General features: G+C 72.4%; 55 protein-coding genes and 1 riboswitch (2 of these 56 running past the window's edge). Of the genes, 28 read left to right on the top strand and 27 right to left on the bottom strand.

Annotated elements, in window-relative coordinates:
- On the bottom strand, positions 1-788 hold the 5' portion of the coding sequence (locus ACLQ29_RS09450) for a TRM11 family SAM-dependent methyltransferase (protein ID WP_425771218.1). Its footprint begins 253 nt before the window's first position; 788 of the gene's 1,041 nt are visible here — the first part of the coding sequence; the start codon lies at positions 786-788; its stop codon lies beyond the left edge, outside the window.
- A 72-nt stretch (positions 789-860) separates the two neighbouring features.
- Between ACLQ29_RS09450 and ACLQ29_RS09445 the strand changes: the two genes are divergently transcribed.
- Positions 861-1,763: a zf-HC2 domain-containing protein gene (locus ACLQ29_RS09445; RefSeq protein ID WP_425771217.1), complete on the top strand. Its 903-nt coding sequence runs from the start codon at positions 861-863 to the stop codon at positions 1,761-1,763.
- Between the two features lie 134 nt (positions 1,764-1,897).
- Here the strand turns inward: ACLQ29_RS09445 and ACLQ29_RS09440 are convergent, their stop codons facing one another.
- Together ACLQ29_RS09440 and ACLQ29_RS09435 are read right to left on the bottom strand one after the other, a co-directional pair.
- Positions 1,898-2,542, bottom strand: coding sequence for a TetR/AcrR family transcriptional regulator (locus ACLQ29_RS09440; protein WP_425771216.1), 645 nt, complete (start codon positions 2,540-2,542; stop codon positions 1,898-1,900).
- A gap of 170 nt (positions 2,543-2,712) precedes the next feature.
- On the bottom strand, positions 2,713-2,943 hold the full coding sequence (locus tag ACLQ29_RS09435; protein WP_425771215.1) for a hypothetical protein: 231 nt from the start codon (positions 2,941-2,943) through the stop codon (positions 2,713-2,715).
- Positions 2,944-3,108: 165 nt separating this feature from the next.
- On the opposite strand from ACLQ29_RS09435, the gene ACLQ29_RS09430 reads away from it, so the two are divergent.
- Positions 3,109-3,327, top strand: coding sequence for a helix-turn-helix transcriptional regulator (locus tag ACLQ29_RS09430; protein ID WP_266248397.1), 219 nt, complete (start codon positions 3,109-3,111; stop codon positions 3,325-3,327).
- Between the two features lie 28 nt (positions 3,328-3,355).
- On the opposite strand, the gene ACLQ29_RS09425 is transcribed toward ACLQ29_RS09430, so the two are convergent.
- Entirely contained in the window at positions 3,356-3,754 is a 399-nt protein-coding gene (locus ACLQ29_RS09425) for a VOC family protein (protein ID WP_425771214.1), read from the bottom strand.
- Between the two features lie 100 nt (positions 3,755-3,854).
- Between ACLQ29_RS09425 and ACLQ29_RS09420 the strand changes: the two genes are divergently transcribed.
- The 9 genes from ACLQ29_RS09420 to ACLQ29_RS09380 all read left to right on the top strand — a co-directional run bounded on the left by ACLQ29_RS09420 (position 3,855) and on the right by ACLQ29_RS09380 (position 14,471).
- Positions 3,855-4,832 carry a helix-turn-helix transcriptional regulator gene (locus ACLQ29_RS09420; RefSeq protein WP_425771213.1) on the top strand — a complete coding sequence of 326 codons (978 nt, stop codon included), beginning with the start codon at positions 3,855-3,857 and terminating at the stop codon, positions 4,830-4,832.
- A gap of 119 nt (positions 4,833-4,951) precedes the next feature.
- Positions 4,952-6,118 carry an acyl-CoA dehydrogenase family protein gene (locus ACLQ29_RS09415; protein WP_425771212.1) on the top strand — a complete coding sequence of 389 codons (1,167 nt, stop codon included), beginning with the start codon at positions 4,952-4,954 and terminating at the stop codon, positions 6,116-6,118.
- A complete protein-coding gene (locus tag ACLQ29_RS09410) occupies positions 6,108-7,322 on the top strand; it encodes an acetyl-CoA C-acetyltransferase (RefSeq protein WP_425771211.1) in 1,215 nt (404 codons plus the stop codon). The genes ACLQ29_RS09415 and ACLQ29_RS09410 overlap by 11 nt, the downstream gene beginning before the upstream one ends.
- A 13-nt stretch (positions 7,323-7,335) precedes the next feature.
- Positions 7,336-9,492 carry a 3-hydroxyacyl-CoA dehydrogenase NAD-binding domain-containing protein gene (locus ACLQ29_RS09405; protein ID WP_425771210.1) on the top strand — a complete coding sequence of 719 codons (2,157 nt, stop codon included), beginning with the start codon at positions 7,336-7,338 and terminating at the stop codon, positions 9,490-9,492.
- A 200-nt stretch (positions 9,493-9,692) separates the two neighbouring features.
- The gene (locus ACLQ29_RS09400; protein ID WP_425771209.1) at positions 9,693-10,790 is read left to right on the top strand and encodes a CaiB/BaiF CoA transferase family protein; all 1,098 of its coding nucleotides are present in this window, start codon (positions 9,693-9,695) and stop codon (positions 10,788-10,790) included.
- A gap of 88 nt (positions 10,791-10,878) precedes the next feature.
- Positions 10,879-11,166: a hypothetical protein gene (locus ACLQ29_RS09395; protein WP_425771208.1), complete on the top strand. Its 288-nt coding sequence runs from the start codon at positions 10,879-10,881 to the stop codon at positions 11,164-11,166.
- Positions 11,167-11,430: 264 nt separating this feature from the next.
- Complete coding sequence (locus ACLQ29_RS09390; RefSeq protein WP_425771207.1) at positions 11,431-12,693, top strand: DUF2786 domain-containing protein; 1,263 nt, start codon at positions 11,431-11,433, stop codon at positions 12,691-12,693.
- Positions 12,694-12,840: 147 nt separating this feature from the next.
- Positions 12,841-13,197, top strand: a complete 357-nt coding sequence (locus tag ACLQ29_RS09385) for a YciI family protein (protein ID WP_393367066.1) — start codon at positions 12,841-12,843, stop codon at positions 13,195-13,197.
- Positions 13,194-14,471, top strand: coding sequence for an RNA polymerase sigma factor (locus ACLQ29_RS09380; RefSeq protein ID WP_425771206.1), 1,278 nt, complete (start codon positions 13,194-13,196; stop codon positions 14,469-14,471). Before ACLQ29_RS09385 ends, ACLQ29_RS09380 begins: the two co-directional genes overlap by 4 nt.
- Before the next feature lie 24 nt (positions 14,472-14,495).
- On the opposite strand, the gene ACLQ29_RS09375 is transcribed toward ACLQ29_RS09380, so the two are convergent.
- The 7 genes from ACLQ29_RS09375 to ACLQ29_RS09345 all read right to left on the bottom strand — a co-directional run bounded on the left by ACLQ29_RS09375 (position 14,496) and on the right by ACLQ29_RS09345 (position 20,571).
- Complete coding sequence (locus ACLQ29_RS09375; protein ID WP_425771205.1) at positions 14,496-15,977, bottom strand: alpha/beta hydrolase; 1,482 nt, start codon at positions 15,975-15,977, stop codon at positions 14,496-14,498.
- Between the two features lie 120 nt (positions 15,978-16,097).
- Positions 16,098-16,367 carry a hypothetical protein gene (locus ACLQ29_RS09370; RefSeq protein WP_425771204.1) on the bottom strand — a complete coding sequence of 90 codons (270 nt, stop codon included), beginning with the start codon at positions 16,365-16,367 and terminating at the stop codon, positions 16,098-16,100.
- A gap of 11 nt (positions 16,368-16,378) precedes the next feature.
- Complete coding sequence (locus ACLQ29_RS09365; protein WP_425771203.1) at positions 16,379-16,711, bottom strand: ArsR/SmtB family transcription factor; 333 nt, start codon at positions 16,709-16,711, stop codon at positions 16,379-16,381.
- Between the two features lie 165 nt (positions 16,712-16,876).
- Positions 16,877-17,050, bottom strand: coding sequence for a CsbD family protein (locus ACLQ29_RS09360; protein ID WP_036410891.1), 174 nt, complete (start codon positions 17,048-17,050; stop codon positions 16,877-16,879).
- 74 nt (positions 17,051-17,124) lie between these two features.
- A complete protein-coding gene (locus ACLQ29_RS09355; protein WP_425771202.1) occupies positions 17,125-19,377 on the bottom strand; it encodes a heavy metal translocating P-type ATPase in 2,253 nt (750 codons plus the stop codon).
- Positions 19,378-19,391: 14 nt separating this feature from the next.
- On the bottom strand, positions 19,392-20,348 hold the full coding sequence (locus tag ACLQ29_RS09350) for a hypothetical protein (RefSeq protein ID WP_425771201.1): 957 nt from the start codon (positions 20,346-20,348) through the stop codon (positions 19,392-19,394).
- Between the two features lie 13 nt (positions 20,349-20,361).
- A complete protein-coding gene (locus tag ACLQ29_RS09345; protein WP_425771200.1) occupies positions 20,362-20,571 on the bottom strand; it encodes a heavy-metal-associated domain-containing protein in 210 nt (69 codons plus the stop codon).
- 95 nt (positions 20,572-20,666) lie between these two features.
- Between ACLQ29_RS09345 and ACLQ29_RS09340 the strand changes: the two genes are divergently transcribed.
- The 3 genes from ACLQ29_RS09340 to ACLQ29_RS09330 all read left to right on the top strand — a co-directional run bounded on the left by ACLQ29_RS09340 (position 20,667) and on the right by ACLQ29_RS09330 (position 23,862).
- On the top strand, positions 20,667-20,963 hold the full coding sequence (locus tag ACLQ29_RS09340) for a metal-sensitive transcriptional regulator (protein ID WP_355027247.1): 297 nt from the start codon (positions 20,667-20,669) through the stop codon (positions 20,961-20,963).
- Between the two features lie 204 nt (positions 20,964-21,167).
- Entirely contained in the window at positions 21,168-22,541 is a 1,374-nt protein-coding gene (locus ACLQ29_RS09335; protein WP_425771199.1) for a YibE/F family protein, read from the top strand.
- A gap of 166 nt (positions 22,542-22,707) precedes the next feature.
- Positions 22,708-22,838: riboswitch (cyclic di-AMP (ydaO/yuaA leader) on the top strand.
- Between the two features lie 4 nt (positions 22,839-22,842).
- Positions 22,843-23,862, top strand: a complete 1,020-nt coding sequence (locus ACLQ29_RS09330) for a coiled-coil domain-containing protein (protein ID WP_425771198.1) — start codon at positions 22,843-22,845, stop codon at positions 23,860-23,862.
- 64 nt (positions 23,863-23,926) lie between these two features.
- Here ACLQ29_RS09330 and ACLQ29_RS09325 read toward each other — a convergent pair whose 3' ends face one another.
- Positions 23,927-24,649, bottom strand: a complete 723-nt coding sequence (locus ACLQ29_RS09325; protein ID WP_425771197.1) for a carbonic anhydrase — start codon at positions 24,647-24,649, stop codon at positions 23,927-23,929.
- 227 nt (positions 24,650-24,876) lie between these two features.
- Here ACLQ29_RS09325 and ACLQ29_RS09320 point away from each other — a divergent pair, with 227 nt between their 5' ends.
- Positions 24,877-25,212: a helix-turn-helix transcriptional regulator gene (locus tag ACLQ29_RS09320; RefSeq protein ID WP_425771196.1), complete on the top strand. Its 336-nt coding sequence runs from the start codon at positions 24,877-24,879 to the stop codon at positions 25,210-25,212.
- A gap of 50 nt (positions 25,213-25,262) precedes the next feature.
- Positions 25,263-26,504, top strand: coding sequence for a type VII secretion-associated serine protease mycosin (gene mycP, locus ACLQ29_RS09315; protein WP_425771195.1), 1,242 nt, complete (start codon positions 25,263-25,265; stop codon positions 26,502-26,504).
- 155 nt (positions 26,505-26,659) lie between these two features.
- Here mycP and ACLQ29_RS09310 read toward each other — a convergent pair whose 3' ends face one another.
- From ACLQ29_RS09310 to eccCa, 4 genes are all read right to left on the bottom strand, one after another.
- Complete coding sequence (locus ACLQ29_RS09310; RefSeq protein WP_393365898.1) at positions 26,660-26,938, bottom strand: WXG100 family type VII secretion target; 279 nt, start codon at positions 26,936-26,938, stop codon at positions 26,660-26,662.
- Between the two features lie 25 nt (positions 26,939-26,963).
- Positions 26,964-27,272, bottom strand: coding sequence for a WXG100 family type VII secretion target (locus ACLQ29_RS09305; protein ID WP_357758822.1), 309 nt, complete (start codon positions 27,270-27,272; stop codon positions 26,964-26,966).
- A 165-nt stretch (positions 27,273-27,437) separates the two neighbouring features.
- Positions 27,438-27,707, bottom strand: a complete 270-nt coding sequence (locus tag ACLQ29_RS09300) for a hypothetical protein (protein ID WP_425771194.1) — start codon at positions 27,705-27,707, stop codon at positions 27,438-27,440.
- Between the two features lie 31 nt (positions 27,708-27,738).
- Positions 27,739-31,704 carry a type VII secretion protein EccCa gene (gene eccCa, locus ACLQ29_RS09295; RefSeq protein WP_425771193.1) on the bottom strand — a complete coding sequence of 1,322 codons (3,966 nt, stop codon included), beginning with the start codon at positions 31,702-31,704 and terminating at the stop codon, positions 27,739-27,741.
- Positions 31,705-31,869: 165 nt separating this feature from the next.
- On the opposite strand from eccCa, the gene eccD reads away from it, so the two are divergent.
- Entirely contained in the window at positions 31,870-33,267 is a 1,398-nt protein-coding gene (gene eccD / locus ACLQ29_RS09290) for a type VII secretion integral membrane protein EccD (RefSeq protein ID WP_425771192.1), read from the top strand.
- A 22-nt stretch (positions 33,268-33,289) separates the two neighbouring features.
- Here the strand turns inward: eccD and ACLQ29_RS09285 are convergent, their stop codons facing one another.
- Positions 33,290-34,474: a type VII secretion protein EccE gene (locus tag ACLQ29_RS09285; protein ID WP_425771191.1), complete on the bottom strand. Its 1,185-nt coding sequence runs from the start codon at positions 34,472-34,474 to the stop codon at positions 33,290-33,292.
- Positions 34,475-34,635: 161 nt separating this feature from the next.
- On the opposite strand from ACLQ29_RS09285, the gene eccB reads away from it, so the two are divergent.
- The 8 genes from eccB to ACLQ29_RS09245 all read left to right on the top strand — a co-directional run bounded on the left by eccB (position 34,636) and on the right by ACLQ29_RS09245 (position 41,103).
- Positions 34,636-36,144, top strand: a complete 1,509-nt coding sequence (gene eccB / locus ACLQ29_RS09280) for a type VII secretion protein EccB (RefSeq protein WP_425771190.1) — start codon at positions 34,636-34,638, stop codon at positions 36,142-36,144.
- A gap of 46 nt (positions 36,145-36,190) precedes the next feature.
- The gene (locus tag ACLQ29_RS09275; protein ID WP_425771189.1) at positions 36,191-36,601 is read left to right on the top strand and encodes a hypothetical protein; all 411 of its coding nucleotides are present in this window, start codon (positions 36,191-36,193) and stop codon (positions 36,599-36,601) included.
- Positions 36,594-37,883, top strand: a complete 1,290-nt coding sequence (locus ACLQ29_RS09270) for a WXG100 family type VII secretion target (protein ID WP_425771188.1) — start codon at positions 36,594-36,596, stop codon at positions 37,881-37,883. The genes ACLQ29_RS09275 and ACLQ29_RS09270 overlap by 8 nt, the downstream gene beginning before the upstream one ends.
- A gap of 177 nt (positions 37,884-38,060) precedes the next feature.
- Entirely contained in the window at positions 38,061-38,420 is a 360-nt protein-coding gene (locus ACLQ29_RS09265; RefSeq protein ID WP_393365884.1) for a hypothetical protein, read from the top strand.
- Between the two features lie 153 nt (positions 38,421-38,573).
- Positions 38,574-39,371 (top strand): hypothetical protein, encoded by a 798-nt coding sequence (locus ACLQ29_RS09260; RefSeq protein WP_425771187.1) that lies wholly within the window; start codon positions 38,574-38,576, stop codon positions 39,369-39,371.
- 33 nt (positions 39,372-39,404) lie between these two features.
- A complete protein-coding gene (locus ACLQ29_RS09255) occupies positions 39,405-39,746 on the top strand; it encodes a hypothetical protein (protein WP_425771186.1) in 342 nt (113 codons plus the stop codon).
- A 31-nt stretch (positions 39,747-39,777) separates the two neighbouring features.
- Positions 39,778-40,185, top strand: a complete 408-nt coding sequence (locus ACLQ29_RS09250; RefSeq protein WP_425771185.1) for a pyridoxamine 5'-phosphate oxidase family protein — start codon at positions 39,778-39,780, stop codon at positions 40,183-40,185.
- Between the two features lie 273 nt (positions 40,186-40,458).
- On the top strand, positions 40,459-41,103 hold the full coding sequence (locus ACLQ29_RS09245) for a C39 family peptidase (protein ID WP_425771184.1): 645 nt from the start codon (positions 40,459-40,461) through the stop codon (positions 41,101-41,103).
- A 13-nt stretch (positions 41,104-41,116) separates the two neighbouring features.
- Here ACLQ29_RS09245 and ACLQ29_RS09240 read toward each other — a convergent pair whose 3' ends face one another.
- Positions 41,117-42,508: an FUSC family protein gene (locus ACLQ29_RS09240; RefSeq protein WP_425771183.1), complete on the bottom strand. Its 1,392-nt coding sequence runs from the start codon at positions 42,506-42,508 to the stop codon at positions 41,117-41,119.
- A gap of 118 nt (positions 42,509-42,626) precedes the next feature.
- Here ACLQ29_RS09240 and ACLQ29_RS09235 point away from each other — a divergent pair, with 118 nt between their 5' ends.
- Together ACLQ29_RS09235 and ACLQ29_RS09230 are read left to right on the top strand one after the other, a co-directional pair.
- The gene (locus ACLQ29_RS09235; RefSeq protein ID WP_425771182.1) at positions 42,627-42,797 is read left to right on the top strand and encodes a hypothetical protein; all 171 of its coding nucleotides are present in this window, start codon (positions 42,627-42,629) and stop codon (positions 42,795-42,797) included.
- A 138-nt stretch (positions 42,798-42,935) separates the two neighbouring features.
- On the top strand, positions 42,936-44,033 hold the full coding sequence (locus ACLQ29_RS09230) for an AI-2E family transporter (protein ID WP_425771181.1): 1,098 nt from the start codon (positions 42,936-42,938) through the stop codon (positions 44,031-44,033).
- A gap of 9 nt (positions 44,034-44,042) precedes the next feature.
- Here ACLQ29_RS09230 and ACLQ29_RS09225 read toward each other — a convergent pair whose 3' ends face one another.
- Positions 44,043-44,693, bottom strand: coding sequence for a dienelactone hydrolase family protein (locus ACLQ29_RS09225; protein WP_425771180.1), 651 nt, complete (start codon positions 44,691-44,693; stop codon positions 44,043-44,045).
- Positions 44,694-44,887: 194 nt separating this feature from the next.
- Between ACLQ29_RS09225 and ACLQ29_RS09220 the strand changes: the two genes are divergently transcribed.
- Entirely contained in the window at positions 44,888-45,082 is a 195-nt protein-coding gene (locus tag ACLQ29_RS09220) for a hypothetical protein (RefSeq protein ID WP_425771179.1), read from the top strand.
- 48 nt (positions 45,083-45,130) lie between these two features.
- Here the strand turns inward: ACLQ29_RS09220 and ACLQ29_RS09215 are convergent, their stop codons facing one another.
- From ACLQ29_RS09215 to ACLQ29_RS09180, 8 genes are all read right to left on the bottom strand, one after another.
- Positions 45,131-47,509, bottom strand: a complete 2,379-nt coding sequence (locus tag ACLQ29_RS09215; protein WP_425771178.1) for a glycoside hydrolase family 65 protein — start codon at positions 47,507-47,509, stop codon at positions 45,131-45,133.
- The gene (locus ACLQ29_RS09210) at positions 47,506-48,312 is read right to left on the bottom strand and encodes an HAD family hydrolase (protein WP_425771177.1); all 807 of its coding nucleotides are present in this window, start codon (positions 48,310-48,312) and stop codon (positions 47,506-47,508) included. Before ACLQ29_RS09210 ends, ACLQ29_RS09215 begins: the two co-directional genes overlap by 4 nt.
- Before the next feature lie 60 nt (positions 48,313-48,372).
- Entirely contained in the window at positions 48,373-48,837 is a 465-nt protein-coding gene (locus ACLQ29_RS09205) for a DUF4442 domain-containing protein (protein ID WP_425771176.1), read from the bottom strand.
- A gap of 62 nt (positions 48,838-48,899) precedes the next feature.
- The gene (locus ACLQ29_RS09200; RefSeq protein ID WP_425771175.1) at positions 48,900-49,880 is read right to left on the bottom strand and encodes a hypothetical protein; all 981 of its coding nucleotides are present in this window, start codon (positions 49,878-49,880) and stop codon (positions 48,900-48,902) included.
- 94 nt (positions 49,881-49,974) lie between these two features.
- Positions 49,975-51,273, bottom strand: coding sequence for an ABC transporter ATP-binding protein (locus ACLQ29_RS09195; RefSeq protein WP_425771174.1), 1,299 nt, complete (start codon positions 51,271-51,273; stop codon positions 49,975-49,977).
- Positions 51,274-51,396: 123 nt separating this feature from the next.
- A complete protein-coding gene (locus ACLQ29_RS09190; RefSeq protein WP_425771173.1) occupies positions 51,397-53,607 on the bottom strand; it encodes a bifunctional glycosyltransferase/CDP-glycerol:glycerophosphate glycerophosphotransferase in 2,211 nt (736 codons plus the stop codon).
- A gap of 15 nt (positions 53,608-53,622) precedes the next feature.
- On the bottom strand, positions 53,623-55,683 hold the full coding sequence (locus tag ACLQ29_RS09185; RefSeq protein WP_425771172.1) for a DUF5941 domain-containing protein: 2,061 nt from the start codon (positions 55,681-55,683) through the stop codon (positions 53,623-53,625).
- Positions 55,680-56,141 carry the 3' portion of an ABC transporter ATP-binding protein gene (locus ACLQ29_RS09180; protein ID WP_357072614.1) on the bottom strand. It continues 285 nt past the right edge of the window, so only the last 462 of its 747 coding nucleotides appear in the window; its start codon lies beyond the right edge, outside the window — the gene reads right to left on this strand; it ends in the stop codon at positions 55,680-55,682. The genes ACLQ29_RS09185 and ACLQ29_RS09180 overlap by 4 nt, the downstream gene beginning before the upstream one ends.

Raw genomic sequence — 56,141 nt, 5'->3', positions numbered from 1 at the left:
GTACGGCTGCCGTGCTGCACGCCGTACGGTGCGTCGGCGACGACCAGGTCGACGGTCTCCGGGCGGAAGAACTCCGAAGAGCGGGCCGTGTCGGCGTTGACCACGTCGAGCAGTTGGGTCTGGCCGGCCTTGTGCTCCTCGCGGGTCGGCGCCAACTCGATCCGCACCCGCCGGCCGACCACCTTGCGTTCGCGCCGCACCGGCCCCGACTCCAGCACCCGGTGCTTGACCCGCTTCTGCTTCAGCCAGGTGGTGATGAACGCCCGGTACGCCTCGACGTCCTTCTGGTCGCGCTCGATGCCGGCGGCGTCGAACCCGTACATCAGGGCCTGGTTGAGGGTCGTACCCCGGCCGCAGAGCGGGTCGAGCACCCGGAACCGCCGACTGGTCAGCTCGCCGGCCCAGTCCGAGGCGAGCAGGGTGACGTTGAGCAGCAGCTTGGTGAACTGCTCGTTGGTCTTGCCCGGGTACTTCTGGATGGTGAGCAGGTCGTCGTCGTAGCGGTCCAGTCGGCTCCACTCGATCGGCCGCAGCAGCTCACCGACGATCTCGAACAGCGCGTACCCGGCGGAGAGATTGCCCAGGACGGCCAGGTCCCGCTCGGTCAGCCCGTCCCCGGTGAAGGTGACGTAGGACGCCCCTCCGACGACCTCGGTGTCCAGCTCGCCGATCCGGCCGTCGAGCGCCGAGCGGCCGAAGATCTCCAGCTCGGCCCGGGTCAGGTCGACGGCGGAGCGGGCGTACACCCGGTTGGTGGCGGGCAGGATCAGCAGGCCGTAGCGCGTCATGATCCGGCGAGTATTCCACAACCCGACCGGGTCGCCGGGAACCGGAGCGGCTCTCGGAGCGACTACCGGTACATGGGGTGTGAGCAGTGGCGGGAGGTCCTGTCCGCGCAGCTGGACGGGGAGGAGACCGCCGCCGAGCTGGCGGCGGTGCAGGGACACCTCGACGGGTGTGCCGAGTGCCGGGCCTGGTTCACGGCGGCGGCCGCGGTGACACGTCGGGTTCGTACCCGATTGGTGGCTGATGTGCCCGACCGGACTGCGGCGATCCTGGCCGCCGTCGCGGCGGAGCCGGCCCGCCGGCCGTGGTGGCGACGCGCTGGTTCGGTCGCGCGCGGTGGGTCGGTCGCCGGGCTACGCGCGGCGCTCGGGCGCGGCACGCTGGTCGCCGGGCTACGCGCGGCGCTCGGGCTGCTCGGCGCGGTGCAGTTGGTGCTCGGCCTGGCCCAGGTGGGCCGGGGCGCGACCACCGACCACCTGCACCCGTCCGGCCAGCACCTGTGGCACGAGTCAGCCGCGTGGAACGTGGCGGTGGGCGCCGGCTTCCTCTTCGTGGCGGTCCGCCGCAGCCCGCCGGCCGGGCTGCTGCCGATGCTCAGCGCGTTCGTCGGCACGTTGCTGCTGCTCTCGGTCAACGACCTGGCCACCGGATCGGTGGGCGGGGAGCGGCTGGTCAGTCACGGGTTCCTGGTGGTCGGCTACCTGATCACGGTGTTGCTGTCCCGGCCCGGCCTGCGCCCCGGTGGGCCTTCGCCGCAGCGGCAGCCAGCGCCGTCACGCTGGCGGTTCGGCACCGACGAGGTGGACCGGCCGCTGCGGGTGGTCCGCGCCGAGTCGTACCCGGCGCAGGCCGCCGACCGATTCGCGGCTCCGGCGGCGCGAGCTGATCATGCCGCCGCGGCGGCGCGTGCCGACCTCCCGGCCACGGCCGCGCGTGCCGACCGCGGTGGGCGGGCCGGCGGACGCCGCGCCGCCTGATCGCCATCGTCATCCTGACCGTCGTCATCGTGCTCCAGCTCGGCGAGTCGACCCCCGTCATCGGTGCCGGTGACGACGCGGGGGGCGCCGTCAGCGGCGACGCGACCATCCCACCCGGAGCGGGATCGGGCAGCTCAAGCGGGCGGCGCTGGCCGGGTCGGGGCGGCGATGGCCTGCGGGATGACCTGTTCGACGATTGTCAGCAGGGTGGTGGCGAGCAGTAGGTGCACCTGGGCACGTGTCAACGCGCCGCGCTGGAGCCACTCCCGGGCGGTCGACGTGGCCAGACCGCCGTACGCACGGACCATGGCACGCGACTCCTCCCGGTGCTCCGCCTCGCCGGCCAGGCCGACGGCGACGAGCATGCGGTCCGCGGCGACCTCCTCGGCTTCGGCGAGCACCCGTTCCACGTCCGCGTCGCCGCCCATCCCCCGGGCGGTGAAGGCCGCCAGCCAGGAGGTGCTGTGCCGGGACACCACGTCGAGGAACCAGGAGACGCTGGCGTCGACCCGGGTCCGCAGGTCACCCTTGGGCAACCGGTCGAGGGCGACCTCCGGAATTGTCACCATGACCCGCACGACCTCCAGGTAGAGGTCCTTCTTCGCACCGAAGTAGTGGTTGACCAGACCGCGAGCGACACCCGCCTCCCGGGCGACGTCGGTGGTCGACACGTCCGCGTACGGGCGCTCGCCGAACAGCCGGACCGCGCAGGCCAGGATCTGGCCGCGCCGGGCGTCCGGCTCCAGACGACGGCGGCGCGGAGCCGTCTCGACACTCATCTGCCCGACCCTAGCGGCAGCCACCCCCCTCACCTTGATCAAGTGATGAGAAGTAGGTACAGGGCAGCTTCGAGACCTACTTTTCATCACCTGATCAAGAGGTGCCGCCCGTGATCACTTCATGTCCAGCAGTTGCCAGCGCCGTTCTCGAACTGCTGAGCATCACGTGATCACTGGCCGCGGCGGCGCCGGACCACGTGCCGACCGAGGTGCCGCAGGTTGGACGTCTCGGAGTAGAGCGCCGCGTTGATCGCGCCGACCGCCACTCCGGGCGCCCGTTGCACCCGGTCGACGTCCCGGACCACCCGGCCGATCAGCGTGAGCCGACAACGGAGATCGAACAACTCCCTGCGTGCGTAGTGCAACGCCGTCTCCAACCCCCGACCCGCTCCCGCAGCCACGCCAACTCCGTCGCCTGATCCATCGGGCCTCCTCCCAGCACTCGCGATTGCTGACCAATCGGCCCGAGCCCCAGCCGGGCCGATGAGTTCACCTTCACCCATTCGGAAGGGCTGCGCAAGTAGGTAGACGCAATTCGGCATTCCTGATCGCCCTACCTTCGACTGATGGGTGAGGTCCCGGGTCCACTGGTCGGTCCGCACGAGTTGCAGGAGTTGCTCGGCGGCGTGAGCCGGACCCGGATGCGTCAGCTCATCCGCTATCCGACCTTCCCCGCGCCGTTCCAGCGGCTGCACGGGACCACGGTCTGGCTGCGGGCCGATGTGGAGGCGTGGATCGCCGAGCACCGCCCACCTCGCCCCACCGACGGCGACGAGGCCGAGTAGTTCACGCGCGCTGGCTGCGCCGACCTGGTCAGCGGCCGAACTTCGCGATCGCGTCCGGGGTCACCGGGGTGAAGAAGTTGACCAGGTTGCCGTCGGGGTCGCGGAAGAGCAGGGCTCGGTTACCCCAGGGCATTGTCATGGGCTCGTTCACGACGTCCTCCACCACGAGCTGCAGCCTCTCGTAGAGCGCGTCCACGTCTGCCACGAGGAACTCGATGATCACGGTGTGGTTGTCGGCCGCGCGGGCCGACCCTGGCGCGAACAGTGGGACGGTGCGGGTACTGCCGATCGCCAGCGTGCCGTGGGGGGTGCGCAACTCGGCGAAGTCCTCGTTGCCCCAGGCCGCCTGCACGCCCGTGATCTTCTCGTAGAAGCCGACCAGGCGGTTGATGTCGTCGGTGATGATGCGGATCGATACGAAATCCATGCCTTCTCCCTGCTCAGTACGGTCGGTACCGGTCTGTCGCCCGAACGCTAACCCGAATACTGGACAGATCTGGTCCAGTATTCGGGTTAGCGTTCAGACCGTGGCACGACCGACAGCCCAGGTGCTCGCACTGCTGGGGCTCCTGCAGTCCGGCGGCGTCCGGACGATGGCCGAGCTTGCCGAGCGCCTCGGTGTCGAACCGCGCACGGTGCGGCGCTACGTGAGTCACCTGGTCGACCTCGACGTGCCAGTGGAGTCGGTGCGCGGTCGCTACGGCGGGTATCGGCTCGCCGCCGGCTATCGTCTGCCGCCGCTGATGTTCAGCGACGACGAGGCCCTGGCCGTCCTACTCGGCCTGATTGCCGGCCGCCGTGCCGGGCTGGCGACCGCTACCGGTACGGCGGGCGAGACTGCCACCGCGAAAATCCGGCGCGTCCTGCCGCCGCGGATCGCGGACCGGCTGGACGCCGTACTCCAGTCCCTCGCCTTCACCACCGAACCCGGCGACTTACCTGCGCCGCAGACGGACGTACTACTCACGGTCGCCGAGGCGGTCCGCCAGCACCGGCCGATCTCACTCCAGTACACCTCGCGCAACGGCAGGCGTAGCGTCCGCGCACTGCATCCGTTCGGGCTGGTCAACCATGCGGGCCGGTGGTATGTCACCGGAGTCGATCCGGATATCGGTGCGGATCGGACCCTTCGGCTCGACCGCATCGCGGACGCGAGAACGCTGCCCGGCTCGTTCGAGCCGCCCGCCGGGAACGATCCCGCAGCGCACCTCCTCGCCTCGATGGCACAGGCGCCGTACCAACATGCGGTGTCGCTGCGGGTACGAGGAACACGTGAGCAGATCCGCAGGCAGCTACCGGCCAGCATCGCCGAGGTGCGAGAGGGTGCGGACGAAGGTTGGCAGGACGTGGAGATCCGGGCAGAGAGTCTCGACTGGTTACCCGCCGTGCTCGCCGCGCTCGACCTGCCGTTCGTCATCGAACGCCCCGACGAACTCCGCGACCGTGTCGTCGCACTCGCTGAGCGGCTGGCGGCCTCCGGACGACGTGAGTCGACCCGCGGCTAGTCGCCCGGGGCGCTGGCGGGCTGCGGGCACCTGCCCTTCGCGGACGACCCGGAGCCTTGTGCCCGGCTGCGGACCACGACTTATTGACATGCTGCCAACACGGCGCGAGGGTGGTGGACATGCCGACGCCCCCGCTCGACGGTTCCCCCTCAGTCTGGCGCGAGCCGGAGCACGACGACCTCGCCGACCTGGCCCGCGCCTTCTTCACCAAGGAGGTGCTGCCGCACGCCGACCGCCTGCTGGCGCAGGGGCATCCGGACCGGGAGCACTACCGCCGCGCCGGTGAGCTGGGGCTGCTGGGCCTGTCCGTTCCGGAGGAGTACGGCGGCGGAGGCGGCCGGTTCACCCATGAGGCGGTGCTGTTGCACGAGCAGGCGTACTCCGGAGAGAACAGCCTCGGGTTGTCCGTCCACAGTGGCATCGTCACCGGCTACCTGGTCGCGTACGGCAGCGAGGAGCAGAAGCGGCGGTGGCTGCCCGGCCTGTGCAGCGGTGAACTTGTCGGCGCTATCGCGATGACCGAGCCGGACGGCGGCTCCGATCTCCAGGCGATGCGCAGCCGGGCGATCCGCGACGGGGACGACTACCTGATCACCGGTGCGAAGACGTTCATCACAAACGGTGGCCTGGCCGACCTGATCATCGTGGCCGCGAAGACCGACCCCGAGCAGCGGGCGGCGGGTGTCTCGCTGCTGGTCTGCGAGGTCGGCGGCGATCCGGAGGGCTTCCGTCGGGGCCGACTGCTGTCCAAGATCGGGTTGCACGCCAACGACACCGCCGAGTTGTTCTTCGACGAGTTCCGGGTGCCGGCGGCCAACCTGCTCGGCGACGCCGAGGGGCGGGGCTTCATCCAGCTCATGCAGCAGCTTCCGCAGGAACGGCTGGTCATCGGCGTCGGCGCGGTCGCGGCCATGGAACGGGCCGTCGAGTTGACGGTCGCGTACGCCAAGCAGCGCACCGCCTTCGGCAAGACGCTGATGGGCCACCAGAACACCCGGATGGTGCTCGCCGAGTGCGCCACCCGCGCCCGGGTCAGCCGGGTCTTCCTGGACGACTGCATCGTCCGGCACACGCGCGGCGACCTGGACGTGGCGACCGCGGCGATGGCGAAGTCGTGGCTCACCGAAGGGCAGTGCGAGGTCGTCGACAGGTGTCTCCAGATCTTCGGCGGTTACGGCTACACGACGGAATATCCGATCGCCCAGATGTATGCCGACGCCCGAGTCCAGAAGATCTACGGAGGCACCAACGAGATCATGAAGGAGTTGATCGCCCGTGCCCTCTGAGGCGTACGTCTACGACGCGGTCCGCACCCCGCGCGGACGCGGCCGGGACACCGGCGCGCTGCACGGGGTCAAGCCGATCTCCCTGGTGGTCGGCCTGATCGACGCGCTGCGCGAGCGCAACCCCGGCCTGGACGTGGGCCGGCTGGAGGACCTGCTGCTCGGCATCGTGACCCCGGTCGGCGAGCAGGGCGGCGACCTGGCACGCGCCGCCGCGCTGCTGGCCGGGCTGCCCGACCAGGTGGGCGGGGTGCAGCTCAACCGGTTCTGCGCCTCCGGACTGGAGGCGGTCAACTCGGCCGCCGCGCGGATCCGCTCCGGCTGGGAGCACCTGCTGCTCGCCGGCGGGGTGGAGTCGATGTCCCGGGTGCCGATGGGCGCCGACGGCGCGGCCTTGGCCACCGACCCGCAGACCGCGCTTGCCACGTCGTTCGTGCCGCAGGGCGTCAGCGCCGACCTGATCGCCACCCTGGAGGGGTTCACCCGCGACGACGTGGACGGCTACGCGCTGCGGTCGCAGGAGCGGGCCGCCAAGGCGTGGGCCGGCGGGCACTTCGCCCGCTCGGTGGTCCCGGTACGCGACGGCAACGGGCTGGACATCCTCACTGTCGACGAGCACCCGCGCCCGGAGACCACCCGGGAGGCGCTGGCCCGGCTCACCCCGTCGTTCGCCACGATCGGCGAGGCGGCCGGTTTCGACGCGGTCGCGTTGCAGAAGTTCCACTGGCTGGAGGCCATCGAGCACGTCCACCACGCCGGCAACTCGTCAGGCATCGTGGACGGCGCGGCACTGGTGCTGATCGGCTCGGAGTCGGTGGGCCGGGATCTCGGCCTCACCCCGCGCGCCCGGATCGTCAGCGCGGCGGTCAGCGGCGTCGACCCGACGCTGATGCTCAGCGGCCCGATCCCGGCCACCCACAAGGCGCTCGCCGTCGCCGGGCTGACAGTCGACGACATCGACCTGTTCGAGATCAACGAGGCGTTCGCGGCGGTGGTGCTCAAGTACGTCCGCGACCTGGGCCTCGACCCGGACCGCGTGAACGTCAACGGCGGCGCGATCGCGCTCGGCCACCCACTCGGCGCGACCGGGGCGATGCTGATCGGCACCGCCGTGGACGAGTTGGAGCGCCGCGACCTGCGCCGCGCCGTGGTGACCCTCTGCATCGGCGGCGGCATGGGCGTCGCCACAGTTCTCGAGCGCTGCTGACCGGGGGACGACAATGACAAACACCATCCGGTACGACCGCGACGCCGACGGCATCGTCACGCTCACCCTGGACGACCCCGACCAGTCCGCGAACACCATGAACCGGGCGTACGCCGCGTCCATGAGCGCCGCGCTCGACCGGTTGGAGGCGGAGCCCGATCTCGTCGGCGTGATCGTGACCAGCGCCAAGTCCACCTTCTTCGCCGGTGGCGACCTGCCGGAGATGGTCCGCGCGACCCGAGCCGACGCGCCGGAGCTGGCCGAGTTGCTCGACACCATCAAACGGGACCTGCGCCGGTTGGAGACGCTGGGCCGACCGGTGGTCGCCGCGATCAACGGCTCGGCGCTCGGCGGTGGCCTGGAGATCACCCTCGCCTGTCACCACCGGATCGCGCTGGACGCGCCGGACAGCCGGCTCGGGCTGCCCGAGGTGACCCTGGGCCTGCTGCCCGGTGCCGGCGGTGTCACCCGGACGGTACGAATGCTCGGCCTGGCCGCGGCACTGACCACGGTGCTGCTGACCGGTCGCCGGATGCGCCCCGCCGACGCCCTGGCCGCGGGGCTTGTCGACGAGGTGGTCGCCACCCCGGCGGCACTGCTGGACCGGGCCCGCGCCTGGATCGCCGCCAACCCGCGCCCGAGCCAGCCGTGGGATCGGCCGGACTACCGGATGCCCGGCGGCACCCCGGCCAGCCGCTCGCTGGCCGCCCAGTTGCCGGCCTTCCCGGCCACCCTGCGCAAGCAGCTCAAGGGTGCCCGGCTGCCCGCGCCCGAGGCGATCCTGGCGACCGCCGTCGAGGGGGCGCAGGTCGACCTGGCGACCGCGTTCACAGTGGAGACCCGACACCTGATCGGCCTGCTCACCGGGCAGGTCGCCAAGAACATGATCGGCGCCTTCTTCTTCGACCTGAAGGCCGTCAACGGCGGCGCGGCCCGGCCGACCGGCGTGGACGCCCCGCCGGTGCGCCGGGTGGCGGTGCTCGGCGCCGGCATGATGGGCGCGGGCATCGCGTACGCCTGCGCCAGCGCCGGCCTGGACGTGGTGGTCAGGGACGTCACGCCGGAGGCCGCCGGCCGGGCGCGGGAGCACGCGGAGCGGTTGCTGGCCCGCGCGGTAGGCAAGGGCCGCGCGACGGAGGCGGACGCCCGAGCGGTGCTGGGCCGCATCACCACCACGGACCAGGTCGACGCCCTCGCCGGCTGCGACGCGGTGATCGAGGCGGTCTTCGAGGACCCGGCGTTGAAGAGGGCGGTCTTCGCCGAGGTGCTGCCGGTGGTGGCGCCCGACGCGCTGCTCGCCTCCAACACCTCCACCCTGCCGATCACCGGGCTGGCCGAGGGACTGGACCGGCCGGCCGACGTCATCGGCATGCACTTCTTCTCCCCGGTGGACCGAATGCCGCTGCTGGAGATCGTGGTCGGCGCGCGGACCAGCGACACCACCCTGGCACGGGCGTTCGACCTGGGCCGGCGGATCGGCAAGACCCCCATCGTGGTCAACGACGGCCGGGGCTTCTTCACCAGCCGGGTGATCGGTCGGTTCCTCGACGAGGCGGTCGGCATGGTCGTCGAGGGCGTACCGGCCGCTTCGGTGGAGCAGGCCGCGTTGCAGGCCGGCTACCCGACCGGGCCCCTCGCTCTGGCCGACGAGGTCAGTCTCACCCTGATCCAGCGAATCCGTCGGCAGTTCGAGGGCGCCAGCGAGGAGTTCCTGCCGCTGCCGGCGCACCGGCTCGTCGACGAGCTTGTCGACGCGTACGACCGGCCGGGGCGCGCCGCGGGGCGCGGCTTCTACTCCTACGACGACGGCGCCCGGGGCCGGCTGTGGACCGGCCTCGCCGACCTGGTCACCGACGCCGGACGGGCGGTGCCGTTCACCGACCTCCAGGAACGGATGCTCTTCGCCGAGGCGCTGGACGCGCTGCGCTGCCTCGACGAGGGGGTGCTGCGCACCGAGACCGACGCCAACATCGGCTCGATCTTCGGCATCGGCTTTCCCGCCTGGACGGGCGGGGTCGTCCGCTACGTCCGGCAGTACGCGGGCGGTCCCGCCGGCTTCGCGGCACGCGCCGCCGAGCTGGCCGACCGGTACGGCGACCGGTTCACACCCCCGGCCGACCTGGTCGACCGGCTGGCCGCCCGATCCGGCGAACCGGCAGGCGTCGCGTGACGGGGCCCACAGCTCCGTCCGAGTCGCCCGCCGACGAGCCTGGCACTGACGGCGGGCCTGGCAGCGGCCGCGAGCCTGCCGGATCAGCGCGCAGCGAATCGGCGAACGGCCATCCGGCGCACAGCGGCTCAGCGCAGGGCGGGCCGGCACAGGGCAACTCGGCGCGCAGCAGGCCGACGCGTGGTGGGCCGCTCGCGGGTGTGCGGGTGGTCGAGCTGGCCAGCCTCGCGCCGGCGCCGTTCGGCTGCATGGTGCTCGCCGACCTCGGCGCGGACGTGGTGCGGGTGGACCGGCCGGGCGCCCCGGGTGCGGGGCGGCTGGCCGCGCCGACCGGCGGGCCGTTGCAGCGCGGCCGACGGGTGACCGCGCTGGACCTGAAGTCCCCGGCCGGCGTGGCCGACCTGCTGCGCCTCGTCGAACGGGCGGACGTGCTCGTCGAGGCGTACCGGCCGGGGGTCGCCGAGCGGCTCGGCTTCGGCCCGGAGGTGTGTCAGGCGCGCAACCCCGGGCTGGTGTACGCGCGGATGACCGGCTGGGGCCAGGACGGCCCGCTGGCGTCGCGGGCCGGGCACGACATCGACTACATCGCGGTGGCGGGGGCGTTGGAGCCGCTGGGCCGCGACGGCGAGCGCCCGTACGCGCCGACGAACCTGCTCGCCGACTTCGGCGGGGGCGGCATGCTGCTTGCCGTCGGTGTGTTGGCGGCGCTGCTGGAACGGGAACGCTCCGGCGTCGGCCAGGTGGTCGACGCGGCGATGGTGGACGGGTCGGCGCTGCTCACGTCGTTCCTGCACGGGCTGCTCGGCAGTGGCCTGTGGTCCGCTCCGCGCGGGCGCAACATGTTCGACGGCGGAGCGCCGTTCTACGACACGTACGCCACCGCCGACGGTGGATTCATGGCCGTCGGCGCGATGGAACCGGCCTTCTACGACGTACTCCTCACCGGCCTCGACCTGGCCGACGACCCGGACCTGCCCGCGCAGTACGACCCGAGCGGCTGGGAGGTGTTGCGGCGGCGCTTCACCGCGCGGTTCGCCGAGCGGACCCGGGACGAGTGGACGGCGGTCTTCAGCGACCTGGACGCCTGCGTCGCGCCGGTGCTCGCCCCCGGTGAGGCGCACACACACCCGCACAACGCCGCGCGGGGCACCTTCGTCGAGGTGGGCGGCGAGATCCAACCGGCCCCGGCGCCCCGCTTCGACCGGACGCCCGCGGCCCGCCCGGCCCCCGCGCCGGACCCGGATCGGGACGTCCTGCCGGCGGCGGAGATTCTCGCCACCTGGCCGCGACGGACCTGACGGGTCTGCACGTTCTGGGCAGTGATGGCACGCTCGGCAGAGCCGGTCCCGGCCGGGACGGCAGCCGTTCTTCAGGGAGTCGACGAGCATGGCCACGGACCTGTGGAAGGGCCACATCAACGGAATCCTCTACGGGATCCAGTTCGAGCAGGTGCTTGACGACTCGGTGGTGGCCTGGGTCGCCAGTGGCGTGGTCGACGGGCGCTACCCGGGCGACCGGACCGCGACGCTGGACGCGCTGGACCAGGCGCTGCGCTCCGGGGTCCCGCTCAACGACGAGATCGAGACCCGGCACAGCGAGGAGAGCATCCGCACGTTCCTCCAGCACCTCGCCAGCGCACTCCGATCGGGCACCTCCGCCCCCCGGCCGCGTTGAGCTAGAGGTCCCGCGACAGGGGACCGCGTCCACGTCAAGGTCAACACGAGGTCGGCAACATCGGGGTGTCCGGCCCGGTGGGATGCCCCGCTTTCAAGGACCCTGTGTTGATCAAGCGCGGGCGCGGTGAGCCAAGGCCGACAGGCGGACTCAGGCGGCGGCAACATCCCCGTTTCGTGCCGCCGGCCCCGCGCGGGGCATGATCATGGAGCTGAGGCGGGTCGGGAAGCCTCGCCGGCAGCGGAAACCGAGAAGGAGGTGCCCGTGCCGGACGCGGACGAACTCGTCGCCAACGCACTCGCGGCGGTGCGCGGCGCCGACGTACGGCAGGCCGAACGGCAGCTGGACCAACTGATTGTCGGCACCGGCGCGGCGGACGGCAGCACGGCGGTGGACGCGGCGTTGCTGCGCCGCCTGGTCCGCGGCCTGACGCGGCTTTGGCCGCGCGGCTGGCAGCCCGTCGACCTGGACCGGATCACCGCGCGGCGACTCGACGCCCGCGCGGCGCGACTGGTCCGCGACGCGATGGCCGTCCAACGGCGCGAGCAGCCGGATCCGGTCCCGGCCTGGTTCGACGAGCAGCTACGCGAGGTCACCACCGAGGGGCGGGCGAACGCCGAGAACGTGCTGTCCGGTTGGTCCGCCCGAGAGTCGCTGGACCGGGTCGACGCGCTCCGTACGGCCGTGGACGTCCTCGCGCTCGTGGAGAGCCTGCCGCCGATCGCGGTGCTGCGCCCGCCACCCGGGTCGAGTGGCGCGGCGACCGCCCGGTCGGCCGGTCCGGCGCGCAGCGGGTCGCCGATGCTGGATCGGGTCCGGGCGCTGCTGGCCAAGGCCGAGTCGACGACCTTCCCGGCCGAGGCGGAGGCGCTTACCGGTAAGGCGCAGGAGCTGATCGCCCGACACAGCATCGACGAGGCGCTGCTGGCCGCCGGGTCGGAGCGCGGCGACGTGCCCGGCGGGGTACGCCTGAGCACCGACACCCCGTACGCGGGCGCGAAGGCACTGCTGGTGCAGGAGGTGGCGGTGGCGAACAGGTGCGAGGCGGTCTGGTCCGACGATCTCGGCTTCGCCACGGTGCTGGGCTGGCCGGCCGACCTGGTGGCGGTGGAGTTGCTCTACACCTCGCTGCTGGTGCAGGCCACCGCGGCCATGCTGCGCGGGCGGGCGGAGCGTCGGCCCGGATCGGGGCGGCGGACGAAGGTGTGGGACGAGTCGTTCCTCAACGCGTTCGCGCTGCGGATCGGTGAGCGGTTGCGCGCGGCCACCGAGGCGGCCACCGACGCGGCGGACCAGGCAGCGGCCGAGACGGCCGGGGCGGAGCGACTGTTGCCGGTGCTCGCCGCCCGGGGCGAGGCGGTCCGGGAGCGGCTGGACACGCTCTTTCCCGGCGTGACCCGGCACCGACTCAGCGTGCGCGACGCCGAGGGCTGGTCGTCGGGCACCTCGGCCGCCGACCGGGCGTCGCTTGACGTCGGCGGCGGGCGCAAGCCCCGCCAGGTGCCGGGCCGACCCGATCGGCGCTGAACAGCCCGGCGTGGGACCCCCACCGGCGACGATTTCTACGATTTTCTTCGGTACGCCGTAGGGAACGGGTTGTCGGCTCCGACCCTGTGGTGAGTCGTGCCCCGACCGGGGTGCGACCAGAGCCTGAGGAGCGTCGCCGTGAAGTACATGCTGCTGATCTGGAACCGGCCCGGCTTCACCGAGGAGCTTTCCGAACAGGACCGCACCGCCCTGTTCGGCGAGGTCGACGAGATCATGAAGGAGTTGACCGAGACGGGCGAGCTGATCGGCGGCCAGGCGCTGGCCAATCCGTCGCAGACGGTGACGGTCCGGGCCGTCGACGGCCGGGCCGAGGTCATCGACGGGCCGTTCATGGAGAGCAAGGAGCAGTTCGCCGGATACCTGGCGGTCGACTGCGACAGCCCGCAGCGGGCCGCCGAGATCGCCGCCCGCTGGCCGGACGTGCGCTTCGGTGGCGCCATGGAGGTTCGCCCGATCATGGACGAGGCCGGAGCGGAGATGTGACCGACGACCGGACGGTCGAGGATCTGCTGCGCACGGTCGCGCCGCAGGTCCTCGGCCTGCTGGTCCGCCGGCACGGCCAGTTCGACAGGTGCGAGGACGCGGTCCAGGAGGCGCTGCTCGCCGCCGCGACACAGTGGCCCACGCAGGGCGTACCGGACAGTCCGCGCGCGTGGCTGCTCACCGTGGCCACCCGGCGGCTCACCGACGAGTGGCGCAGCGAGAACGCCCGCCGGGACCGCGAGTTGGCGGTGACGCTGCGCGAGCCGGCGTACGCCGGGGTGGCGCCTGCGGCCGACGCGGAGCCCGCGGTGGCGGACGCCGACGACACCCTCACCCTGCTGTTCCTCTGCTGCCACCCGGCGCTCACCGGGTCGGCGCAGGTGGCGCTCACCCTGCGCGCGGTCGGCGGTCTCAGCACCGCCCAGATCGCCCGGGCGCACCTGCTGCCGGAGGCGACGATGAGTCAACGGATCCGCCGGGCCAAGCAGCGGATCGAGGCCGCCGGCGCCCGGTTCACCATGCCCGGTCCCGCCGAACGGGACGAGCGGCTGCGCACGGTGCTCCGGGTGCTCTACCTGATCTTCAACGAGGGTTACACCGCGTCGAGTGGCCCGGACCTGCACCGGTCCGAGCTGACCGGCGAGGCGATCCGGCTGGCGCGCGTCCTGCACGGGCTGCTGCCCGACGACGGCGAGGTGAGCGGGCTGCTGGCGTTGATGTTGCTCACCGACGCGCACCGGGCGGCCCGGCTCGGCCCGGACGGGGAGCTGGTGCCGCTCGCCGAGCAGGACCGCACCAGGTGGGACGCGGCCGCCAGCGCGGAGGGGATCGCGCTGATCACCGACGCGTTGACCTGGTCGCCGCCCGGCCCGTACCAACTCCAGGCGGCGATCGCCGCTGTGCACGCCGAGGCGCCGACGGCGGCGGAGACGGACTGGCGGCAGATCGTCGCGCTCTACCGGCTGCTGGCCCGGGTCGCGCCGAACCCGCTTGTCACCCTCAACCAGGCGGTGGCGGTTGCCATGGTGGACGGGCCACGGGCCGGGCTCGCCCTGCTCACGTCCCTGGACGCCGACGAGCGCACCGCCGGGCACCACCGGCTCGCCGCCGTCCGGGCGCACCTGTTGGAGCTGGCCTCGGAGGCCGGCGCGGCGCGGGAGGCGTACCTGGCGGCGGCCCGGGGCACGACGAGCCGGCCCGAGCAGCGGTACCTGGAGTTGCGGGCCGCCCGGCTGGCGGGAGTGCGACAGCCGCCGACCGCCGGGCAGATCTGACCCCGGCGGCCGGCAGCGGCGCGGTCACACGTCGGGGTCGACGGCCGGGCAGGTGGCGCCCCGGGCGGGCACCTTCTGGTCGATCAGGTACGCGTCGACGGCCCGCTTGACACACGGGCTGGTGGTGTAGCTGCCGTGCCCCCACCCCTCGTAGGTGAGCAGCACGCCGTGCCGACCCAACTGCCGGGCCACGTTCGTGGCCCAGTTGTACCCGCTGGCCGGGTCGTGCACGGTGGCGGCGATCAGCAGCGGCACGTCGGTACGCACCCGCAGCCGGTGCTGCGGGTTGGCGACCGGCGTCGGGGCGCCCAGGCAGGTCGCGAGGGCGAACACCGCCGTCGGATACCGCAGGTCGGGCGCGAGCCGGGCCACCCGGCGCAGGTGTCCGTCGTACTCCCGGTAGTCGCGGACCGGCAGGCTCCAGTCCTGGCAGAAGACCGCAAAGGGGTACGGCGCCACGGCGTCGCCCGTGGACGGGAGGGCGCTTCGCACGGTGGTGGGAGCTTCCATCGCGCCCAGCCACTCGGCGAGCCCCGGCCAGCGCCAGGTGTCGTAGAACTCCCGGTGGGTGAGTCGGCTCAACTCGAACGGGGTCAGCACGACGCCGGGCCGTTTCGGGTCGGTGAGCGTGCCCGCCTCGGCCCGGGTGCGCAGCCCCTCCCAGAGGGCCCGGAAGTCCCGCCCGTGCAGGGCGCAGGCGGCGGACCTGTCGCACCAGGCGACGAACTCGTCGAATGCGTCCTCGGAGGTGACGGCCTGGGTGTCCAGGAACGCGCGGGTGTCGACGCTGTGGTCCACCGCCGCCTCCAGCACCAGGGCCCGGACCCGGTGCGGGAACAGTTCGGCGTACTGCTCGCCGAGGAGGGTGCCGTACGAGCTGCCGTGGAAGGTGAGCTGCCGCTCGCCGAGCGCGGCACGGATCGCGTCCAGGTCGCGGGCGGCGCTGATCGTGTCCACGTGGTCGTAGAGCGGCCCGGTGCGCTCCCGGCAGTCGGCCCGCAGCAGCTCGTTGCCGGCCAGCGTGGCGTCGAACTGGGCCTGGTCGGTGATCAGTTGCGGCTGCTGGGCGAGCAGGGCCCGGGAGCAGACCACCGGGTTGCTACCGCCGGTGCCGCGCGGGTCGAAGCTGACGATGTCGAATCGGCGGCGCAGGTCGGCGCTGAACCGGGAGCTGCCGTTGACCATCCGGTCGACGCCACTGTCGCCCGGCCCGCCGGGGCCGAAGACAAGCGAACCCTGTCGGGCGGACGGGTCGGTGGCGACCCGTCGGGCCAATGCCAGGTTGAAGCGCTCCCCCCTCGGTCGACTCCAGTCGACCGGCAGCGAGAGGCTGCCGCACTCGGCGCGGGTCTCCTCGACTGGGGCGTCCTGGGCGGGAGTTTCCTCGGCGCACGGCCGCCAGTCGATCGTGGGGTGGGCGACGGCCGGGCTCGCCGGGGTCAGGCCGGCGGCCGCGAGGGCCAGGGCGACCGCCCAGGCGACTGCGGATTTGCGTACACGCAGCATGAAGTGCTGTCCTCTCCTCGAAGGAGCGTTGCCGGTGAAACTCGCCCAGTGGGCGAGGTGATGCTGCTTCCGCCCGGGTCGTCGAGTAGCCGCTCGACGACCCGGGGCCTTCGGCCGTGGTCAGTCGACCTCGAGCAGGACGCGTTCGAGCTTCGTCATCCGGGTCTCCATGCCGCCCAGGCGGCCGTCCATGGCCGCGAGCAGTCTGGCGTTCTCCGCCTGCGCCTGGGCGGCGGTCTCGGCGAGCCGGCGGTAGTCGTCCGCGCGGGACGCCTCGAACCGGGCCCGCCGGGTCTTGGCGAGCTGCACGATGGTCACCGTGACCACGCTGACCAGGAAGGCGAAGATGCCGATCGCGCCGACCACCTCGGTCCAGTCGTGTTCGCTCATCGGTTCGCTCCCTACTGGTCGACCGAGTTGGGCACGGTCAGCGTCTCGGCCGCCGCCGCGATGATCTCGGGGGTGAGGGTGAGCACGAACGGCTGCACCTCGTAGTAGTTCATGGCCTTCCCGTCCTCCGACAACTCCAGGCTCGCGGTGACCAGCCCGGCCGCCGCCAGCTTCCGTAGGTGGACCTGCAACAGCGCTCGGCTGATGCCCAGTTGCCGGGCCAGCCCGCTGACGTAGGCACGCTCGCGGGCCAGCGCGGCGACGATCCGCAGCCGGTGCGGGTTGGCCAACGAGGCCAGCACCCGTACCAGGTCGTCGCCGGTCGGCGATGGAGCACTGCTCACAACCGGCCCTCGCACATGCAAAGAGAAGTTAGCAGGTGTGCCGACGCGGCGATACGGGCCGAGGTCGGAATCAGGGGGTTCTCAGGGTCACGGCACGGGGCCGGACACACAGACACGCCGGGCCGGTGAATGATCACCGGCCCGGCGCGCGGGTTACGTCGTACGTCAGCTCTTGAAGGCGTCCTTGATCTTCTCGCCGGCCTGCTTGAGCTTGGCTGTGGACTGGTCAGCGCGACCCTCGGCCTCGAGCTGCTCGTTGTCGGTGGCCCGACCGGCGCCTTCCTTCAGCTTGCCGGTCGCGTCCTCGGTGGCGTTGTTGATCTTATCGTCGAATCCCATTGCCAACCTCCATTGCAAGCGTCGCTACGCCACCACCAGTACCCCCGCCGTCGCCGGTCCAACCATTACCGCCGTCACAGTCTGCGATCGGCCGCGGCCGGACGGAACCGGCGCAGCCGCAGGCTGTTGGCCACCACGAAGACCGAGGAGAACGCCATCGTGGCGCCGGCGATCATCGGGTTGAGCAGCCCGGCGGCGGCCAACGGCAGGGCCGCCACGTTGTAACCGAACGCCCAGAACAGGTTGCCCCGGATGATGCCGAGCGTGCGCCGGGACAACCGGATGGCGTCCACCGCGGCGTCCAGGTCACCCCGGACGAGGGTGAGATCGGACGCCTCGATCGCCACGTCGGTGCCGGTGCCCATGGCCAATCCCAGGTCGGCCTGGGCCAGCGCCGGGGCGTCGTTGACCCCGTCACCGACCATCGCCACCGACCGCCCCTGCGCCTGGAGCCGCTTGACCACGTCGACCTTGCCGGCCGGCAGCACCTCGGCGATCACCTCGTCGATGCCCACCTCGGCGGCGATCGCACGGGCCACCGTGGCGTTGTCCCCGGTGAGCAGGACCGGGGTGAGCCCCAGCGCCCGCAGCCGGGCCACCGCCGCCCGGCTGGTCGGCCGGACCACGTCGGCGACCGCGAGCACACCCCGGACCCGCCCGTCCCAGGCCGCGACGATCGCCGTACGGCCGGCGGCCTCCGCGTCGCGGACGGCCCACTCGACCTCCGGCGGTACGTCGATCTCCCGCTCACGCAGCAGCCGGACCCGACCGACGAGCACGACCCTTCCGTCGACGGCGCCGGTCACGCCCAGCCCTTCGAGGTTGCCGAAGCCCGTCACCGGGGGCAGCGACCCCGCCTCGGCGGCGCCCGCCGCGACCGCGCGGGCGATCGGGTGCTCGGAGGCGGCCTCCACCGCCCCCGCGAGCCGGAGCAGCTCGCCCCGATCCGTGCCGCTCGTCGGCACCACGTCCACCAGGGTCATCCGGCCGGTTGTCACGGTGCCCGTCTTGTCCAGCACGACGGTGTCCACCCGGCGGGTCGACTCCAGCGCCTCCGGCCCCTTGATCAGCACACCGAGTTGCGCTCCCCGGCCGGTGCCGACGAGCAGCGCGGTCGGGGTGGCCAGGCCGAGCGCGCAGGGGCAGGCGATGATCAGCACGGCGACGGCGGCGGTGAACGCGGCGGTCGGGCCGGCCCCGGTGCCGAGCCACCAGCCGAGCGTGCCGACGGCGAGGGCGATGACGATCGGCACGAAGACACCGGAGATCCGGTCCGCGAGCCGCTGGACGGCGGCCTTGCCGCTCTGCGCCTGCTCGACCAGGTCGGCCATGCGGGCGAGTTGGGTGTCCGCGCCGACCCGGGTGGCGCTGACGATCAGCCGTCCGCCCGCGTTGATTGTCGCGCCGACCACGCCGTCGCCCGGGCCGACCTCGACCGGCACCGACTCACCGGTGAGCATGCTGGCGTCGACGGCGGACGTGCCCTCGTCGACCACCCCGTCGGTGGCGATCTTCTCTCCGGGGCGCACCACGAACCGGTCACCGACGGCGAGCCGATCCACCGGGATCAGGGTCTCCACCCCGTCGCGCAGCACCGCCACCTCCTTGGCGCCGAGGTCGAGCAGGGCGCGCAGGGCCGCGCCGGCGGTCCGCTTGGATCGGGCCTCGAAGTAGCGGCCGGCCAGGATGAACACCGTCACCCCGGCGGCCGCCTCCAGGTAGATGTTGCCGGCCCCGTCGGTGCGGGTGATGTCGAAGCGGAACGGGTGCGTCATTCCGGGCATGCCGGCGTCACCGAGGAAGAGCGCCCAGAGCGACCAGCCGAACGCGGCCAGGGTGCCGAGCGAGACCAGCGTGTCCATCGTCGCGGCGCCGTGCCGCAGGTTGGTCCAGGCGGCCCGGTGGAACGGCAGCCCACCCCAGACCACCACCGGGGCGGCCAGGGTCAGCGACAGCCACTGCCAGTAGTCGAACTGCCAGGCCGGGACCATGGCCAGCAGGACCACAGGCACGCTGAGCACCACCGAGACCCAGAGCCGGGTACGCGGGCCGCGCAGCGGGTCGGTCGGCTCCTCGACCGGCCGCGGCGTCGGCAGCGCCGCCGTGTACCCGGTCTTGCGCACGGTCTCGATCAGGTCGTCCGGCGTGACGCCGTCGGCGTACCGGACGGTGGCCTTCTCGGTGGCGTAGTTGACGGCGGCGCGCACGCCGTCCATCCGGTTGAGCTTCTTCTCGATCCGGGCGGCGCAGGCGGCGCAGGTCATCCCGCCGATCGCCAACTCGATCCGGTTGGGCGCCTCGGGCAGCGGTCTGCTGGTGGTGGTCATGGTGTGGGATCCCGTCAGTTGTGCCCGTGCCCGGGGGTGCCGTGGTCGGCGCCGCCGCTGGGCGCGGGGCCGCTCGGTGCGGGTTCGCTCGGGTCGTTTCCGGTCGGCGGGGTGCCGGCGACGACCGTGAAGTCGGCGGTGTGCACCGTCCCGCCGTGCTGGAAGTCGAGGTAGAGCCGGTAGGAGCCGGTCGAGGGCACCTCGGCGAGGAAGCTGACGGCCGGACCGGGCCGGGTCCGCCCGTCGCCCGGCGTCCCGTCCGGATGCACGTGCAGGTACGCGAGGTCGCCCCGGCGCAGTGCCACCAGGTGCCCGTATGCGCCCAGGTAGGGCTCCAGGTCGGTGACCGGCCGGCCGTCCCGGCTGACGGTGAAGGTGAGCGGGGTGGTGCGGCCGGGCTGCGGCGAGCCGGTCAGGGTGACCGTGTAGCCGTCGACGGTGGTGCTGGTCGCCGGGGCGGGCAGCGGCCGGTCGGTCAGCTCACCGGGGACCGTCACGTCCACGCCGAGCGTCAGCGGCTCACCCCCGGTCGGGGTGAAGTCGGCGAACGCCCGCCACTGCCCGGAGCCGGCCAGCGGCGTGCCGACCCGCCAGGTGCCGTCCGCCGCCAGGTCGGGGTGCACGTGCCGGAAACCGGAGAGGTCCCGGCGGACCACGATCAGGTGCATCCGCTTGTCGTGCGCCACGTCGTACCGGGTCACCGGTTGGCCGTCCGGACCGGTGATCCGGAAGGCGAACTCGTCGGCCGGGGCGTCGACCGGGGCGAGGGTGTAGCCGCGGTCGGAGACGAGCAGCCCACCGGGAATCCGGTCGGCCGCCTCGCCGTGCCCTTCCGTCGCCGGGTCGGCGTGGCGGTCGTGCCGGCCCTCGGCCACCGGGGCGCGATCGACCACCCGGCCGACCCCGTACGTCGCGCCGAAGATCGCCGCGAGGCCGACAGCGAACCCGGCCACTCTCGTCACGGTACGCATGTCGGCCCCCCGCTCACGCGTCGACGAGTTCGTAGCCGGCCTCGTCGACGGCGGCCCGGACGACCTGCACGTCGAGCGGCTGCTCGCTGCTCACGGCGACCTGCCCGGTCGCGAGGTCGACCTGGACGTCACGCACGCCCGCGATGGCGCCGACCTCGGCGCTGACCGCGCTGACGCAGTGCCCGCAGGTCATGCCCTGCACCTGGAACGTCGTGTTGACCATCGGATCGTCTCCTTCTGCGTACCGGTACCCGGTGGGGGTATCACCATCGAAGTGCACCGTATCATACCCCCGGGGGGTAGGCTATCCTGGTCGGCATGAGCGCACCCACCCCGATCCGCGGGTACACCGCCAGCAAGGACCAGCTGCTCGCGCGGCTCCGCCGAGTCGAGGGGCAGGTCCGCGGCATCGAGAAGATGGTCGACGACGACCGCTACTGCATCGACGTGCTCACCCAGATCTCCGCGATCCAGGCCGCGCTCGACAAGGTGGCGCTGGGGCTGCTCGACGGGCACGCCCGGCACTGCATGCACGAGGGTGCGGCCGAGGGACGGGCCGACGAGATGGCCACCGAGATGATGGCGGCGGTCGGCCGGCTGATGAAGCGCGGCTGACGACACGGGGCTGACGACACGCCCGGGGTGCCGGCACCGCGGCGAGGGGTCGGTTTCCGGGCAACCAGGGCCGGGCACTGACCGTCCGTGATCGCGTGGTCGTCGGTTCGCGATCCACCGCGCCCCGCGCCGCCTTTCGGTGACGACACTGAACCGCGCGGCCCGCCGACACGTATCCCGCACCGGATCGTTGGGAGTCTCGACTTGGGTTCCGACCACGCCCGTCCCGCTCCGTCCGCCCCGCCCCGGGTGCGACGGATCCTCGTCATGACCGTGGTGCCCCTCTTCGTCGCCACAGTGGTCGCCGCGGCGCTGCTCTGGCCGCGCGGAGGAGCACCGCAGACCGACGGCGGAGCGGACGTGCCGCGCTACGCCGGCACGGTGACAAGGGTGGTGACCGAACCGTGCCCGCCGCTGCCGTCGAGCCCGGAGGGCACACCCAGGGTCGGCAACGGGCCCTGCGGCACCGTCGACGTCCGGGTGGACGACGGACCGGCCGCCGGCCAACAGGTGAGCACACCGGTGCCCGACGGCCCGGGCGCGCCACGGGTCGACGTCGGCGACGAGGTCATCCTTGTCGAGTTGACCGACCCGACCGATCCCACGGTCAGCAACTGGAACATCGCCGAGCACCAGCGCGGCACCCCACTTGTGTGGTTGGCGGTGGTCTTCGCCGCCGCGATCGTCGCGTTCGGCCGGTGGCGGGGGCTGGCCGCGCTCGCCGGGTTGGCGGCCAGCTTCGCCATCCTGCTCACCTTCGTGCTGCCGGGAATCGGCGCCGGCCGATCACCTCTCCTGGTGGCGGTGGTCGGCGCCGCCCTGATCATGTTCGTGGTGCTCTATCTGACCCACGGCGTCACCGCGCAGACCTCGGTCGCGGTGCTCGGCACCCTGGGCAGCCTGGTGCTGACCGGCGCGCTCGCCACCATCGCCACCGGGGCAACGCACCTCACCGGCTTCGGCAGCGAGGATGCGACGACACTGTCGATGTTCCAGGGTGACGTGGACCTGCACGGCCTGCTGCTCGCCGGGATCATCATCGGGTCGCTCGGGGTGCTCGACGACGTGACGGTCACCCAGGCGGCTACCGTCACCGAGCTGGCGAACGCCAATCCCGGGCTGACCCGCCGGCAGCTCTACCGTGCGGCGACACGTGTCGGCCGGGCGCACATCGCCTCCACCGTCAACACGATCGTGCTGGCGTACGCGGGCGCGTCGCTGCCCCTGCTGCTCCTGCTCACCGCCGACGCGCGGCCGATCGGGCAGCTCCTCACCAGCGAGTTCCTCGCGCAGGAGATCGTCCGCAGCGCGGTCGCGACACTCGGGCTGATCGCCGCCGTGCCACTGACCACCGGGCTGGCCGCGGTCGTGACCGCGGCCGGGCGCGCCGACACCACGCGGTCCGTCGATGCCACCCGGTCGCGCCCCCAGGCGGACGGCCGGGCGGAGGCACTGGCCGCCCTCAACGCGCCGCGATCGCGGCGACCCGACGAGCCGGACCAGACGCGGACCCGGCCCCCATCCACCGCCACCGACGGGTGGCCGGAGTCGAACAGGAGCACGGATACGGCATGGTGACACTCCTCAGCGTGACCAGATCGGGTCCCCCACCTGAGAACCGCGTCACTGGTTACCCAACGCTATGGCGAAATGACACTTTTGGTCGGCATCCAGGCGTAGCTCACCCAGTCGACTCTCGGGTAACCTCGCTGCCGGTTACCGATGAAGGCGCGAAGCGGCGCCTGCGGTGCCACCGCCCAATCGCCAACCGGCGAGCCGGGGACCCAGGTGTGTGGGGTGAATCCGCGTCAGCGGTAGGGGCCACTTCCGTCCCGAACCCGTCAGCTAACCCGGTCGGCGGTCGACGGAAGGGAACATTGTGACGGCACCCCTACGCCGCTGGATGACACCCGTGGTGGCCGTGATCGCCGCACTGACCGTGCTCGCCGGGCCCCTCCCGGCCCACGCCGCCCCGACGACCCCCACGCCGTCCGGGCACGAGGAGGACGGCGAGCCCCAGCTACTCAACGACGTCATCGAGCAGGCCAACCGCGACTACTCCGCCGCCAAGTCCAAACTGGACAAGTCGAAGAAGCGGCAGCTCGAGTTGGCGCTGGAGGTGGACCGGGCCAAGGCCGACCTGGACGCGCTGGCGCCACAGGTCGGGGAGATCGCCGCCCAGTCGTACCGGACCGGTCGGATCGGTGCGCTGGCGATGCTGCTCGAAAGTGACGCTCCGGACACGTTCGTCCAACGTGCCGCGATGCTCGACGAGATCAACATGGTGAACGAGAACAAGCTCGCCGAGGTCAACGCGGTGAAGTCCCGTGCCGAGCAGGCCAAGCTGCTCCTCGACACCGAGGTCCGCGAGCAGCAGAAGCAGACCGCAGTGATGGCCAAGCGGAAGACCGAGGCCGACAGGGCGCTCTCCCTGGTCGGCGGCAAGGGCTTCACCGGCGGTCTGGTGGACGCCACCTCGAAGGTCGCCAAGATCGGGCCGGGCCGCACCGCCGACGGTGACTGGAAGGCGCAGTCCTGCAGCGAGAACGACCCGACCACGTCCGGCTGCATCACGCCGCGCACGTTGCACGCGTACAAGGAGGTCAAGGCGGCCGGCTTCAACCGGTTCGTCGGCTGTTACCGGTCCGGCGGGCCGTGGGAGCACCCGAAGGGCCGCGCCTGCGACTGGTCGCTGCAGAAGAGCGGCTTCGCCCCGTGGCACAACAACGACACCCGGATGTACGGCAACAACGTCGCCGCCTTCCTCATCCGTAACGCCGACCGGCTCGGCATCTACTACGTGATCTGGAACCGGCAGATCTGGTTCCCGGCGAGCGGCTGGAAGTCGTACAGCGGGCCGTCGAACCACACCGACCACGTACACATGTCGCTGCTCTGACCCACCAGATCCTTCGTCGAGGGCCGCTCCGCATCAAGCGGGGCGGCCCTCGACGTGTCAGCCCCTAGGCGGCCGTGGCCGGGTCGGCCGACCCGGTCGGTACGTCGAGCGACGCGAAGCCGGCCGGCACGGCCGCCACCGGGCGTACGACTCCGGCGGCGAGGCGGTACGACACGCCCACCACCGCGCACCGCCCCTGCGCCACCTCGTCGGCCAGCACGGGCGACTGCCGGAGCAGCGTCTCGACGGTCTGCGCGATGTGGATGTCGACGATGCCGTCGATGTCGTGCACACCCTCGGCCTCGGCCCGACGCAGACTGGGCAGCACGGCGTCGACCACGGCGCCCAGGTGCCCGGGAGGCTGGGTGCCCGTCGCGGAGGACTCCCGCGCCGCCTGCACGGCCCCGCACGAGTCGTGGCCGAGCACCACCACGAGCGGGGTGCCGAGGACCGTCACCGCGTACTCCACGCTGCCGAGCACCTCCGGACCGGCGGTGTGCCCGGCCGTGCGGACCACGAACAGGTCACCGAGCCCTCGGTCAAAGATGATCTCGGCGGCCAGGCGGGAGTCGGAGCAGCCGACGATCACCGCGAACGGGTGCTGTCCGTCGGCCACGGCGGCCCGGTGCCCGGCGTCCTGGTTGGGGTGGCGTGGGGCGCCGCTGACGAAGCGCCGGTTTCCGGCGGTCAGCTCGGCGTACGCCCGGGCCGGCTCTGTGGGTGCGGACGCCCGGTCGGCGGTCCGCTGCGGACCCGGCTGCCCGCCGGGAGTTCCAGGACGACTCATCCCCGCACCTCGTCTTCACGCGTCTGACCTGGTCAGAGGGCTTTTCAGCCGGGCCGGCGGCGGCGCTGGCCCGGGCTCCACGGTCACACGCACCCTAAGACGCGTCAAGGTATGCGTGATTTAGATTTCATACGTTGACGTCGGATCCGACCCCTGGGTGGCGCACCGAGCGCACGGCGGGCGAGACTCCCGAGGGCAGGACGGACGTCCGGAGAGGCGGTCACACGATGGCGAGCACTGCGACGGGTGACACCGGCGGCGGGCGGAACTGGACGTTCCTCACCAACCACGGGCACGTGCTGCTGGCCATCGCCCGCGACCCCACCGCCCGGCTCCGCGACGTCGCGGCCGAGGTCGGGGTGACCGAACGGGCCGCGCAGGCGATCGTCGCCGACCTGGAAGCCGGTGGTTACCTGCACCGCACCCGGGTCGGACGGCGCAACGAATACACCCTCAACCCGGCCGGCCGGTTCCGGCACCCCGCCGAGGCCGACCGCCAGGTCGGCGACCTGCTCGCGCTGTTCGCCGAGACGCCCGATCCGGAGATCGGCCCCGAGGCCTGACCGACCTCGCCGGGCCGCTGCCCGACGGGACGCAGCGGTAACCTCTGCGGGTGCGCGAATGCCCGCCGTTGAGCGCGACCCACCCGTTCCGCCGCAGCGGCCGTGCCGCTCGCGGTGTCCTCAGTGGAGCGCTTGCGGCTCTGCTCGGCACCGCTCTGGTGGCGCCCACACCGGCGCGAGCGGCACCGCCGGTCTGCGGCCCGGCCAGCCAGGAGAGCCTGACGGCGATGCCGTGGGCGCTGCGCCGGCTGGAGCCGTCCGCCGCGTGGCCGCTGTCCCGGGGCGCCGGAGTGACGGTCGCGGTGATCGACTCCGGCGTCTCCGCCATCCATCCGCTGCTCGCGGGCCAGGTGCTCGAAGGTCGCGACTTCAACAACCTGCCCGCCCACCAGGGTCAGTGCGACCTGGTCGGGCACGGCACGATGATCGCCGGCATCATCGCCGGTCGAGAGGGCACCGGCGTCCCGTTCAGCGGCGTCGCGCCGGCCGCCCGCATCCTGCCGATCCGCGTCCTGCCGAACCTCAAGGACACCAGGGACCCCCTACTTCCCGTGCAGATCGCCGCGGCGATCGACTGGGCTGTCGAACAGGGCGCCAGCGTGATCAACCTGTCCCTCACGACCGTCCCCCTCCCCGAGCTGACGGCGGCCGTCGACCGTGCGCTGGCCAAACAGGTGGTGCTCGTCGCCGCCGCCGGCAACCGGGCGGAGGACCAGCAGGACCGGCCGGGCTACCCCGCCGCGTACCCCGGCGTGATCGCGGTCGGCGGCGTCGACGAGCAGGGCGGTCACGTGGGCAGCTCAATCAGCGGCGACTACGTCGACATCGCCGCACCGGGGCTGAACATCATCGGGCCGGCGCCACAGGGGTCCGGCTACCGCGGCGAGCCGACCGGCGGCACCAGCTATGCCGCCGCGTACGTCTCGGGAGTGGCCGCGCTGGTCCGGGCCGCCTACCCGGGTCTCACCCCGCAGCAGGTCGCCGAACGGCTGGAACGCACCGCGGACAACCCACCGGAGGGTCACAACGGCGACATCGGCTACGGCGTGGTCAACCCCTACCGGGCGGTGTCGGGCCTGCTGGGCACCCGGGCGAACCCGCCGGCCGCCGCGCTCCCGGCACCCGTCGCGCCCGACGACCCACTGCGCTGGCAGCGCGTCGCCGCGATCTGGGCCGCGGCGGTCGGCGGGCTGCTCACCGTGCTGCTGCTGATCGCGCGACCGATCGTGGCCCGGGGCCGCCAACGCGGCTGGCGCCCGGGCCGACGCCCCGACGCGCCGGCCGCCGGCTGACCGTCGCTCCGCGCGCCCAGGGCCTGTGTCAAAGCCCTCGGTCGAGCCGAGGCGAAGTCCAGGCGGCGGTCCGGCCAGGGACTTTGACACAGGCCCTCAAACACAACGCGGCTCCGGCCCGGGTGAACCGGACCGGAGCCGCATCGGTGAATGCCTCAGCTCCACACCTTGGAGTTGCTCATCTCGGTGCTGAGGTAGTTTTCCCGGGCGATGCCGACGGCACCGCCGATCTCGTTCAGGATGCGGTTGATGTCCTGGACCGCCGCATCCCACTTCGCCTGGTGCTGCTCGTAGGCAACCCGGTCCTCGCCGTCCCAGTGGAGCTTGGTCAGCATCGCCCGCAGCGTGTCAAGCTTTTCCTCGAGCGTCTTCGAGATGGCCTGCATCTGCTGGTTGCTGCTCTCGAGGACCGCGTAGTCAACCTTGATCGTCACAATTTCCTCCTCTGCTGGCTGCGGATCACGGGTTGAGAGCAGAGTGGAACTTGTCCAGCATCTGCTGCTGATCCTGGTCGTTGACCTCGTGCGTCGTGCCCGACTTGTCGAGCAGGTCGGCGATGTTGTCCATCGCCGTCAGCAGCTTGCTCGTGTCCTCGCTCCAGCGCGTCATCAGCGACTGGAAGCCCGTGGACGCCTGGCCCTTCCACGCGATAGCCAGGTCGTCGACCACGTTCCAGAGCTTCTTCAGCTCGCCGTCAACCTCGCTGCGCGTGGACCGCACGTCACTCGCGGCGGTATGCAGAGTCGCAGCTTCGACCTCGAACGCCATGCTTCACACCCTTCCGTCATGTTGTGGTGGCGGCTTTGCCGCACCCCTCCCCCGCGGCAAGGCAGCAACACCCCACCGACGGACACTCCAGTGGAGACCGTAGCGGAATACGTCCAGCCCTCGCAGCCCTGACCGACACCATCCGATGGATCCCTGTGGATCGGGTCAGGCAGACCGCGAGTACGCGCGGACCTGCACCACCACGCCGATCACGAGAAGGAGCACCAGCAGCGCCACGACCAGCCAGAGCGCCGGCACGTCGAGCGCGCGGTGCAGCACCACCGGGATCAGCGCCGCGATGCCCGTGACCAGCACGAGCTCGGATGCTCGCCGCGCCCGCACCGACCCGAGGACCTGGCCAACAAACGCCAGGCCCAGGAAGACCGGGATCGTCAACAGGCAGTAGACGAACAGGTAGAACAACACCTGCGGCATCGTCACCCCCTCTCCGGTCCCCACCGTCCCGTCAGGACGGTTCGGTCCACGCGGTCTGGATCAGCTGTTGGCCGTCGCGTCGGCGGACGAGGGTGCCCCGGCCCGGCGGTTGCGGGCTCGGTCGCAGGGTGCCGAACACGGTGCCCTCCTCCCGGTTGCCCGACATCAGCAGGCCCGGCGAGTCCAGCTCGCGCAGCCGCTGCAACACCGGCTCGTACAGCGCCCTGGACACACCGCCCACGCGACGCGTGACGATCAGGTGCAGACCGATGTCGCGGGCCTGCGGCAACAGCTCCTGCAGGGCGCTGAGTGGGTTGCTCCCACCGGAGGCCACCAGGTCGTAGTCGTCCACCAGGATGTACAGGTCCGGGCCCTTCCACCAGCTGCGATCGCGCAGCTGGGCGGTCTTCACGTCCGGGCCGGGCAACCGGTTGGACAACGCGCTGCGGATCGACGCGAGCCCCTGGGCGAACGCCTGGTTGGACGGGGCGTAGTCGAGCAGGTGGTCGCCCTCCACCACGCCCAGCAGGCCACGCCGGTAGTCGGCGATCACCAGCCGCGCCTGGGCGGGCGTGTAGCGCTCCATGATGCCCCGGGCGATCAGCCGCAGCAGGTTGGTCTTGCCGCACTCGGCGTCGCCGAAGACCGTCAGGTGCGGCTCGTTGGCCAGATCCAGGTAGACCGGCGCGAGCGCCGACTCGTTGACACCGATCGGCAGACCCGGCGCCGACCGGTCGATGATCCGGGCCAGCTCGGCCACCGGCAACCGACGCGGCAGCAGCCGCACCTTCGGCGCCGGACGACCCGGCCAGTTCGCGGCCACGTGCCCGGCCAGGGCCAGCGACGCCTCGCTCAGGTCGTCGATGTCGCGACGACCGTCGAGCCGCGAGATGGCGGTGAGGAAATGGAGCTTGTCCCGGGTCAGGCCACGACCTGGCGACTTCTCCGGCACGTTCATCGCCGCGCGGCGGTCGATCTCGGACTCGGACGCGTCGCCGAGCCGCAGCTCCAGCTTGGTGCCGAGCAGGTCGCGCATGTTGATCCGGATCTCCGCCCACCGCACGGCGGTGAGCACCACGTGCACGCCGAAGCCGAGGCCCCGGTTGGCCAGCGTGGTGATCGTCTGCTCCAGCTCCTCGTACTCCTGGCGCAGCGTGTTCCAACCATCCACCACCAGGAACACGTCACCGAACGGGTCGTCGGCGAACTCACCGGCCGCCCGACGACGACGGTAACTGGCCACCGAGTCGATGCCGTGCTGGGCGAAGCGCGCCTCCCGCTCGTCGAGCACGGCGACCACCTCGGCCACCGTCCGGCGTACCGCCTCGACGTCCCGCCGACCAGCCACTCCGGCCATGTGCGGCAGACGCTCCAGGCTGCGCAGCGCGCCTCCGCCGAAGTCCAGGCAGAAGAACTGCGCCTCACGTGGCGTGTGGGTGAGCGCCAGCGAGGCGAGCAGCGTACGCAGCATGGTGCTCTTGCCACTCAGCGACCGGCCGACGATGACCACGTTGCCGCCGGCCCCCGCCAGCTCGACCATCATCGGGTCGCGGCGCTGCTCGTACGGGCGGTCGACCACCCCGACCGGCACGGTCAGCCGCCCACGCCCCGGCCAGGACGCGGTGCACAGCCCGTAGGTCGGGTCGACGGCCAGCGGGCCGAGCAGCTCACCCAGGCTCGGCGGATCCGCCAGCGGCGGAAGCCACACCTGGTGGGCCGGGCGGCCCCGACCCTTGAGCTGCCCGATCAGCACGTCGAGCATCGCCACGGCCTTGCCGTCGGCCGGCTGCTCGGGCTCCGGAGCGGTGTCCACCGGCAGCTGTGGGACCTGTGCCGCGATGAAGTCCAGGCCGTACGGCACGATCCGGCGCTGCACCAGCGCCTGCGACGCGGCGGCCTGCTGCCCCGGCGCCCGGTAGGCCCCGGACACGTACGCGGCCCGGAACCGCAGCATGGTGCTGGTGTCGGTCTTCAGGTAGCCGTGGCCCGGCGCGTTCGGCAGCTCGTACGCGTCCGGCACGCCGAGCACGATCCGGCTCTCCACGGCCGAGAACGTCCGCAGACCGATCCGGTACGACAGGTGCGTGTCCAGACCACGCAGCTTGCCCTCCTCGAGCCGCTGACTGGCCAGCAGCAGGTGCACGCCCAGCGACCGACCCAACCGGCCGATCATCACGAACAGGTCGATGAAGTCGGGCTTGGCGGCGAGCAACTCGCTGAACTCGTCACAGATGATCAACAGGCTGGGCATCGGGGCCAGCGGCTCACCGGCCGCCCGAGCCTTCTCGTACTCGAAGCGGGAGACGTAGTTGCCCGCCGCTCGCAGCAACTCCTGCCGGCGCACCATCTCGCCGGCGAGCGCGTCGCGCATGCGGTCGACGAGCGGCAACTCGTCGGCCAGGTTGGTGATCACCGCGCTGGTGTGCGGCAACGCCTCCAGTGAGGCGAACGTCGCGCCGCCCTTGAAGTCCACCAGGACGAAGTTCAGCTCCTCCGACGAGTGGGTCACCGCCAGGGCGGCCACCACCGTACGGAGCAGCTCGCTCTTGCCCGACCCGGTGGCACCGATCACCAGGCCGTGCGGGCCCATGCCCTCGTGCGCGGACTCCTTGAAGTCGAGTTCGACCACGTTGCCGTCCGGGCCGACGCCGAGCGGGATCCGCAACCGGTCGCGGTGACCACGTGGACGCCAGGTGTGCTGCACGTCCACCGTCGCCGCGTCGCCCACACCGAGCAGGTCCGGCAGCTCCGTGCTGCGCGCCAGCGGCTCATCGCTGCTGGCCTGCTGCTGGGAGAGACGATAGGGGGCGATCTGCCGCGCCAGCCCCTCGGCCGCCTCGGCACTGAGCCGGTCGGGGCGACCCAGCGGCGACGACGAACTGCCCCGGACCAGGTCGAGCGAGCTTCCGTCGGCCACGTCGAGGCAGAGCAGCCAGCGACCGGCGTCGCGGGGCACCGTCCCGGACAGGTCGATCACAGTGGTGCCGAGCAGCCCCGGGCCGACCAGTTGGCAGGTCGGCGAGATCTCGCCACCGTCGATCACCACGACCAGGTGCGGGGCGGTGGTCAGCGGCTTGGCCTCGGGCGCGAACCGAGGCCGCCCGGCCAGCTCGGCGGTGAGCGACGCCTCGGCCTCGGCCAGACTGGCGAAGACCAGCCGGCGGGCGCCCGCGGCGTCCGTACGCCCGCTGTGGTGGGCGTGCGGCAGCCACTTCACCCAGTCCCACGACGGCTGCCGGTCCGGCGCGGCGACCACGGCGACCACCAGGTCGTCCGGGGCGTGGAAGGTGGCCAGCTGCCCGAGCGCCGCCCGGGTCAGGTCGAGCACCGGCGCGCGGTCACCGCGCAGCGCCACCCGGCTGAACGCGCGCACCGACAACGCGGTCGGCAGCTCGGGGACTGTGGAGTGGGCGCGGACGAACCGGCGGAGCGCGATGGCGCTCATCGGCTCCAGGTCCTCCACCGGCTTCGTCTCCGGCGGGACGATCTCCACGGCCAGTCGCTGCGGGCCGAGCGCGATCCGGGTCTCGCCGAAGTCGTCCTCGGTGGTCCGTCGCTCCCACAGCCGCCGGGACGCCGCGATCGACCAGAGCGCGTCGGGCTCCGGGTGCCGCCAGGTCATCGCCGCCCGCTGCTGCTCGGCGGCCCGCCTGGTGCGCTTGCGCATCTGGGCCAGGTAACGCATGTAGTCGCGCCGGTCGGCGTTCAGCTCGGCCTTGTCCTTGCCACCGTTGTTGGCAAGCGAACCGATCGCCATGCCGAGCATCGAGACACCGAAGAGGCCACCGGCGACGTACGTCATCATGCCGCCGCCCTTGCCGGCGTAGAGGAACGCCATCGCACCGACCCCGCAGAACATCGGCAGGATCATGAGCAGTTGCCCCATCCCGCGGGGTGTCGGCTCGGGCAGCTCGGGAGGAGACTCCAGTAGCACCTCACCGCGCGGTAGAGCCGGTCCCGGCTGACGCGGGAGCCGGCGGAACACCACCGTGCTCACGGCTGTCTCCTCCCCAGAAGCGGCCTGATGACGTGCCACCGCGGACCGGAGCCCGCGGGTGGGCATCGTACGTGCCCGCCATCGTAGGTAATCTGCCGTGGGCGCGGTGGACCCGGAGCGCGCCATCGCGGCCAGCCGAGCACCGACGCACACCTGGAGGCCACTGTGGCGACGAAGACGGCGACCGGTGGTCTGAGCCGGATCACCATCGTGGCCCCGCGTACCCGGATGGATCTGGCGCTGCCGTCGGACGTGCCGTTGGCCGACCTGCTCCCCACTCTGCTGCGCTACGCCGGCGAGGACATGGCCGACGAGGGCGCGCGGCACGGCGGCTGGGCACTGTCCAGGTTGGGCGGAGCGCCGCTCGACGGTGGCCGTACCACCGCGCAGCTCAGCGTCCGCGACGGTGAGGTGCTCTACTTCAACCCCCGGTCCGCGGCCGCGCCGGAGATCGTCTTCGACGACGTGGTGGATGCCGTCGCCACCGCTACCAACCAACGCCCCGGCGCCTGGCAGGCCGGCGCGACCCGGTCCTTCGCGGTGGTGTTCGCGGCGTCGGCGCTCGGCGCCGGCGCGCTCGCCGCCCTCTTCGCCGGCCCGCCGCACCTGCCCGGCGCGCTGGCCGCCCTGCTGGTGGCGGTGGCGCTGCTGGTCGGCGCGGCGGTGCTGTCCCGGGCCGCCGCCGACAGCCGCACCGGCGCGGTGCTGGCCATGGTCGCCCTCGGGCATGCCGCCGTCGGTGGTCTGCTGCTGCTCGCCGGCGACCGGCCGCTCACCGAGTTGGCCAGCCCGCACGTGCTGCTCGCGGCGACCGCCGCGGTGGTCGCGGGCGCGGTCGCCGTGCTGGCGGTCGGTGACCGTTACCCGCTCTTCTTCGCGGCGATCGGGGTGGGTGCCGCCACCGGGCTGGGCGCATTGCTCTGCCTGGTCCTCGGCCTCGACGCGCCGGCCGCCGCGGCGGCGGTGGCGGCCGTCGCGTTCGGCGTGGTGCCGGCACTTCCGATGGCGGCCTACCGGCTGGCGCGACTGCCGGTGCCCTCGATCCCGACCGGTCCGGAGGACCTGAAGACCGACAGCGAGTCGGTCGACGGCCGGCAGGTGCTCCAGCGCAGCGAACGCGCCGACCAGTTCATGACGGGTCTGCTGTGGACCGTCTCGGTGCTGGTGCTGGGCGCACAGTTCGTGCTCGCCCTGGACGGGCGCGGGGCGGCGGTGCTGCTGTGCCTGGTGTTGGCCCTGCTGTCGTTGCTGCGGGCCCGACCGCTGCTGGGCCGCGCCCAGCGCACCCCCGTGCTGCTGGCCGGCACCGTGGGGTTGGGCCTGGCGGCCGCCGCCACGTTCGCGGGCGGGTCGCTGGCGGTTCAGCTCGGTCTGATCCTGGGCGGGCTGGTGCTGGCCGCCGTGGTCAGCCTGATCTACGGGCTGACCGTCGCCGGTAAACGCATCTCGCCGGTCTGGGGCCGGCTGCTCGACATCGCCGAGATCATGCTGATCATCTCGCTGGTCCCGCTCGCGTTCTGGGTCTGCGGGCTCTACGGCTGGATCGTCAACCTCCGGCCGTGACGGGACGCGCCGGCCACACCGGTCAACGCGGTTGCCGGGTCGAGACACCCAGCGCCGACGCGACGGGCGCGGTGGCGTAGACGGCAGGTCCGTGCTGGCCGTCCATGGGTCGGGCGGACGTGCCCGTCCGCTGTGCGATGTCGCGGACCACCTTGACCAGCGCCTCGACGTGGTTGTCCATCGCGGCGACCCGCAACAGCGGTGACGCCACCCGACCGTCCACCGAGACCGTCACGGCCACCGTGTGCGACGGCGCGGAGGTCGCGGTGATCGCGTCCACAAGCGGGCCGAGCGGCACTTCCGTTCGGCCGCGCAGCGCCAGGCAACGATGGGTCCAGCCACCGCCGCGCAGCTCGCGCCAGGTCTCCGCCGGCGCCTCCGGTCCCAGGTCGAGTCCGGCGGCCGAGACGACGGCCGCGCGCAGTTCGTCCCGGTTGAGCGGCCGATGGGCCAGCCCCGCCGAGGTCAGCGCCTTGCCCAACCGGCCGACCCCGGCGGCCACCGTCCGGTGCACGCCGGCGAGCCCACCGCCCCGGCTCACCGCCTCCGCCCGGGCATCGCCGACGGTCAGCCGAAGCGCCACCCAGACGGTCCGGTGCGCAGCCGGCGGCGCACCGGGCGTCGGGTACCACACCAGGGTGTGCGCGACCACCTGGGTACGCGAGACCGGTGCGCTGAAGTCCGCGAGCACCCGCACCACCAGGTCCACCGTGGCCGCGGACACCGATCCGGCAGTCGCACCGCTGGCGGGCTGCAACGCGACGGCCGCGAACCAGCCCTCGTCGTCACGCCCGATGCCGAGCCGGGTGCCGCGGTCGGTCAACTCGATCACGCTCAACTCGGGGGCGAGCGCCGCCAACCGCGGGTCGCCGGCCGTGCCGCCTCCCACCACCGCGGACGCGCGCTCGCCGCGCCGCCGCAGCCGCCCGCGCAACAGCAGGTACTCGAACCACCAGAGGCCTCCGTGCCGGGCGAAGGTGGCGCCGACGAGCAGCGCCCCGCCGCCGGCCGCCACGCCGAGCAGCCAGCTGGGCCCGGCCGACGCGGCCCAGACGCCGAGCACGCACAGCTCCAACACGACGAGCTGCCCGACAAGCACCGGGCCAAGCCGGCCACGGCCGGGGCGGTCCGTCGGCGGCGTCGGCCGCGCCGCCACCTCGGTCGGGTCCGTGGCCGCTCGGGCGGGTCGCGCCTGAACCTGCGTCATCGCTGACTGTCCCTCCTGCACGGTACGGCTCTGCGCCGGGTCGGTCCGGTGCCAACCACGAGCGGTGGTCCCGAGGAACCTCCGTCGGCCCCTTATCGTAGGGAAGCCCGCGACGGCACCCCGACCTGATCGTCGCGGATCCACCCCGCCGGAGGTAAGTCATGCGGACCCGCCGCGATCAGGTGCAGGCGTACCGCTTCGTCACCCGCCGGATCGTCTCCGCGCTGCTGTCGGGCGACCCGGAGACCACGAACCTCCCGATGCGACGGCTCGGCATGGCCGTCTTCGGCAGTGTCGTCGCCGCCGCCGTCGTGCTCGGTGGGGTCGGTGCCTACGGCCAGTTGACCGGCAACACGGTGCCACTGAAGGACCAGACGCTCGTCATCGAACGGGAGACCGGCGCGACGTACGTGTTCATGAACGGGCAGCTGCATCCGACGCTCAACTACACCTCGGCCCGCCTGGTGCTCAACCAGCCGGACGCGGCGGCACGGACGATGTCCCAGGCGGCACTGCGGGACCAGCCCCGCGGGCTCACCCTCGGCATCGTCGGTGCGCCGGACGCCCTGCCGGGCCGCAAGTCGCTGACCGGCCTGCCCTGGTCTGTCTGCGACGTGCCCGACCCGGTCGACCCCGCGCGTTCCAGCACCCGGTTGGTGATCGACCGGGTGCTGCCCGGCGGCGTGCCGCTGGGCGACCGCGCGGTGCTCGTCGTGATGGACGATCAGCGGTATCTGCTCACCAACAACTCCCGCCTCCAGGTGCTCGACGGGGATCCGACGATCACGGCGCTGAAGATGTCCCGCGCCACTCCGCTGCGGGTGGGTCAGCAACTGCTCAACGCCGTGCCGGCCGGGCCGCCGCTGCGCAAACCGGCGCTGCCCGGCGAGGGCGAGAGCAGCGTGCGGACGGTGGCCGGCCGGCCCGCCATCGTCGGTCAGGTGTTCAGCGCCGCCGGGCAGCACTACGTACTGACCCGGGAGGGTCTCGCCCCGATCAGTGAGATCACCGCGCTGCTGATGGTGCGCGGCGGTGGCCAGATCACCGACATCACGCCGGATCAGGCTGGCGAGCTCTACGTCGAGCAGCGGGTGGACGAGGAGGGGCTGCCGACCGCGCTGCCGGCCGTCTACCAGGCCAGACCCGGTCAGACCACGCTCTGCGCGACGTACCGGGCGGGCAGCGCGGGCGGCCAGCCGACCACCACCCTGGAGGTCTTCGACCGGGCGCCCGCCGAGCTGACCGCGGGCGGCCCGGTGCCGGCGCCCCAGACCAGGCGGGACGCCGTCCGCACCGCCGAGACGGTGCTGCTGCCCGGCGGCAAGGGCGTCATCGCGCAGGCCTCGCCCGGCGCCGGGACCAGTGGATCCGGCGCCGCCGGGTCGACGATCTACCTGATCACCCCGCAGGGCATCCGGTATCCACTCGGCTCGGCGGCGACGCTCGACGTACTCGGCTACGGAGGGGTCACCCCGCTGGCGGTGCCCGGCTCGCTGCTCGCACTGATCCCGACCGGGCCCACCCTCACCCAGGAGAACGCGATGGCGGTCTTCGCACCCGACGCCCCGGCGCCGGCCGCACCGGCGCCGGCCGCACCGCCGGCAGTCGTACCGCCGGTCGGTGGAGCGGGCGGCGGGACTCCGGCGGGATCGACCGGGGGCAGCGGCTGAGCAGCCGTGACGGGTCGCACCGAAGAGCGGCGGTGGACTAACCTGAATGCCGCTGACGGTTGTCAACCAGAACGACGGGGATGTTGCCATGGCCGGGCGTACGGAAGTCGACCTGTTGTCCCTTGAGGACTTTCACGACCACCTCGCTTCGCGGTTGAGCCAGGTCGAGTCGGTGCTGCGCAAGCTCAACAGCGAGATGCAGTGCCGCCCTCCGGCGTTGGGCTCGTTCTTCGACGCCACCGACAAGGCGCGTCGCTACAGCGAGGTGCACCAGTCCTACGTGGACCAGGCCGAGCGGATCCGGCAGGCGGTGCTGGCCGCGCAGCAGGCCACGGGCACGATTCTGACCAACTACCGCACCGCGGAGGCGCGTAACGCCGCCAACGCCACCGACGTGTCCGCGGCGCTGACCGGGGTCGATCGGGCGTTGCAGCCGAAGGAGAACGGCCGTGTCTGAGTACACCGCGCGCTACCAGGACAGCAGCCATCAGCAGTTGTACGACGGCGTGATGGCCGGCAAGCCGGAGCAGATCGAGGGCGTTGCCGCCCAGTGGGCCGAGCTCAAGGGGATCCTCGACGGGCTCGGCCGGGAGTTGAGCGGCGACCTGGAAAAGCTCGGCAACACCTGGACGGGGTCGGCGGGTCGGGAGTTCCACCGGCGACTCAGCCTGATCGTCGCCCACTCCGACGCCCTGAGCGACGGGATGTCGGGCATCAAGCAGGGGCTGACCATGATGGCCGACCATCTGCGCACCGCCCACAAGCAGGCGGAGAGCCCCGAGGAGACCGACGACAACGACAAGGCGATCTCCGGCACGATCAAGGGTGCCGCCACCTTCGGTCTGCCCGGCGCGATGGTCATGGGCTTCGTGGGTCACCAGCAGGACAAGCAGGAGCAGGAGAAGGCCCACCAGCGGATGGTCAACCTGGTGGCCGAGCTGGCCAGCGGCTACGAGATCTCCGCGTACGACCGGGTGGTCGACCCGCCGCTGCCCGACCCGGACACCCCCAACCGGATCAACACGGAGCCGACGACGCCGCAGAGCGTTTCGGCCATCGCCAAGGCGAGCGCCGGGCCCGGCAGCAGCAACGTCTCCGCGCACACCGGCAGCGCGACCATCTCGAAGCTTGAGCGCGCCGACCCACCACCTGTCGTCGGTGACGGCTCGGTCTCCGACCGGGGTGGCGCGGGCATCGGTGGCACGCCCGCCGTGGCCACTGGCCCGCTCGGCGCCGGCAGCGACATCGACCAGCGCGGCACTGTCCTCGCCGGTGCGGATCCGCTGGTCAGCGGCGCGCTGCTCACCGGTGGCGCCGCCGCCGGGCTGGCCGGCCTGTCCGGCGCGGCTCCGGTGGCCACCGCCGCGAGCGCCGGCCCCGGGCTGCTCTACGGGGCGCCAGGTGGGGCACCTGCCGGCGGGGTCCTGCGCACCGCCGCGCTCGCCGGTTCGAGCAGCACCCCCACCTCCTCGGCTCGGCCGTCAGGTGGTGCGCCCCCGGCCGAGGGTCGGTCTGCCAGCGGCATCGGGCGCAGCGTGGACGGCCAGCGTGGCGGCAACGGCGGTCGAGCGGCGACGGGTGGTGTGGGTTCCGGCCGCAACGGCGCCGGCGTGCTCGGTGGGCGGGGTCGGCCGGAGGACGACGACTCCGACGAGCGGCTGACCTGGTTGACCGAGGACGAGATGGTGTGGCACGACGGCGAGCACGCCGCGCCGCCGGTGCTCGGCACCGGCATCTGACCACGAGCCGCCGCAGGCCGACTCGCGGTGCCCCCGATCGGACCCGATCCGGCCCGGGGGCACCGCGTTTTCCGGGTGTCGTTCCCCGTCGTCCACAGTGCGCATGGTGGTGGCGGTCACGCCGGACCGGGCCGTCGCCGTGCTGCGGCACGGTGGGGCAGGCGATAGGTTGGTCGGGTGTCGTCCGCAGTGTTTGTCCGCCCGGCCCGTTGGGCTGTGTTGCGGTCACTGCGTGAGCTGACCCGACTGGCGATCACCGCGCTGGTGCTCGCGGTCGGCCTGGGCGGCGCCCTCGCCGCCTCCCCACCGCCCGCCTCGACGCAGCTACGGCCCAGCGCCGTGAGCAGCCGGGTGGCAAGTGTCCGTCCCGATGCCACGCCGGTCACCGAGCGGGCCGCCGAGCCCGCTGCCGCCCGGCCCGCCGGCACGACTGACACCGCCACGCTGGCCGGGCCGATCGCGGAGGGCCCCGGTCGGGCTCCCGCCGTCGATCCCGGCCGTGGCGCTGTCGCGCGACGCGGCCCACCCACCCGCTGATCCTGGCCCGGTGATCCCCGGGGCCCGGTCCCGGTTGTCCGTCGCAGCGGCTGAGTCGCCCTCGACGGGATGACCCCGGCACCCGGCCGACCGCCGCCGTCGGGCTCCTCCTGCCACCCGTCGATACCCGCCTTCGACCGCGAGGTGCTGATCATGCGAACCATCCTCTCCGCCGCCCTGCCCGACCTCTCCCGGGCCGCCGTCATCTGGCTGAGCCTGCTCGGGCTCGTCGGCGTCGCCGTCTCCGCTCTGCTGCTGCGACCCGGCCGGTTCCGCCTCGACCCGGGCGCCCGAATCCGCCGCGCGGCCATGCCGAGCCAACTCGAACAGGCGCACGAGGAGCGGGAGCAGAGCCGCTACGCGCAGGAGGTCGCGGTGGCCGCGACGCGGGCGACCACCACCGCTTCGCGCCGCCGGACGGAGTGGGTGGCCGCGCAGGAGGAGGTCGAGGCGGCCTGGCAGGCGTACGAGGCCGCCGAGGCCGCCGTCCGACGCCTCGACGCGGCAGCCGCCATGCCACTGCCGCAGACCGTCCGGACTCCCGCCGAGTACGCGGACCGCGAGCGCTACCTGCACCGTGCCGCGCTGGACGCGTACTGGCGGCGAGAGTTGTCGGTGGAGCAGCTCAGCGACGTCTTCGCGCACCGCGACGGCTGGGACCCGCGGCTGCACCCGGTCGCGCAGGAACTGGTGCTGCGGCGGGCGATCCGGGACAACCTGGCGGCCCGGCACGCCGCGGCCCGCGACCAGGAGCAGGTTGCCTGGCGGGCGGCCGAGTTGGCCGTCGCGGCGGCCCGCAGTCTGCGCGAGGAGGCCCACGCCGCGACCGGGCGACGGGTCGCCGAGTCGGCGTCGGTGCTGCCGCTCAGCGAGGTTGCCAGGCCGTTGGTCGAGCAGACCCGGGAGAACAAGGTGACCGCTCGCGGCCGCGCGGCGGTGCCCGCGTTCTGAGCCGTACGACTCCCGGTGGGTTAGCGTGACGGCATGTCCCGACAGGCGTGGGTCCTCGTGGTGGTCGCCGGCATCCTGGCGATCGCCACGCTCGTCGGCGCCGTGGTGCTGGCGGTGCGTGTGGTGCGTACGCGACGGATGTTGACCGGCCTCGGGGCGGGCGGCAAGGTCGCCTTCTACGGCGCGCTCGTCTACACGATCTTCCCGATCGACATCCTTCCGGATCCGATCTACCTGGACGACATGGGTGTTCTGGCCGCCGCGCTGATCTATCTCACCCGGCTCGTGCACAGGCGTCGGGCGGCCGGCCACCAACTGCCCGGCCAGCCCGATTCGCCGACCGATCGGGAGCGGGCACGCCGTCAGGTGCCATGATCGGGGTCGGTTCGGTGGACAGGGGACGGGCATGGCGGGCGATCATCGGTTGGACGTGCACGACGAGCGTGTTGTCGCCTTCTGCGCGGAACGTCACCTCGCGACCCTGACCACGATTCGTGCGGACGGGACCCCGCACGTCGTACCGGTCGGGGTGACCCTCGATCCGGCGGCCGGGCTGGCCCGGGTCATCACCTCCGGCAGCTCCCGTAAGGCCCGCCAGGTGGCCGCCGCCGGTGCGGCGGGCGCGGCGGTGGCGGTCTGCCACGTGGACGGCCGCCGCTGGCTGACCATCGAGGGCCGCGCGGTGCTGCGGTCGGATCGGGCCGCCGTGGCGGAGGCGGAGCGCCGCTACGCCGAGCGGTATCGGACCCCACGTCCGAATCCCGAACGCGTCGTCCTCGAGATCACCGTGACCGGGCTGCTCGGCAGCCTGTGACGTAGCGGGCGCCGGAATCCCGCCCCGCCGGCAGCGGTTGCACCTCATCGGCGACACCCGCGCCCAGGGCGTGTGTCAAAGTCCGCCGACCAGGGGCTTCGACACACGCCCCAGGGGCCGGCGGAATGCCCGCCACCGCGGAGCCGTTACCTACCCGGGACGCCCAGGGCCGAGACCGGCCGCTGGTCGTCGCCCCGTGCTGAGCCGAGCGCCATTCCCGGTGCTGCGCCCTCCGCCAGTTGGAGGCGCCAACCCCCGAACGGAGACTCGACAATGAACCCGATCATCCAGAAGAGCGGGCTGTCCGTCGTCGGCATGCTTGTCGCCGGCGGTTGCGCCCTCGGCCCGGCGGTAGCCGCCCAGGCCGCGCCGGCCCAGGCCGCACCGACCTCGTCGAGCCAGACCGACAGGTCCGCCGAGCGGGTCCTCGACGTCGACTACCAGGCTCAGCCGAACTTCTTCTACTGCGGCCCGGCCGCGACGCGGATCGCGTTGTCCGCCCAGGGCAAGGCGCTCGACCAGGACGCGGTGGCAAGCCTGTTGGGCACCACCGAGGCGGGCACCCCCTCGGCGCTGGACACCACCCGGGTCCTGAACCAGCTGACCGGCGGTAAGTACCGGACCACCGAGATTCGTGACTCGGTGGCCCGCCCGGATCAGGTCGAGCAGCTCCGCCGGGACGTGCGGGCCGCGGTGGACGCCGGTCGACCGGTGGTGGCCAACATCAAGGGCACCACCGTGGACACCGACGGCAACCCGCACTCGTACGAGGGCGGCCACTATCTGACCCTCGTCGGCTACCGCGACGGTGGCGACACCATCCGGGTCGCCGACCCGGCCGACCCGGCGCTTGGCGAGTACTGGGTGAGCCTGCCGAAGGTCGCCAACTGGATCGCGGAGCGCGGCTACTCCGCCTGACAATCCGAGCAGGTCACCGGGCCGGTCGCTCCCTCGCGGGGCGACCGGCCCGGCCGTCGTCGCGCATCCGGGCGGCCAGGTGCGCACGACGGCGGACCCGGGCGGCCCGGGTCGGACGGATCCGCCGCAGTTGTCGCCGGACCGGCGGGTGGACCTCGGCTATGCCGACGCCGGCCGCCCGGCGCACGATCCGATTGGCGTCGTCGGGTTCACAGCCGGACGCCCGGAGCAGGTCGCTTGCCGACGTCCGCAACCCGGTGACGAGCGACTCGCCGAACGACTTGACCCCGCTCGCGGAGGCTCGCCCGGCCAACTCGGCGCTCTGCTCGACCAACCGGCGGGTGCGCCGGGGGTCATCACCAGTCCGGTTTTCCGTCCGCATCTCCGCCACCGCCTGACCCAACCGGCCCATCGCGTCCGGCAGCTCGGGCGGGATCGGCTCGTCGTACTGCAGTGCTGTCGACGCCCACCGAGCCAGTGCGCGGGTGTCCAGCAGCAGCCGCTCCAGGTGATCGGCGCTGCGGGCGTACCTGTGGTACTGCTGGCGGCGGTGCCAACGGGCCGGAGCGATCGTCACCACCTCCTCCGCGCCGCTGAGCGCGTCGTGGAGCCGGCTCAGGTCGTCGTCGGTGCCACGCAGCTTCTCCAGGACGCGCATCGTCCCGTCGCCGTCGCGCGCCCGCAACGCGGTCGCCAGGTCGCCGAGTTGCGCGCAGAGGGTCGCGTAGATCGGCGCCGCGGCCCGGTCCAGCACCCGCATCGGGTTGATCGGTAACAGCAGCGCGACCACCACCAGGCCAACCGCTCCGCCGACCAGCGCGTCGAAGATCCGGGGCACCTCCAGCCCTCGTTCCATCGGGGCCAGCGTGGCGATCAGCACGGCGGTACCGCCGGCCTGCCCGACGAGCGGGCCGCCCTTGCCGGCCACCAGCAACGCCGCGGCGATCGCGAGCGCGACCACCACGCCGGTCTGCCACGGGCCGGAGCCGAGCAGGAAACGCAACGTGTCGCCGATGACGATGCCGAGGGCCACACCGGCCAGCAGCGCGAAGGTGCGCCGGGCCCGCTGTCCGATGGCGGTGGCGATCGTACCGACGGCCGCGGCGGGAGCGAAGACGTGCGATCCGGGGCCGAGCAGGTTCTTGGCGAGCAGCGCCGCGATCGCGGCGGCCAGCCCGGCCTGGAGTGAGATCACCAGGGTGACCTCCCACTGTCGGGCCCGGATCCGGCCGGCCTGCCCGCTGCGGCGACGCGCCCGCCGAACCGCCCGGCCGCTCCGCTCGGCGGCGTCGTCGAGCCGCGACTGCTCGCGGTCGGCGGGTGGGCGGTCGTCGGCCATGGCGGCGGTTACCCCGACGACGGCCGGGCAACCGTGCCGGTCGTCCACCACCGGCACCTCGGGCACCGCCGGCACCCATCGTCAACCATAGGTTTGTGCAGCCCCATGGGGGTACCAGGGCCACACACCTCCTCGCCTGCACGCCGCGACCGCCCGGGAGGAGTTGATCGAGGCGGCCAACCGGGTGACGAGGGTCAAGAAGATCGGCCCGACCCGGCCCCACCCGGGCGCACCGGACCATCCGCCGGCGAACCGACTGCTCGCCCCCGGCATCGGTCTGGTCGACCGGATCCGCGACGCGTTGAGCGGCCGGCCCAGCTCGATGGACGAGCTACCCGGGAGGCAACAACACTGACGCCGCGCGATCCGCGAACGCCCACCCGGTAGACGCCGGCCGGCGTACGATCCGCGCGGGCAGCGACCCACGCAGCGGTACGGGTGTCAGCGCTCCACCGGCTGGGTACCGACCTCGCCGAGATCGAGGAGGACCGACATGGCCGCAGACGGACCCGAGGCGACAACAGGCGGCCCCGGGCCGCGCCAGACCTGGGCGGCCCTGCCCTGGCTGGTCCGGACCGCGGTGTCGTGGAGCGCCTGCCTGGTGGTGGTCATCGCCGGTCTCTACCTGCTGGGCAAGATCGCCGTCCTGCTGGCGCCACTGGCCATCGCGCTGGCCGCCACCATCTTCCTCACCGCGCTGCTCGACCCGGTGCTGCTGCTGCTTCGTCGGCTGCGCCTGCCGGCGGCGCTGGCCGCGCTGTGCACCGTACTGCTGCTGCTCGGCATCCTGGTCGGTGTCGGCGCCCTGGTGTGGAATCTGACGGCCAGCCAGTTCGACCAGCTCAGCCAACAGTTGACGGAGGGGGTCGAGCGCAGCCGGGACTTCGTGACGTCCACGCTGCCGGTCAGCGACGCACAACTGGACCGGCTTGTCGACCAGGCCCGGGAGGGCCTCAGCGGCAGCTCGCCGGACCCGGTGGCCGGCGCCCGGACCGCCACCGAGGTGTTCGGCTCCGCGCTGCTCGCCCTGGTGCTGCTCTTCTTCCTGCTCAAGGACGGCCGGTCGATGTGGCACTGGGTGCTGTCGCGGGTGTCCGGCGCGAACCAGCCGGTGCTGGCCGAGGCCGGCCGGGCCGGTTGGCAGACGTTGGGCGCGTACAGCCGGGGCACCATGCTCATCGCCGCCATCGACGCGCTGGGCATCGGGTTGGCGCTCGTGGTGCTGCGGGTGCCGCTCGCCCTGCCGCTGGCGCTGATCACCTTCCTCGGCGGTTTCGTGCCGATCATCGGGGCGACGGTGGCCGGCGCGGTCGCCGTGTTGGTGGCACTGGCCGCGAACGGCCCCACCACCGCCCTGCTCACCCTGGCCGCCGTGATCGCCGTGCAGCAGATCGAGGGCAACCTGCTGGAACCACTGATCATGAAGCGACAGGTCCGGCTGCACCCGGCGGTGATCCTGGTGGCGGTCACCGCCGGCACGCTGATCGCGGGGATAGCTGGCGCGTTCGTCAGCGTCCCGATCACCGCCGTCCTCTGGCGCGTCATCGACACCGTCCAACAGCGTCGCGCCGCCTCCGCCCTCACGTCCTGAGGGTGATGGTCAGCGCAACTTCGTGGTGAACCACGTGCCGGCCTGCTCGGCGACCTGCTCCAGGGTGCCGGGCTCCTCGAAGAGGTGGGTGGCGCCCGGGACCACCCGCAGCTCGCCGACCTCCCCCAGCTCCGCGAGCGCCCGCTCGTTGAGCGTGATCACTTCCTCGTCCAGGCTGCCCACGAGCAACAACGTCGGGGTACGCACCTGGGCCAGCGCCGCGCCGGCCAGGTCCGGCCGGCCGCCCCTACTGACCACGGCACCCACCCGATCCGCGCGGGACGCCGCCGCGACCAGGGCGGCGGCGGCACCCGTGCTGGCCCCGAACAGACCGATCGGAACGTCACCGGCGGGCCGCTCGACCGCCAACCAGTCGACGATCCCGGCCAGCCGGCTGGCCAGCAGCCCGATGTCGAACCGCAGCTCGGCGGTGCGGGCGTCCACCTCGTCCTCGGCGGGGCTGAGCAGGTCCACGAGCACAGTCGCGAGCCCGCGGTCGTGAAGCGTACGGGCCACCGCCACGTTGCGCGGGCTGTGCCGGGAGCTGCCACTGCCGTGCGCGAAGAGCACCACACCGACCGGCTGAGCGGGCAGCATCAGGTCGGCGGCGAGCGCAACGTCCCCGACCGGGATTGTCACCGTGCCGCGCTGCTCGTCCATGCCCCCACCTCCGCGGTGCTCGCCGGTGCTCCGAGTACCCCGCCCGCCGCGCGGCACGCCCGTCGGCGGCCGCGTCAGTCCGGGCCCGTGGGCACGCGGCCGGGCCGCGTTTGCCCGATCGGGCGCCGGGTACGCGACGAGCGACCGCAGACCGTGTCGGCGCAACCGCGCCCCGACGGATCGCGAGGATCGTCATGGCCAAGCAGCAGATTTCCCGGCAGCAGCAGCTGACCGAGCGGGCCCAGCGGGAACAGGACGCCGAGCGCAACCAGGACGTCGGGGATCAGGATTTCGGGGACCAGGCCGCCTCGGCCCGGCTGCCCGACGACCCGTTGGCGGCGGCGCCCCGGGACGCGATCGGACGGCCGTCGACAGGCGAACCCGTCTGACGTGACGTGGTGGTGCCGGTCGGGGCGGGAGCACTCCCGCCCCGACCGTCACGTCACGTTCGCGCGTTCGGGCAACCGCAGCAGCGGTGACCTGCCCGGTGGCTGCTCGGGCGGCGGGCCGGCCGGCTCGGCCGGCGGCACCGGCACCGTCACCGGTTCGTCGCAGGTCACCCGCAGCACCTGGTCGTGGTGGCGCAACTCCACCACGTCGTCCGGACCGCCGTGCCGCAGCGAGTACGTCGTCTGGTGCGGGCGGACATCCACCCGCAGCGCCAACCCCCGCCACTGCAGCGAGAACTCCAGCCGGCTGAGTCGGCTGGAGAGCCGAGGCGCGAAGGACAACTCGCCGTCGTGGTCCCGGAGCCCGCCGAGCCCACTGACCAGGGCGAGCCAGGCGCCAGCCAACGACGCCATGTGCACGCCGTCACGAGTGTTCTCGTTGAGGTCGTGCAGGTCCATGAGGGCGGCCTCGCGCAGGTAGGTGTGCGCGAGTTCCGGGTGGCCCACCTCGGCGGCGAGCACCGCCTGCGTGCAGGCCGACAGCGACGAGTCGCGTACGGTGCGGCGCTCGTAGTAGAGGAAGTTGCGGACCTTCTGCTCGGGGGTGAACGCGTCCCCCCGCCAGTGCATGGCGAGGACCAGGTCTGCCTGCTTGACCACCTGCTTGCGGTACAGCTCGAAGTACGGGTAGTGCAGCAGCAGCGGGTATTTTTCCGCCGGGGTGTGCGGGAAGTCCCACTCCTGCAGCCGGGTGAAGCCCTCCACCTGCTGGTGCACGTCGAGTTCCTCGTCGTAGGGAATGTGCATGGAGGTGGCGGCGTCCCGCCAACTCGCCGCCTCCTCGTCGGTGACCCCGAGGTGGAACGCCTCGTCCCGGTAGCGCATCACGACGTCGGCGGCCGCGAGCAGGTTCCGCTGTGCCATCAGGTTGGTGTAGATGTTGTCGTTCTTCACGGCGGTGTACTCGTCCGGGCCGGTGACGCCGTCGATGTGGAACTGGCCGTGCCGGTCGTGGTGGCCGATCGAGCGCCACAGCCGGGCGGTCTCCACGAGCAACTCCAGCCCGATCTCCTGCTCGAACTGGGTGTCCCCGGTGACCATCACATAGCGGCGCGCGGCGTCGGCGATGTCGGCGGCGATGTGGAAGGCAGCCGTGCCAGCCGGCCAGTAGCCGGAGGATTCCGGTCCCTCGATGGTCCGCCAGGGGAACGCGGCCCCCCTGAGGTTGAGCGTCTCGGCGCGCTCCCGCGCCGAGTCCAACGTGCTGTGCCGCCACTGCAACGCGCTGCGCACCGCGCTCGGCTGGGTGTAGGTGAGCACCGGCAACACGAACATCTCGGTGTCCCAGAAGGCGTGCCCGTCGTAACCGGGGCCGGTCAGCCCCTTCGCCGAGATCGGCCGTTGCTCGGCCCGCGCCCCGGCCTGGAGCACGTGGAAGAGACCGAACCGCACCGCCTGCTGCACCTCCGGGTCACCCTCGACGAGCACGTCTGAGGCGTCCCAGAACGCGTCGAGGTAGTTGCGCTGCTCCCGGTGCAGGCCGTCCCAGCCGTCCAGTCGGGCGCCGGCGAGCGCCGCGCCGACCTGGTCGCGTAGCGCGGGCAGCGATCGCCGACTCGACCAGCTGTACGTCAGATACTTGATCACCCGTAGCTTCTCGCCGGGCTTGAGCACGCAGGCGATCGTGGTGCGTACCCAGTCCTGGTAGCCCTCGGACTCGATCGTGGTGTGGTCCGGGCCGTGCACCTCGTGCTCCATCGCGGCGGCGACCCGCAGCCCGGAGACCTTTGTGCGGTGGATCAGCTGCCCCCCGTCCGGGGTGGTCAGCTCCTCCTCGGCCTGCAGAGGTGACTCCAGCACCGCGGCGACCCGAGGGTCCTTGCTCTGCGCGGGCAGCGACTCGTTGGCCACCAGCTCGGACTGCACGATCAGCCGGAGCGGGCCGTCGACGGCCTCCACCTCGTAGCTGATCGCGGCGACCGACCGCTGCGTGAACGAGACCAGGCGGGTGCTGCGGACCTTTACCTCCCGGCCGGCCGGCGAGCGCCAGTGCAGCTCCCGGTGCAGGGTGCCGGCCCGCAAGTCGAGGATCCGCTCGTGGGCCAGCAGCTCCCCGTATCGCACGTCGAGTGGTTCGTCGTCGACGAGCAGCCGCAACAGCTTGCCGTTCGTGACGTTGACGATCGTCTGCCCGGACTCGGGGAAGCCGTAGCCGGCCTCGGCGTACGGCAGCGGGCGCAGCTCGTAGAACGAGTTGAGGTAGGTGCCGGGCAGCCCGTGCGGCTCGCCCTCGTCGAGGTTGCCGCGCAGCCCGACGTGCCCGTTGGAGAGCGCGAAGACCGACTCTGACTGGGCCAGCACGTCCATGTCGAGCCGGGTCTCGCGGACGTGCCACGGCTCGACCGGATAGGCCCGCTCCCGGATCACGCGCGGTCCCGTTGGGTGCTCGGTTGGTGCGCGGCAGCGGTGCGGGGCGGCCCCGCCGGATCGGGGGCGTCGAGCAGCTCGGCCAGGTCCCGCACCACGATGTCGGCGCCGTGCGCGAGCAACTCGTCGGCCTGCCCGACCCGGTCGACGCCGACCACGTAACCGAAGCCGCCAGCACGGCCGGCGGCCACCCCGGAGAGCGCGTCCTCGAAGACGGCGGCCTGCGTCGGGTCCACGCCGAGCAGCCTGGCCCCGGCGAGGAACGTGTCCGGTTCCGGCTTACCGCGCAGCCCTTCCGCACGCGCCACCAGCCCGTCGACGCGGGCCTCCAGCAGCGGCGCCAGCCCTGCCGCGGCGACCACCTCGCCGCCGTTGGCGCTCGCGGTCACCACCGCCCGACGCAGCCCGGCGGCGACTGCCGCCCGCAGGTAGTGCACCGATCCGGGGTAGACCTCGACGCCGAAGTCGTGCAGGTGTTTGAGCAGCAGCACGTTCTTGCGGTTGCCGACGCCGTTGACGGTGTCGGCGTCCGGCGGGTCGTCCGGTGTGCCCTCGGGCAGCACGATGCCGCGGGAGGCGAGGAACGACCGGACGCCGTCGGCGCGGGGTCGGCCGTCGACGTAGCGGTTGTAGTCCGGCCCGGGATCGAAGGGTTGGAACGGTTCGCCGGAGGCGGCGGCACGCTGCCGGAGGAACTCGTCGAACGTCTGCGTCCAGGCGGCGTTGTGCACACGGGCGGTCTGCGTCAGCACACCGTCCAGATCGAAGAGACAGGCGGTCACGTGAGCGGGTAGGCCCAGCACGGTACGAATCTATCCACCCCGCTGGGCCGGCAAACCCGTTTCGGCCTCCTCGACACGGTTTCAGTTGGGTCGCAGCGTCCAGATCACCGTCAGGGCCGAGGTCGGTGTGCCGTCCTCGGTCGTGATCTCCACGTCGACGCCGAACTCCGGCCGCTGGCCGGAGTCGAACTCCTCGATCACGTCGAGGGCCGGCCGGCCGAGCCGGGCGGTGGCGCGCACCGGGCCCATGGCGAGCTTGCGGTAGGCGATCTCGGCGCGGACGGCGAGCGGCACGGCCCGGTCGAGCAGGTGCCCGAAGGCCGCCAGCACGACCGCGCCGGAGGCCGTCTCACCGAGGGTGAAGATGGCACCGGCGTGCGGGCCGCCCACGTGGTTGTGGGTGGCCGGCGAGTCGGGCATCCGGACGACCGCCCGGACCCCGCCCGCCGCCTCGGGCGCCACCTCGACAAATTCGAAGCCGAGGGTACGGGCGAAGGGCACCGCTTCGAGCATGCCGGCCGCCACCTGGCGGGAGTCGATTGTCATGAGCCGACGTTACTAGCCGGTAACCAAGCCGGCAACCAGGAGTTTCCGCCTTTGCCAGGCCCTCAGAGGTTGGCGATGGTCCGCAGGATCTCCGCGTAGAAGTTGCCGTCGATGCTGCGGAAGAACGCGAAGTCCTGACCCGGGTCGCCGAAGAACGGACGCAGCGTCCACGCCAGTTGGGTGCCGACGAACCCGAAGAGCAGGATCCAGATGTAGAGCAGGGTCATGCTCGCCGGCCGCTGCGTCGGCTCGCCGCGTCGGATCGAGCGGTCATTCCACGAGGACGGGTAGCCGGGCGGCAGCGTGCCCGTGGCACCTGCGGGCTGGCCACTCCACTGGGCCGGCACGTGGGCCGGCGCGGCGGTCGCGCCGTTCGGGGCGGGTTCCGCCACCGCGACCGCGGTCGGTGCGGCCGCCGGCTCGGCACTCGCGCCGGCGACCGGAGCGGCTGCCGGCGTCGAGGCGGCGGGCACCGCGGCCGGCACGGCCGGGGCCGGAGCGTTGGCGGGCGCGTTCACCTGGGCGTTGGCGGGCGACGGCGCGAGCAGGCCGTTGTCGTTGAGCACCTGCATGCCGCTGGTCAGGAAGCGCAGCCCGACAAGTGCCGACAGGGCCAGGATCGCCACGTTGAGCAGCTTGAAGAACCCGTAGTCGTTCGCGGTGATCAGGAAGAAGAGGCTGATCGGCGCGAACGCCACCGCGAGCATCGAGGTGACCGTGATCGCCACCATCACCAGCGCCAACGACTGCCGCACCGAGAGCCGCGCGCCGAAGACCAGGTTGAACAGGTAGAGCGTGGGCAGGCAGATGGTCAACGTGACCAGGAACAGCAGGGGAAGCTTCAGCGCCGAGGTCAGCGCCATCAGCGGGCTGTGGAAGAAGCCGAGCACCGCCCCGTAGCAGGCCAGCGCGATGGCGGAGCTGGCCAGCATTCGCCCGGTCAGCTTGTTCAGGTCACGCTCGGCCACGATCTGCTGCCAGATGCCCTCGCGATCGCGCAGGATGCGCTCGATGACGAGCGGGCTGGGACGGTCACCCGACACGGGCGCACCCCTTTCGGTGGTCTCTCACTGTGGACTGGGTGGGCAGACGGTAGGGCACCCGGGGCTCCGGCCGCCACCCTGCTCCGGCGAGTCGTCAGCGCCAACCCACGTCGATCCGAGCGCCCCGCTCGTCGAAGAAGTGCAGCGCGTCCATCCGCACCGAGACGGCGAGCGGGTGACCGGCGCTGACCGCCGGATACGGTGCCAGCCGCACCGCCAGCTCCGCCGGGCGGCGGTGGTGCCGGCCCGGGTCGGGAAGCACGCTGGTCTGGGCGCCACTGCTCGGCACCTCCTGTGGCTCCACCGGTTTACCGGTGAGGCGCTGCATCACCGAACCGAACCGTCGCAGGCCACGCTGGCCCACCGGCGGCGGGTCGAGCGGGGCGCCCATCTCGTCGACCATGATCGCGGTAGCGCCGATGTCGAGGAACGCCAACGACTCGTGCCCGTGGTGCTCCAGGTAGCGGATCCGCCCGCGCAGCACGTCGCCCGGGCTGTCCGGAGCGACAGGGGTGAGCGCCTCGGCCCGCATGCCGACCACGATCCGCTCACCGTGGTAGTGCGCCACCGCCCGACTGCGGATGTCGTTCCAGGGCAGGTAGAGCGACTGGTCACCGAGGTTCAGCGTGACGTACCGGTCGAGGTGGACGTAGACCGACGCCTCCAGCAGGTTCATCCGCGGGCTGCCCAGGAAGGCGGCCACGTAGAGCGTCGCCGGCCGGCCGTACACCTGGGTGGGTGTGCCCACGTCCTGGAGGACACCCTTACGCATGATGGCCACCCGGTCGGCCATGGTGAGCGCCTCGGCCTGGTCGTGGGTGACGTAGACGGTGGTGACGCCCAGCTCCCGGGTCAGGCCGGAGATCTCCGCGCGCAGCTCGGCACGCAGGCCGCTGTCCAGGTTTGACAGGGGCTCGTCCATCAGGAACAGGCCGGGCCGGCGGACGATCGCCCGGCCCATCGCCACCCGCTGCCGCTGCCCACCGGAGAGCTGGCCAGGCTTGCGGGCCAGCACGTCACCGATGCCCAGCGCACTGGCCACGTCTCCGACCCGCTCACCGCGCGGCTCCGGCTCCACACCGGCCAGCCGCAAGGGAAAGGCGATGTTGTCGCCGACGGTCATGTGCGGATAGAGCGCGAAGTCCTGGAAGACCATGGCGATCTTGCGGTCCCGGGGCGGCAGGTCGTTCGCCAGCTCTCCGTCGAGCAGGACAGCGCCGCTTGTCGGATCCTCCAACCCGGCGATCATCCGCAGCACGGTGGACTTTCCACAACCGGACGGCCCGAGGAGCACCATGAATTCGCCGTCGTTAACATCAAGATTGATGCTGTCGACGGCCATGGTGCCATCCCTGAATACCTTGGTCACATCCTTGAGCGTGACGGTGCTCACCGTCGTCCCCCCCAGTTGGTCGGCCGAACCCCTGAAGACTGTGACCAGGATCATTGATTTAGGACATCGGGTAAACGTCCTATGTTCAGACGGTGACGCCGCTATTAAGCGACAAAAGTCCGATCAGCAACGGGTAGACCGCTCACCCGGCTCGCCGAGGAACACCTGACGCACCACCCGCTCCGCCGCGTGCCCATCGTCCAGTGTGCAGAACCGGCCCCGAAACCGCGCACGGGCCTCGGCCGCCGCGTCCGACCGCACCGCGTCGGTCCGAAACAGCTCGAGCAGATCGTCGAAGGTGGTGGCCACCGCACCCGGCGGCTCGGCCGTCACGTCGAAGTAGACACCCCGGGCCAGCCGGTACGCCTCCCAGTCCGGGGCGTACAGCACGATCGGCCGGTCCAGCACCGCGTAGTCGAACATCGCCGACGAATAGTCGGTGACCAGCACGTCGGCCACCAGGTAGAGATCCTCCACCCGCTGGTGGCCGCTGACGTCGCGGACCCGCTCCCAGTCCGCCGGCCGACCGGGACGCCGATCCCGGTCGTGGAAGTAGTGACTGCGCATCAGCAGCCGGCCCGAGTCACCGAGCGCCCGCACGAACCGGTCCGGGTCGAACGGCGGCCGGTAGCCGGGCAGGTGCTCGCGGTGCGTCGGGGCGTACAGCACGACCTGCTCGTCGGGGCCGAGGCCGAACTCCGCGCGCAGTCGGCGCACCTCGTCCGGGCCGGCGGTGACCAGGCGGTCGTTGCGCGGGTAGCCCACCTCCAGCGTCGTGTACGAGGCCGGGTACGCCCGGTCCCACATCTGGGTGGAGAAGCTGTTCGCGCTGACGCTGTAGTCCCAGCGGTCCACCCGGCGCAGCAGTCCGGCGAAGTCCATCCGGCCCGCGCCGATCGGGTAACGCTGCTGATCCAGCCCCATCACCTTCACCGGCGTGCCGTGGTGGGTCTGGAGGTGCACCTGCTCGGCCCGCTTGCGGACGAAGTCCGGGAAGTTGACGTTGTTGACCAACCACCGGGCGCGGGCCAGCACCCGGTAGTACGCCGGGGTGCCGGCGACCACGTACTCCACCCCGGCCGGCACGGCGTCCACCCGGTCCCGACGCACGATCCACACCCCGCGCACCCCCGGCGCCAACCGGCGGGCCACCTCGTAGATCGCCGCCGGATTGCAGGAGTAACCCCGGTACCAGTAGGCGGCGTACACCGCCAGCGTCGGATCGACCGGCCGCCGCAGCTCGGCCCGGTAGTACTCGCGCAGCAACCCGTCGCGGGTCAGCCGAGCACCGCGCCGGGCGACCGGCCCGACCCGACGCCGGGCGGTGCGCGCCTGCCGGCGGGCGGCGTCCCGGGCCCTGCTCGCGGCCCGCAACGCGCTGAAGGTGTGCCACCGACCGGACGCGACGAGCCGGTGCTTGAGCCCCTCCACCCCGTCCGGCACGGGATAGCCGCCGGGCGGCAACCAGCGTTCGTAGTCGGCGGTGATCTGCGCGAAGAACGCCGGCCGCAGCTCCGGGGCGATCCGCTGGCCGTTGCCGAGCACGGTCAGGTAGTGCCAGATCATCCGCTCGAAGACCGCCGGTCGCAGGGCGTCCGTCGCCGAACCCCACGCGTCCATCAGGTGGAAGACCCGATGCCACTGGGGGAAGACCTCGAAATGCCGGTCCCCCCGGGTCCGGGTGATCGCGCCGGCGCGGCGCTGCCGGTAGTTGACGCAGACCCGGTCCAGTACGCCGATCCGCTGCGCCGCCATCAGCACCGGGTAGCTGAACGAGACGTCCTCGTACCAGCCGGGCGCGAAGCGCAGCCCCAGATCGGTCAGGAACTCCCGGCGGACCAACCTGTTCCACGCGGTGTGCAGCAGGCGCATCGCCGCCGGCCGGTCCCGCAGCCGGAAGGTGCCCGTGCCGGGCGACTCAGGGAACACCTCGGCCATCGCGCTGCGGGTGGCGGTGTCGTTCCAGTGGGTGCGGACGTGGTCGACGAGCAGCACGTCCGGGCGGGTCGCCCGCAACCGCTCGGCGACCTCGGTCAGGCACTCCGGCGCCAGCCAGTCGTCGCCGTCGAGGAACCACACGTACTCGCCGACGGCCCGGTCCAGCCCGATGTTGCGGGCTGGACCGAGGCCGACGTTCTCCGGCAGCCGAACCGCACGGACCCGCCGGTCGCGGGCCGCGTACTCGTCGATGATGTCGCCGCTGGCATCCGGCGAGCAGTCGTCGACGGCGATCACCTCGATGTCGGTCTCCGGCTGACCGAGGATGGAGTCCAGGCACTCGCGCAGGTATCCCTGCACCCGGAAGGCCGGCACCACGAAGCTGATCAGGGTCATCCGGCCGTCCCTCCGTCAGCGTGGCGCGGCACCTCCGGCGCCCACCGGCGCGACAAGCGCCCGCGCGCTACGGGCCGGTCGGACGAACCAGGCCAGGACGACGCTCACCACGAAAACCACGAGAAGGTACGCACCGAGTGTAGCCAGCCCGATACCCGCGATGCCGGCAATCGCCGCGAGGGCCAGCAGCACCGACCGCCCGTCCCAGCCCAGCGTGGCCGCGTGCAGCGGTGGCGCCGCCTGCCGCTTCTCCAGCCGGGCGGTCAGGTCGTAGTGGTGCACGGTGAGCACGAAGACGTACCCGAAGATCAGCCAACCCGGCACGTCGCCGACCACGCCGACCGCGATGGCGAACAGGTACTCGGCGGCCCGCAACGCCGCCGGCACCAGCCAGTCCAGCGGACCGTTGTGCGCGGCCCCGGCACCCAGCCCACCGACGAGCAGCACCAGCAGCGCCACCGGCACCGCCCAGCGCAGTCCGTCCGGCGCGTCGCCCAGCAGCGCCACGACCAGCAGCACGGCCGGGCCGAGCGCGGCGATCACCGCCAGGGTGAGCGGCCCCATCGGGCGGACCACCGGCAGCCGCCGGGCCAGCGGCCCGTCGTCGCGGTGCAGGGTGGCGTCGACCGTGTCCAGCACCGGCACCCACATCCAGCGGGCGCGCAGCGTCCGCAGAGCCCCGGTGTACGCGAACGCCAGCACACCCCAGACCAACACCGCGATCAGGCTGACCAGCGGATTGAACAGCGCCACGGTCAGCGCGATCAACGCCCAGCGCTCGCCGATCGGAAAGACCACGGTCCGCTTCAGCCAGTACGACACCGACCCGGTGTCCGCCTGCACCCGGGTCGACGCCGCGTTGAGCCGGTCGCCGATCCCGCCGCTGGCACTCGCTGCCGCCCGGGGCCGACGGGCCGCCTCGTCGTGCAGCACCCCGTACCAGGTGTCGGTCATGTGCCGGACGGTCTGCAACGTCATCGCGGCGATCGCGAGCGCCCAGCCGTTGCCCAGCCCGGCATGGCTCACCCCGAAGCCCAGGCCGGCGTAGACCAGGTATTCCTTGGCCCGGTCCGCCATCGTGTCCAGCCAGCCACCCCAGGCGCTGAAGTGCCTTGTGTAGCGGGCCAACTGCCCGTCCACGCAGTCCAGCACGAAGCCGAGGTAGAGCAGCACCGCGCCGCCGACCAGGGCGGGTCGCCCACCGACCCCGAACAGCACCGCCGCCGCCAACGCGAACAGCACCGAGATCGCCGTCACCCCGGTCGGGGTGAGCCGGAGCCGGGCCGACAGCCGGACCACGTACGGCGACCAGGTGCTGACGAAGTAGGTGGAGAAGAAGTCGTCCTTCTCCTTCACCGACAGCCGCAGTTCGGCCCGGTCCTCGTCGACGGCGGTCACCGCCGCCTCGGCAGCCGCCAGGCCGGGCGCGTCCGCGACCCGGTGCGCGACGAGCAGGCGTACCCGCTGGGCGAAGATCAGGGTGCCGAGCGCCGCGAGACCCGCGACGAGCCGGTCCACGGCGGACCCGGGGCCGCCCTCGGCTACCGGCCCGCCGGATCCGGCTCCCCCGGTCGCCGGCAGCGGTGCGACGTCGCCGGCCGGGCCGATCGGGGCGGCGACCGGGAGCGTGCCGCCCGCGGCGGCCCGGGCGGCGGCGGCAAGCGTCGGTAGGTCGTCCACGCCGACCCGCAGCGCGCCACCGAACACGCCTGTGGCGTCGCCGTCGAGGGCGTCCAGCGGGCCGGCGTCGACCACCTGGCCGCGTTCCTCACGCACGGCGGTCCGACCGGGCACCGGCGGGTCGGTCAGCACCAGCGCCACAGTCGGCCCGACCGGGCTGGTGGCCAGGTGCCGCAGCACGGCCGTGTGGGCGACCAGGTCGGCGCCGGTGATCAGCAGCGGGCCGTTGGCGGCGTCGGCCAGGGCGGCCAACTCGTCGAGGTCACCGGCGAACCGCACCTCGTCCGCCCCGGCGCGGCGCAGTTGGGCGGCCAGCCGCTCGGTGAGCGGCTCGCCTGTGGACGTTTTCAGGCCCGCCGCGGGTGTCCCGGCGGCGAGCACGATCGCGAGCGTCACCGCGGAACCGCGGCGTGGTACGCGTCGAGCGCCTCGGCGATGGTGCCGTCGAGCGTCAACCGGCCCGCGTCGAGGTACAACCCCCGACGGCAGAACCGGGTCAGGTCCTTTTCGTTGTGTGACACCAGCACCAGCGTGCGCCCCTCCCCGAGCAGACGATCAATCGTCGCGTAGCACTTCTTGCGGAACTCCGCGTCGCCGACCGCGGTCACCTCGTCCATCAGCAGGATCGGGTGCGGCAGGTGCGAGATGATCGCGAAGCCCAGCCGTACCTTCATCCCCGACGAGTAGTGCCGCACCGACGTGTCGATGGCACCCTGCACCTGCTCACCGGCGAACTCGACGATCTCGTCGAAGTGCCGCCTCAGATAGCCCGCCGACAACCCGTGCAGACCACCGACCAGGTGCAGGTTCTCCCGCCCGGTCAGGTCGTTGGAGAAGCCGGCCGACAACTCCAG

It is taken from the genome of Micromonospora sp. DT228 (genome assembly GCF_049841595.1).
Classification (GTDB): domain Bacteria; phylum Actinomycetota; class Actinomycetes; order Mycobacteriales; family Micromonosporaceae; genus Micromonospora.
This window is presented reverse-complemented; position numbering and strand designations above follow the sequence as displayed.

What these genes read in the sequence shown, in the direction of transcription:
- ACLQ29_RS09445 (WP_425771217.1), top strand. Translation starts at nt 861, where the DNA reads ATGGGGTGTGAGCAGTGGCGGGAGGTCCTGTCCGCGCAGCTGGACGGG.
- ACLQ29_RS09440 (WP_425771216.1), bottom strand. Translation starts at nt 2,542, where the DNA reads ATGAGTGTCGAGACGGCTCCGCGCCGCCGTCGTCTGGAGCCGGACGCC.
- ACLQ29_RS09430 (WP_266248397.1), top strand. Translation starts at nt 3,109, where the DNA reads ATGGGTGAGGTCCCGGGTCCACTGGTCGGTCCGCACGAGTTGCAGGAG.
- ACLQ29_RS09425 (WP_425771214.1), bottom strand. Translation starts at nt 3,754, where the DNA reads ATGGATTTCGTATCGATCCGCATCATCACCGACGACATCAACCGCCTG.
- ACLQ29_RS09415 (WP_425771212.1), top strand. Translation starts at nt 4,952, where the DNA reads ATGCCGACGCCCCCGCTCGACGGTTCCCCCTCAGTCTGGCGCGAGCCG.
- ACLQ29_RS09405 (WP_425771210.1), top strand. Translation starts at nt 7,336, where the DNA reads ATGACAAACACCATCCGGTACGACCGCGACGCCGACGGCATCGTCACG.
- ACLQ29_RS09395 (WP_425771208.1), top strand. Translation starts at nt 10,879, where the DNA reads ATGGCCACGGACCTGTGGAAGGGCCACATCAACGGAATCCTCTACGGG.
- ACLQ29_RS09385 (WP_393367066.1), top strand. Translation starts at nt 12,841, where the DNA reads ATGCTGCTGATCTGGAACCGGCCCGGCTTCACCGAGGAGCTTTCCGAA.
- ACLQ29_RS09375 (WP_425771205.1), bottom strand. Translation starts at nt 15,977, where the DNA reads ATGCTGCGTGTACGCAAATCCGCAGTCGCCTGGGCGGTCGCCCTGGCC.
- ACLQ29_RS09370 (WP_425771204.1), bottom strand. Translation starts at nt 16,367, where the DNA reads ATGAGCGAACACGACTGGACCGAGGTGGTCGGCGCGATCGGCATCTTC.
- ACLQ29_RS09360 (WP_036410891.1), bottom strand. Translation starts at nt 17,050, where the DNA reads ATGGGATTCGACGATAAGATCAACAACGCCACCGAGGACGCGACCGGC.
- ACLQ29_RS09355 (WP_425771202.1), bottom strand. Translation starts at nt 19,377, where the DNA reads ATGACCACCACCAGCAGACCGCTGCCCGAGGCGCCCAACCGGATCGAG.
- ACLQ29_RS09350 (WP_425771201.1), bottom strand. Translation starts at nt 20,348, where the DNA reads ATGCGTACCGTGACGAGAGTGGCCGGGTTCGCTGTCGGCCTCGCGGCG.
- ACLQ29_RS09345 (WP_425771200.1), bottom strand. Translation starts at nt 20,571, where the DNA reads ATGGTCAACACGACGTTCCAGGTGCAGGGCATGACCTGCGGGCACTGC.
- ACLQ29_RS09340 (WP_355027247.1), top strand. Translation starts at nt 20,667, where the DNA reads ATGAGCGCACCCACCCCGATCCGCGGGTACACCGCCAGCAAGGACCAG.
- ACLQ29_RS09325 (WP_425771197.1), bottom strand. Translation starts at nt 24,649, where the DNA reads ATGAGTCGTCCTGGAACTCCCGGCGGGCAGCCGGGTCCGCAGCGGACC.
- ACLQ29_RS09320 (WP_425771196.1), top strand. Translation starts at nt 24,877, where the DNA reads ATGGCGAGCACTGCGACGGGTGACACCGGCGGCGGGCGGAACTGGACG.
- ACLQ29_RS09305 (WP_357758822.1), bottom strand. Translation starts at nt 27,272, where the DNA reads ATGGCGTTCGAGGTCGAAGCTGCGACTCTGCATACCGCCGCGAGTGAC.
- ACLQ29_RS09300 (WP_425771194.1), bottom strand. Translation starts at nt 27,707, where the DNA reads ATGCCGCAGGTGTTGTTCTACCTGTTCGTCTACTGCCTGTTGACGATC.
- ACLQ29_RS09285 (WP_425771191.1), bottom strand. Translation starts at nt 34,474, where the DNA reads ATGACGCAGGTTCAGGCGCGACCCGCCCGAGCGGCCACGGACCCGACC.
- eccB (WP_425771190.1), top strand. Translation starts at nt 34,636, where the DNA reads ATGCGGACCCGCCGCGATCAGGTGCAGGCGTACCGCTTCGTCACCCGC.
- ACLQ29_RS09275 (WP_425771189.1), top strand. Translation starts at nt 36,191, where the DNA reads ATGCCGCTGACGGTTGTCAACCAGAACGACGGGGATGTTGCCATGGCC.
- ACLQ29_RS09260 (WP_425771187.1), top strand. Translation starts at nt 38,574, where the DNA reads ATGCGAACCATCCTCTCCGCCGCCCTGCCCGACCTCTCCCGGGCCGCC.
- ACLQ29_RS09255 (WP_425771186.1), top strand. Translation starts at nt 39,405, where the DNA reads ATGTCCCGACAGGCGTGGGTCCTCGTGGTGGTCGCCGGCATCCTGGCG.
- ACLQ29_RS09250 (WP_425771185.1), top strand. Translation starts at nt 39,778, where the DNA reads ATGGCGGGCGATCATCGGTTGGACGTGCACGACGAGCGTGTTGTCGCC.
- ACLQ29_RS09245 (WP_425771184.1), top strand. Translation starts at nt 40,459, where the DNA reads ATGAACCCGATCATCCAGAAGAGCGGGCTGTCCGTCGTCGGCATGCTT.
- ACLQ29_RS09230 (WP_425771181.1), top strand. Translation starts at nt 42,936, where the DNA reads ATGGCCGCAGACGGACCCGAGGCGACAACAGGCGGCCCCGGGCCGCGC.
- ACLQ29_RS09225 (WP_425771180.1), bottom strand. Translation starts at nt 44,693, where the DNA reads ATGGACGAGCAGCGCGGCACGGTGACAATCCCGGTCGGGGACGTTGCG.
- ACLQ29_RS09220 (WP_425771179.1), top strand. Translation starts at nt 44,888, where the DNA reads ATGGCCAAGCAGCAGATTTCCCGGCAGCAGCAGCTGACCGAGCGGGCC.
- ACLQ29_RS09205 (WP_425771176.1), bottom strand. Translation starts at nt 48,837, where the DNA reads ATGACAATCGACTCCCGCCAGGTGGCGGCCGGCATGCTCGAAGCGGTG.
- ACLQ29_RS09190 (WP_425771173.1), bottom strand. Translation starts at nt 53,607, where the DNA reads ATGACCCTGATCAGCTTCGTGGTGCCGGCCTTCCGGGTGCAGGGATAC.